Source organism: Methylobacillus caricis (assembly GCF_020532705.1).
Classification (GTDB): Bacteria; Pseudomonadota; Gammaproteobacteria; order Burkholderiales; family Methylophilaceae; genus Methylobacillus; species Methylobacillus caricis.
The window spans coordinates 1147886-1205556 of sequence record NZ_JAJAVD010000001.1 but is presented as its reverse complement, the minus strand read 5'-3'; the positions used below and the strand labels follow the sequence as shown (position 1 = coordinate 1205556).

The 57671-nt window shown below is 49.6% G+C and carries 58 protein-coding genes (1 of these 58 cut by a window edge); 23 read left to right on the top strand and 35 right to left on the bottom strand.

Annotated features, from left to right (window positions below; translation table 11 throughout):
- Positions 1–121 precede the first annotated feature (121 nt).
- The 5 genes from LG200_RS05755 (at position 122) to LG200_RS05740 (ending at position 3208) form a co-directional block, all read left to right on the top strand.
- A complete protein-coding gene (locus LG200_RS05755) occupies positions 122–676 on the top strand; it encodes a replication initiation factor domain-containing protein (RefSeq protein ID WP_226756624.1) in 555 nt (184 codons plus the stop codon).
- Positions 677–746: 70 nt separating this feature from the next.
- On the top strand, positions 747–1244 hold the full coding sequence (locus LG200_RS05750; RefSeq protein ID WP_226756623.1) for a hypothetical protein: 498 nt from the start codon (positions 747–749) through the stop codon (positions 1242–1244).
- A 794-nt stretch (positions 1245–2038) separates the two neighbouring features.
- The gene (locus LG200_RS14050; protein ID WP_264193811.1) at positions 2039–2173 is read left to right on the top strand and encodes a hypothetical protein; all 135 of its coding nucleotides are present in this window, start codon (positions 2039–2041) and stop codon (positions 2171–2173) included.
- A 56-nt stretch (positions 2174–2229) separates the two neighbouring features.
- Complete coding sequence (locus tag LG200_RS05745; protein ID WP_226756622.1) at positions 2230–2520, top strand: DUF3892 domain-containing protein; 291 nt, start codon at positions 2230–2232, stop codon at positions 2518–2520.
- Positions 2521–2902: 382 nt separating this feature from the next.
- Positions 2903–3208, top strand: a complete 306-nt coding sequence (locus LG200_RS05740) for a hypothetical protein (RefSeq protein ID WP_226756621.1) — start codon at positions 2903–2905, stop codon at positions 3206–3208.
- A 562-nt stretch (positions 3209–3770) separates the two neighbouring features.
- Here LG200_RS05740 and LG200_RS05735 read toward each other — a convergent pair.
- Positions 3771–4241 carry a rolling circle replication-associated protein gene (locus LG200_RS05735; protein ID WP_226756620.1) on the bottom strand — a complete coding sequence of 157 codons (471 nt, stop codon included), beginning with the start codon at positions 4239–4241 and terminating at the stop codon, positions 3771–3773.
- Positions 4242–4559: 318 nt separating this feature from the next.
- Between LG200_RS05735 and LG200_RS05730 the strand changes: the two genes are divergently transcribed.
- Genes LG200_RS05730 through LG200_RS05695 form a run of 8 tightly spaced genes read left to right on the top strand, consistent with a single transcriptional unit; the run spans position 4560 to position 12238 of the window.
- Positions 4560–6374, top strand: a complete 1815-nt coding sequence (locus LG200_RS05730; protein WP_226757313.1) for a methanol/ethanol family PQQ-dependent dehydrogenase — start codon at positions 4560–4562, stop codon at positions 6372–6374.
- A complete protein-coding gene (locus LG200_RS05725; protein WP_226756619.1) occupies positions 6355–6873 on the top strand; it encodes a c-type cytochrome in 519 nt (172 codons plus the stop codon). The genes LG200_RS05730 and LG200_RS05725 overlap by 20 nt, the downstream gene beginning before the upstream one ends.
- Positions 6870–7901 carry a cytochrome c oxidase subunit II gene (gene coxB / locus LG200_RS05720; protein WP_226756618.1) on the top strand — a complete coding sequence of 344 codons (1032 nt, stop codon included), beginning with the start codon at positions 6870–6872 and terminating at the stop codon, positions 7899–7901. Before LG200_RS05725 ends, coxB begins: the two co-directional genes overlap by 4 nt.
- A 4-nt stretch (positions 7902–7905) precedes the next feature.
- On the top strand, positions 7906–9798 hold the full coding sequence (gene ctaD / locus LG200_RS05715; protein WP_226756617.1) for a cytochrome c oxidase subunit I: 1893 nt from the start codon (positions 7906–7908) through the stop codon (positions 9796–9798).
- Positions 9795–10400, top strand: coding sequence for a cytochrome c oxidase subunit 3 (locus LG200_RS05710; protein ID WP_226756616.1), 606 nt, complete (start codon positions 9795–9797; stop codon positions 10398–10400). The genes ctaD and LG200_RS05710 overlap by 4 nt, the downstream gene beginning before the upstream one ends.
- A 13-nt stretch (positions 10401–10413) precedes the next feature.
- Positions 10414–10824, top strand: coding sequence for a hypothetical protein (locus LG200_RS05705; RefSeq protein WP_226756615.1), 411 nt, complete (start codon positions 10414–10416; stop codon positions 10822–10824).
- Complete coding sequence (locus tag LG200_RS05700) at positions 10821–11750, top strand: cytochrome c oxidase assembly protein (RefSeq protein WP_226756614.1); 930 nt, start codon at positions 10821–10823, stop codon at positions 11748–11750. Before LG200_RS05705 ends, LG200_RS05700 begins: the two co-directional genes overlap by 4 nt.
- Positions 11751–11803: 53 nt before the next feature.
- Complete coding sequence (locus LG200_RS05695) at positions 11804–12238, top strand: GlcG/HbpS family heme-binding protein (RefSeq protein ID WP_226756613.1); 435 nt, start codon at positions 11804–11806, stop codon at positions 12236–12238.
- A 251-nt stretch (positions 12239–12489) separates the two neighbouring features.
- On the opposite strand, the gene LG200_RS05690 is transcribed toward LG200_RS05695, so the two are convergent.
- Entirely contained in the window at positions 12490–12681 is a 192-nt protein-coding gene (locus LG200_RS05690; RefSeq protein ID WP_226756612.1) for a hypothetical protein, read from the bottom strand.
- A gap of 542 nt (positions 12682–13223) precedes the next feature.
- On the opposite strand from LG200_RS05690, the gene LG200_RS05685 reads away from it, so the two are divergent.
- Positions 13224–14339, top strand: a complete 1116-nt coding sequence (locus LG200_RS05685) for a DNA topoisomerase IB (RefSeq protein ID WP_226756611.1) — start codon at positions 13224–13226, stop codon at positions 14337–14339.
- 280 nt (positions 14340–14619) lie between these two features.
- On the opposite strand, the gene LG200_RS05680 is transcribed toward LG200_RS05685, so the two are convergent.
- From LG200_RS05680 to infA, 3 genes are all read right to left on the bottom strand, one after another.
- Positions 14620–14856 (bottom strand): hypothetical protein, encoded by a 237-nt coding sequence (locus LG200_RS05680; RefSeq protein ID WP_226756610.1) that lies wholly within the window; start codon positions 14854–14856, stop codon positions 14620–14622.
- Between the two features lie 684 nt (positions 14857–15540).
- On the bottom strand, positions 15541–16632 hold the full coding sequence (locus LG200_RS05675) for a mechanosensitive ion channel family protein (protein ID WP_226756609.1): 1092 nt from the start codon (positions 16630–16632) through the stop codon (positions 15541–15543).
- Between the two features lie 586 nt (positions 16633–17218).
- Positions 17219–17473, bottom strand: coding sequence for a translation initiation factor IF-1 (gene infA / locus LG200_RS05670; RefSeq protein ID WP_226756608.1), 255 nt, complete (start codon positions 17471–17473; stop codon positions 17219–17221).
- A 289-nt stretch (positions 17474–17762) separates the two neighbouring features.
- Here infA and LG200_RS05665 point away from each other — a divergent pair, with 289 nt between their 5' ends.
- The 4 genes from LG200_RS05665 to LG200_RS05650 all read left to right on the top strand — a co-directional run bounded on the left by LG200_RS05665 (position 17763) and on the right by LG200_RS05650 (position 21037).
- Positions 17763–17969 (top strand): cold-shock protein, encoded by a 207-nt coding sequence (locus tag LG200_RS05665; protein WP_226757312.1) that lies wholly within the window; start codon positions 17763–17765, stop codon positions 17967–17969.
- Between the two features lie 223 nt (positions 17970–18192).
- Positions 18193–18549 carry a hypothetical protein gene (locus LG200_RS05660; RefSeq protein WP_226756607.1) on the top strand — a complete coding sequence of 119 codons (357 nt, stop codon included), beginning with the start codon at positions 18193–18195 and terminating at the stop codon, positions 18547–18549.
- Between the two features lie 168 nt (positions 18550–18717).
- Complete coding sequence (locus LG200_RS05655; RefSeq protein WP_264193810.1) at positions 18718–19362, top strand: manganese efflux pump MntP; 645 nt, start codon at positions 18718–18720, stop codon at positions 19360–19362.
- A gap of 550 nt (positions 19363–19912) precedes the next feature.
- A complete protein-coding gene (locus LG200_RS05650; protein WP_226756606.1) occupies positions 19913–21037 on the top strand; it encodes an OprO/OprP family phosphate-selective porin in 1125 nt (374 codons plus the stop codon).
- 65 nt (positions 21038–21102) lie between these two features.
- Here the strand turns inward: LG200_RS05650 and LG200_RS05645 are convergent, their stop codons facing one another.
- The 11 genes from LG200_RS05645 to msuE form a co-directional block, all read right to left on the bottom strand.
- The gene (locus LG200_RS05645; protein ID WP_226756605.1) at positions 21103–22020 is read right to left on the bottom strand and encodes a DUF7669 domain-containing protein; all 918 of its coding nucleotides are present in this window, start codon (positions 22018–22020) and stop codon (positions 21103–21105) included.
- A 52-nt stretch (positions 22021–22072) separates the two neighbouring features.
- The gene (locus tag LG200_RS05640) at positions 22073–22816 is read right to left on the bottom strand and encodes an ABC transporter ATP-binding protein (RefSeq protein WP_226756604.1); all 744 of its coding nucleotides are present in this window, start codon (positions 22814–22816) and stop codon (positions 22073–22075) included.
- Positions 22817–22951: 135 nt separating this feature from the next.
- Positions 22952–24289, bottom strand: coding sequence for an ABC transporter substrate-binding protein (locus LG200_RS05635; RefSeq protein ID WP_226756603.1), 1338 nt, complete (start codon positions 24287–24289; stop codon positions 22952–22954).
- 102 nt (positions 24290–24391) lie between these two features.
- On the bottom strand, positions 24392–25459 hold the full coding sequence (locus LG200_RS05630; protein ID WP_226756602.1) for a branched-chain amino acid ABC transporter permease: 1068 nt from the start codon (positions 25457–25459) through the stop codon (positions 24392–24394).
- 7 nt (positions 25460–25466) lie between these two features.
- Entirely contained in the window at positions 25467–26348 is an 882-nt protein-coding gene (locus LG200_RS05625) for a branched-chain amino acid ABC transporter permease (RefSeq protein ID WP_226756601.1), read from the bottom strand.
- 25 nt (positions 26349–26373) lie between these two features.
- A complete protein-coding gene (locus LG200_RS05620) occupies positions 26374–27150 on the bottom strand; it encodes an ABC transporter ATP-binding protein (RefSeq protein ID WP_226756600.1) in 777 nt (258 codons plus the stop codon).
- Positions 27147–28292 (bottom strand): AMP-binding protein, encoded by a 1146-nt coding sequence (locus LG200_RS05615; protein ID WP_226756599.1) that lies wholly within the window; start codon positions 28290–28292, stop codon positions 27147–27149. Before LG200_RS05615 ends, LG200_RS05620 begins: the two co-directional genes overlap by 4 nt.
- A gap of 21 nt (positions 28293–28313) precedes the next feature.
- Positions 28314–29411 (bottom strand): dimethylsulfone monooxygenase SfnG, encoded by a 1098-nt coding sequence (gene sfnG, locus LG200_RS05610; RefSeq protein WP_226756598.1) that lies wholly within the window; start codon positions 29409–29411, stop codon positions 28314–28316.
- 66 nt (positions 29412–29477) lie between these two features.
- Complete coding sequence (locus LG200_RS05605; protein WP_226756597.1) at positions 29478–30776, bottom strand: ABC transporter substrate-binding protein; 1299 nt, start codon at positions 30774–30776, stop codon at positions 29478–29480.
- 20 nt (positions 30777–30796) lie between these two features.
- Positions 30797–31891, bottom strand: a complete 1095-nt coding sequence (sfnG, locus tag LG200_RS05600; protein ID WP_226756596.1) for a dimethylsulfone monooxygenase SfnG — start codon at positions 31889–31891, stop codon at positions 30797–30799.
- Between the two features lie 13 nt (positions 31892–31904).
- Complete coding sequence (gene msuE, locus LG200_RS05595; protein ID WP_226756595.1) at positions 31905–32498, bottom strand: FMN reductase; 594 nt, start codon at positions 32496–32498, stop codon at positions 31905–31907.
- A gap of 406 nt (positions 32499–32904) precedes the next feature.
- Here msuE and LG200_RS05590 point away from each other — a divergent pair, with 406 nt between their 5' ends.
- Together LG200_RS05590 and LG200_RS05585 are read left to right on the top strand one after the other, a co-directional pair.
- Complete coding sequence (locus LG200_RS05590) at positions 32905–34140, top strand: SfnB family sulfur acquisition oxidoreductase (RefSeq protein ID WP_226756594.1); 1236 nt, start codon at positions 32905–32907, stop codon at positions 34138–34140.
- A gap of 17 nt (positions 34141–34157) precedes the next feature.
- Complete coding sequence (locus LG200_RS05585) at positions 34158–34373, top strand: hypothetical protein (protein ID WP_226756593.1); 216 nt, start codon at positions 34158–34160, stop codon at positions 34371–34373.
- A 130-nt stretch (positions 34374–34503) separates the two neighbouring features.
- Here the strand turns inward: LG200_RS05585 and LG200_RS05580 are convergent, their stop codons facing one another.
- On the bottom strand, positions 34504–35670 hold the full coding sequence (locus tag LG200_RS05580) for an acyl-CoA dehydrogenase family protein (protein ID WP_226757310.1): 1167 nt from the start codon (positions 35668–35670) through the stop codon (positions 34504–34506).
- A gap of 94 nt (positions 35671–35764) precedes the next feature.
- A complete protein-coding gene (gene ssuD, locus LG200_RS05575; RefSeq protein ID WP_226757309.1) occupies positions 35765–36928 on the bottom strand; it encodes an FMNH2-dependent alkanesulfonate monooxygenase in 1164 nt (387 codons plus the stop codon).
- 390 nt (positions 36929–37318) lie between these two features.
- On the opposite strand from ssuD, the gene LG200_RS05570 reads away from it, so the two are divergent.
- From LG200_RS05570 to ribA, 3 genes are all read left to right on the top strand, one after another.
- Complete coding sequence (locus tag LG200_RS05570) at positions 37319–38524, top strand: acyl-CoA dehydrogenase family protein (protein WP_404809797.1); 1206 nt, start codon at positions 37319–37321, stop codon at positions 38522–38524.
- A 71-nt stretch (positions 38525–38595) separates the two neighbouring features.
- Positions 38596–39645: a sigma-54 interaction domain-containing protein gene (locus LG200_RS05565; RefSeq protein WP_226756591.1), complete on the top strand. Its 1050-nt coding sequence runs from the start codon at positions 38596–38598 to the stop codon at positions 39643–39645.
- An 81-nt stretch (positions 39646–39726) separates the two neighbouring features.
- Positions 39727–40353 carry a GTP cyclohydrolase II gene (gene ribA / locus LG200_RS05560; protein ID WP_226756590.1) on the top strand — a complete coding sequence of 209 codons (627 nt, stop codon included), beginning with the start codon at positions 39727–39729 and terminating at the stop codon, positions 40351–40353.
- Positions 40354–40394: 41 nt separating this feature from the next.
- Here the strand turns inward: ribA and LG200_RS05555 are convergent, their stop codons facing one another.
- The 17 genes from LG200_RS05555 to fabD all read right to left on the bottom strand — a co-directional run.
- Complete coding sequence (locus LG200_RS05555) at positions 40395–40634, bottom strand: hypothetical protein (RefSeq protein WP_226756589.1); 240 nt, start codon at positions 40632–40634, stop codon at positions 40395–40397.
- Between the two features lie 99 nt (positions 40635–40733).
- Positions 40734–44315, bottom strand: coding sequence for a DUF748 domain-containing protein (locus tag LG200_RS05550; RefSeq protein WP_226756588.1), 3582 nt, complete (start codon positions 44313–44315; stop codon positions 40734–40736).
- A 74-nt stretch (positions 44316–44389) separates the two neighbouring features.
- Positions 44390–44977, bottom strand: coding sequence for a YceI family protein (locus LG200_RS05545; protein ID WP_226756587.1), 588 nt, complete (start codon positions 44975–44977; stop codon positions 44390–44392).
- A gap of 38 nt (positions 44978–45015) precedes the next feature.
- Entirely contained in the window at positions 45016–45990 is a 975-nt protein-coding gene (locus LG200_RS05540) for a M14 family metallopeptidase (RefSeq protein ID WP_226756586.1), read from the bottom strand.
- An 89-nt stretch (positions 45991–46079) separates the two neighbouring features.
- Positions 46080–47840: a putative bifunctional diguanylate cyclase/phosphodiesterase gene (locus LG200_RS05535; RefSeq protein WP_226756585.1), complete on the bottom strand. Its 1761-nt coding sequence runs from the start codon at positions 47838–47840 to the stop codon at positions 46080–46082.
- Between the two features lie 553 nt (positions 47841–48393).
- A complete protein-coding gene (locus LG200_RS05530) occupies positions 48394–48768 on the bottom strand; it encodes a hypothetical protein (protein WP_226756584.1) in 375 nt (124 codons plus the stop codon).
- Between the two features lie 47 nt (positions 48769–48815).
- Positions 48816–49586, bottom strand: a complete 771-nt coding sequence (locus LG200_RS05525) for an MBL fold metallo-hydrolase (protein ID WP_226756583.1) — start codon at positions 49584–49586, stop codon at positions 48816–48818.
- Entirely contained in the window at positions 49577–50353 is a 777-nt protein-coding gene (locus tag LG200_RS05520; protein ID WP_226756582.1) for a TatD family hydrolase, read from the bottom strand. The genes LG200_RS05525 and LG200_RS05520 overlap by 10 nt, the downstream gene beginning before the upstream one ends.
- A 35-nt stretch (positions 50354–50388) precedes the next feature.
- A complete protein-coding gene (locus LG200_RS05515; RefSeq protein WP_226757308.1) occupies positions 50389–50709 on the bottom strand; it encodes a PilZ domain-containing protein in 321 nt (106 codons plus the stop codon).
- A 61-nt stretch (positions 50710–50770) separates the two neighbouring features.
- On the bottom strand, positions 50771–51784 hold the full coding sequence (gene holB / locus LG200_RS05510) for a DNA polymerase III subunit delta' (protein ID WP_226756581.1): 1014 nt from the start codon (positions 51782–51784) through the stop codon (positions 50771–50773).
- Positions 51781–52392, bottom strand: coding sequence for a dTMP kinase (tmk, locus tag LG200_RS05505; RefSeq protein WP_226756580.1), 612 nt, complete (start codon positions 52390–52392; stop codon positions 51781–51783). Before tmk ends, holB begins: the two co-directional genes overlap by 4 nt.
- Entirely contained in the window at positions 52382–53386 is a 1005-nt protein-coding gene (mltG, locus tag LG200_RS05500) for an endolytic transglycosylase MltG (protein WP_226756579.1), read from the bottom strand. Before mltG ends, tmk begins: the two co-directional genes overlap by 11 nt.
- A gap of 1 nt (position 53387) precedes the next feature.
- On the bottom strand, positions 53388–54206 hold the full coding sequence (gene pabC, locus LG200_RS05495) for an aminodeoxychorismate lyase (RefSeq protein WP_226756578.1): 819 nt from the start codon (positions 54204–54206) through the stop codon (positions 53388–53390).
- 345 nt (positions 54207–54551) lie between these two features.
- Positions 54552–55784, bottom strand: a complete 1233-nt coding sequence (gene fabF / locus LG200_RS05490) for a beta-ketoacyl-ACP synthase II (RefSeq protein WP_226756577.1) — start codon at positions 55782–55784, stop codon at positions 54552–54554.
- 40 nt (positions 55785–55824) lie between these two features.
- A complete protein-coding gene (acpP, locus tag LG200_RS05485) occupies positions 55825–56061 on the bottom strand; it encodes an acyl carrier protein (protein ID WP_011479726.1) in 237 nt (78 codons plus the stop codon).
- Between the two features lie 104 nt (positions 56062–56165).
- Complete coding sequence (fabG, locus tag LG200_RS05480; RefSeq protein WP_226756576.1) at positions 56166–56900, bottom strand: 3-oxoacyl-ACP reductase FabG; 735 nt, start codon at positions 56898–56900, stop codon at positions 56166–56168.
- A gap of 9 nt (positions 56901–56909) precedes the next feature.
- Positions 56910–57671: the 3' portion of an ACP S-malonyltransferase gene (gene fabD, locus LG200_RS05475; RefSeq protein WP_264193808.1), read on the bottom strand. The gene runs 168 nt beyond the window's last position; the window shows 762 of its 930 coding nt (coding positions 169–930); its start codon lies off the right edge, out of view; it ends in the stop codon at positions 56910–56912.

Below are 57671 nucleotides of genomic sequence, written 5' to 3'. Positions count from 1 at the left end.
TGCCAGCCCAGAGGTCAGCAATTTGAATATAACGGCTGGTCAGCGCAGTTGTTATCCGATGTCAACTGAAATAACTGTCAGCGATGTCCGACAACCTATGTAGAACTTCGATCCCTCACAATTGCAGAATACTGAAGGTGCTTCTAACAATGGCGGTCGCACTCCTGATATTGAACACCGTGGCAACTGGAAGAACCCTAATGGAAAGGGCAGGACACTATACGTTGGACACAGATCCAATGGTCGCTACTTCCGTGGCTATGAGAAGGGCAAGCAACTAGGGGATCCCAACTCCCCGTGGATCCGGCTTGAGGTGGAACTCAAGAGCGTAGACCGGATCATCCCCTTGGACATCCTGAAACAACCGCAGGACTACTTCGCTGCGGCCTATCCCTTGCTGTCACGCTTCAGTCGTGAACCCCAGCGCATCGACACCATCCGCAAGACCACCCAGATTTCCTATGAGCGTACCAAGAAGTGGCTGAAACGCCAGTGTGGTGCTGCTTTACACCTGATGCTTAATGTTGAGGGCAATGCAGAGCGCGTCCTCGACTTAATCATGCGGGAAGGCAAGATCCCAAAAGGAATACTGCCTCCCTCCTTTAGAAACGTCGGCCAATCTCTCCACCACCTTCCCCGGGACTTCGCGCCCATGGCCATTTCGACGCTCGCCTAATCGCAGATCCTCACTGCGCGCCCACCGGAGCGGATCCGGTCCTTTTTTTTACTTCTGATTGGAGCCTCTGATGCAGATCTCTCATGATGTGGTTGTTCGTCCCCGTGTCGTCCATGGCTGGCGGCATGATGAAATTGGCTTTATCTACGATCGTGCGGTCGAGATAGACGGGTATTACTTTAAAGAAGGTATTTGCGGCAGTAGCCAGACCATGGCGAGAACCGAGATCACCAGAAACTACCGCAAGGATCCTGAGAACAATAAAAAGGTCAGGGCGATAGACAACAAGAGCAAGGCTGCTCCCCTAGGCCGTACCAATCAGATCGCTGTATTGAAGTCCATCCGGCGGCAAAAGATGGGAGATCTCCCGCATCCGAAAGCGAAGATCTTCACCCTGGACGAATGGAATGCCATCAAGGCGGTGCTGATCGCAAGAGGGGAGCTAAACCCCGATGACAATACACCACCCAACCAGCCATTGACCAAGGATGAAAAGCTCCTTTACTACATGGCAACCAATATCAACTTCGGCATGAAAGCACGCTCGATACGAAAGGAAAAAGCATGAACCAGATCCAGACCTCTCCCCAGATCCCCGTCAACTATGTCCGGCTGCGCTCTTTCTGTGAGCTTAAGCGAGTGAGTAGGCGGGTGATGATGGATCTAATCAGGAGAGGGTACGTCCCTAGGGCGATCTACTCAAGACAGACTAGGCATTACCATCTACCCAAGGATCTCAGGATCCATTTGAACTGATGAAGACTTCCCACCGGATCCTCAAGGTACTGCAACACCAAGGTCATTTGAGCGTTGGCCAGATTGCGAGACTTCTCCCAGGCTTAACATTGCATCAGGTGCAATGCTCATTGACCCGGTTGGTGGATGCCGGGAGAGTAGGGTATGAGCTGGGAGGCAACTCTGCCTTTACAGGCAACCATAAGCAGGTCAGGCATTACTACCTATCTCAGAAACGATAAAGCCCCTTTCGGGGCTTTTTTTGTTTTTTTATTTCTTTTAAAAACAATTATTTATTGAAATAATTGGCACTCACCCTAAAAGAGTGCTAGAAACTTATTGACTGTAGAGCTAGAATAATATTTATTACAGTTAATTCTACATTTAGCGATTTTTCAACTTACAGTACTACTATATGTTGGGTTTTTACTTGTAATGTACAGAATAAAAATCCCCCTAGAAAATATCCTAGGGGGACTAGGGACACACCCATCTTAAATTGCTTTAAGAGAGAGTATTTCGCCTCGGAAACGGAATACTAAATGTTTATTCAGCATTTCTCAATCTCTTTTACCTTTTATGAAGTGGTGTGGATTATTTAAACCTCACTTTTATAAGGAGCCGTAAATGGCCACAAAAGGAAGAGTGAACTACCGTGATTCAGGTAACGGTCAGTATATCCCTAAAAAGATAGCTGAACGCCGTGATCCGAAAACATGGGAAAAAGAGCAAGTGAAAACTTCTCCCGTTCGTAAGAAGTAATGCAATAGGGGGGGGCACTTGCCCCCTTTTTTTGAATAAACATAGGAATATTTCAAATGTCTGATTATCAAGTTACTTGTATTACCAAACCTAACGTTAATAGTACTCATGAGTCTATCACTGCATTAGGTGGATATGGCTCCAATGGTCAGAGTTGGTACGATACACGCCCAAATGTAATTGGCTTTATAGAATCTGGCCAGCATCGTTTTTATACTAAAGTTAATAATGTGATTGCTTGGGTTCAGGTTGTCCGTGAAACCAATAAAGTACCTTATTTGCGCACTGTGGCAGATGGTAGGTATACAAATAATCTGCTTTCTTTAGATCAGTGTCCTGTTAAGTAGTTAAGCAGGGGCATGGGGGCTGCTTTAAGCCCCCATATAGACTTTCGCGTCATTTCAAGCACTCAGAGCCGTTTTTTCGCGTGAACCCATATCCCGGCCTTCACCAGACCTTTATTTCGCGCCCTATAGACAGGGTTTTAGTTGGTTATCACCTCAACGCACTTAAAAACCGACAATCCGGATCCTAGGCAGCAAAATATAGCGAACCCTATAATTTGAAGCCATGAAAGGGATATCGTTAATTCAATCTTTTTACCTTCAAAGACAAATTGGACTATCCGGATCAGCCAGCTTGTACAAACGACTGATACAAAAATCAAATAGATCGCTATAGCTGTCTGCATTATATTTTCATCCAGGTCACTTAATAACAATAACGGTCATGATTTACGGATTTAAAGATCAGGGAGTTGATCGGCGGCCTGAATGGGCCAATGGCAAATTGCACTTATGGTATTTCATGCTGCGCGTGGAAAGGCCAAAATCTGCCAAGCGCCGAAAGCTCTATAGATGGATCGCAAAAGAAAAGCTCCGATTAGCGGAGCTTAATATAGATCAGGAGTTGATTGACGTGACGTGTCGGTACTTAAGCAGCTATAGCGTCGTTACAGGCAGGAGAATGATTGAACTGATGGATAAACCCGTTTCGCAGCTGAGCCTTGATTTGCACAACCACGACGATTTTTAGTTCTTCGTCTACTTCGCATAATGTATATTATGTTAAATGACGAATTAAAAATTATCGTCATCGGAATTGAAATCAAACCGTCCCTGGGGACTTGGATTAGCAATGACCTCTTCCAGGCGCCTGCCGCTAACGATGCTCAATTCACAGTAATATCTACATACCGCATTCACTAGTTCCTGATCCAATCCCATCTCTACCAGCCTTAGCTTTTCCTTGGCTACATATCTATAGTATCGACGACGTTTTACTTTTGAATGTCGCTCAATTTGTTGTTTTGAATACCTTACCCCAATGAGGCATTTTAAATGCGCGATTAGGAGCACTTATTTCAGTCTTCCTGATGTTGACCTATGGACAGCTTTAAATTACGCGCCCCAGAGAGCCATAATAAGGTGCGGTCCCTCGATTGCATGATGGCGATATCGAAGGTGTCTTTAATCATCTCTGTGATGTTCTGGGAGCCTAACAAGACCAAAGGCCTGTGGCGTGCTGGCAGGCTTGCAAACTACCTTACCAAATACCTAGATAAGAGTTTCGACATGCTGGAACATGCCACAAAGCGCTATTGGGCCTCCAAAGGTGCACCAAAGCCAGAGGTGACAACCCATTGGCTAGGATCCTTGCTCTTGGAGGCTTTGATGTCTACTTGTCCAAGGACGGCAGCGCCAGTGGCACCTACGCAGCCAAGGACTTTATACCAGCAGGTGCGCAGGTAATTGAGGTCTTGACGGCCCTGAACGGCTAGATGCAAATGCCAGGCGCCGCGATCTTGTTTTTCTCTGGCGGCTACGTATTTCCAGTCTGGATACCGCGCAGTGACTAAGCGCCGGAATGCGTCAAAGTCGCGCTTGAGCTGGCCTATGTCGGTCATGTTTTCACGATATGTGAGGGTAAGCAGGTGGTCTGCCTTGAGGCGGTGAACCAACCATCTGACTGATTGCTTGGCGCGACGGATGGCCCTTGTCTTGTTTTCTTCATCCCTGAATATGCCCAGAGGAATGGTGTAACTTGCACTATCTGAAGAAACGTTCAATCAGACAATTCTATTTTTTCCGTCAGAGATAATTACTGTTTCTCCGCAATATTTCTTGAAACCCTTCCTGCAAAGCGATCTTGGCTCTTCTCGTGCTTTTTAATTATTTACATTTAATTACATTGGATGATTTTTGATTAAATTTTTTTGAAACTTAATCATTAACCCTTGTATCAATTAAGTAAATAAATTTTCTTTATTTACATTGATATAAAAATTAACTGATTGATTATAAAAAAATTTACTAATTTTCGAATAAATTCTAAAAAGGAATTATGCGTGAGTAACTACAAATGTTTATTCCTTTATTCAGGTCTTATGATAATCAGTTTTTGCTTGGCATCCTGTATTCAGAATGACGATCAAGCAGTCCCCCAGGCCTCAAATACAGCAAACGAGCCTGTTCACTATCCCCATAACCAATCGCAACCGCCCTCTTGGTTACCAGATCGAGAAGATGGGCAATGGACCATGCCAGCTAAAAATTATGCAAGTACCCGCTACAGTGGTTTGGATCAGATTAATAGTGAGAACGTGAAAGACTTGAAAGTGGCCTGGACATTCTCGACCGGTCTTACACCAGGACATGAAGCGGCACCAGTATTTGTAGAAGATACATTGTATGTAGTGACACCCTATCCCAACGCTGTGTATGCATTGACTTTGGATGGCAGCAAGAAGTGGGAATACAAGCCTGATACACATCAGGAGTCCCAAGGACTGGCTTGTTGTGATGTAGTCAATCGCGGAATGGTATATGCAGAGGGAAAGCTCTTTTTCAATACTTTGGATAACCATGCCATTGCGCTTGATGCCAAGAATGGTAAGGAGTTATGGAAAACAAAAGTTGGTGATCTTAAGCGTGGCGAGACCATGACCATGGCCCCTCTAGTAGTCAAAGGCAAAATGTTAGTGGGCAACAGTGGCGGTGAAATGGGTGTACGAGGATGGCTCAAGGCACTGGATACTAAAACAGGGGAGCTACTTTGGACTGCTTACAGTACGGGGCCAGACAAAGAGGTGTTGATTGGAAAAGATTTCAAGCCATTCTACTCCCAGGATCAAGGGGAAAATTTAGGAGTCGCCAGCTGGCCACCTGATCTATGGAAAATTGGAGGGGGCACTGTCTGGGGGTGGCTTTCATATGATCCAGAACTGGATCTAATCTACTACGGAACGGGTAACCCAGGCCCATGGAACCCTGATATCAGGCCTGGGGACAATAAATGGACCTTGACTGTATTTGCCCGCCGTCCCGATGATGGCAGTGCCATCTGGGCTTATCAAATTGAACCCCACGATCTCTATGACTACGATGGTGTCAATGAGAGCCTGCTTCTGGACCTCCCCGTAAATGGCGAAAAACGTAAAGTTCTGGTGCGGCCAGAGCGCAACGGACATGTATATGTCATGGACAGGACCAGTGGCGAGGTGTTGTCAGCTTCAACCTATGTTCCCGTCAATGTCACAGAAGGGGTTGACCTAAAAACCGGTCAGCTACGCAAGGTAAAGGATAAGCAGCCAGGAACCAATAAAACAGTTCATAACATTTGCCCGGCAGCGCCTGGAGGCAAGGATTGGCAGCCCTCTGCATATTCCCCCCGAACGGGCCTAATCTACCTGCCCCACAATAATCTCTGCATGGATATGCACGGCACCCAGGCGAACTATATTGCGGGAACGCCCTATGTGGGATCAGATGTCAAAATGTTTGCAGGCCCTGGTGGACACAGGGGCGTTTACACTGCCTGGGACCCGGTTGCCGGGCGCAAGGTCTGGAATATCGAGGAAAGTTTCCCAGTCTGGAGCGGCACGATGGCAACAGCTGGCGATGTAGTGTTCTATGGGACTATGGACCGATGGTTCAAGGCAATAGACGCAAAGACCGGAAAACTACTATGGAAATATCGTGTCGGCTCAGGGATTGTTGGCCAGCCAGTAACCTTTCAGGACAAAAATGGAAAACAATACGTCGCCATATTTTCTGGAGTGGGCGGCTGGTCAGGAGCCATTGTTTCTGGTGGCCTAGATGCCCGTGATGGGACGGCTGCCTTAGGCTTTGCCAATGCGATGAAGGATTTGTCACAGCATACTGACAAGGGAGGACAACTATATGTTTTCTCCCTTCCATAACATGGCCTGGCTGGCCATAGTGCCAATATGGCTTACATTGACTGGATGTGAAGACCAGGCTGCTTTAAGAACGGTTGATGACCCTCCTTCACAATCCTTGACCAGAATGGTTGAATTCGGCCCAGGTACGGAGGAGCCTAGCAAGACGCCGCATCCTTATATCAATAACCGCCATGCAATCAATGAAGGGAAAAGGCTATTCAGTTGGTTTAACTGCGCCGGTTGCCATGCAAATGGCGGTGGGGGCATGGGACCTCCCCTCATCGACTCTCATTGGATATATGGCAGCAAACCTGAAAATATCTTCGCCTCCATCATGGAAGGCCGGCCTAATGGCATGCCCGCATTCCAGGGCAAGGTATCGGAGCAGGAAGTCTGGAAAATAGTGGCCTATGTACGTTCTTTAGGTGGGCTGGACGAGGATCTTCCTGCAGGTGCCACTTCCAGACCACTGCAAGATAAGGCTGAATCGGATCTGCGTGAAGGTGAAATTCCATGAGCCTGCCATGGAGGAAAAAACTCAACTTTTCCATGGCGTTTCATTGCCAATTGCCAATCACGGTTTTTTTAGCCTTGCCGGCCCATGCCAACCAATCAGCCTTGCAGCCAGCAGGTCCCCTGGCTGCAGCCATTGCCAATCTTTTCTGGGGCATGATGATTGGAGGCGGGTTGATACTCACCGCCGTGTTGGCCATGCTAACCATTGGCCTGCTGAAAGCCAGGCGCACTGCCAAGCCACGCCACCTGACGTTCATCCAAAGCCGCAATCTGGTCATTATTTCCGGAGTAGTCATCCCTTCCATAATATTGACTGTGTTTGTCGTATCCAGCGCAGCAGTCAATCGCGATATCGTCGCTCCCATGCCTAAGAATGCCTTGACTGTAAAAGTCACCGGACACCAATGGTGGTGGGAAGTTAACTACCTGGATACAGAAGGAAAATACATCGCCAGGACGGCCAATGAAATCCGTATTCCGGTCGGCAAACCTGTACGCATATCTCTGGAGTCAAGCGATGTCATTCATAGCTTTTGGATCCCGAAGTTGAATGGAAAAACAGACATGATTCCGGGAAAAACCAACCTTACTTGGGTTCAGGCTGATAAACCTGGCAGCTACAGGGGGCAGTGCACAGAGTTTTGCGGAAAACAACATGCAAAGATGGCATTTGTTGTCGACGCTGTACCGGAAGAGGAATTTGAAACATGGCTGAGGCAGCAGGGGCAGCCAGCAAGAGAGCCAATGACAGAAAAGGAGGCACAGGGAAAACAGGTCTTTCTTGGGTCAAGTTGCGTCATGTGCCATGCCATTCGTGGCACCAGCGCCCTAGCAAGCGTTGCACCGGATCTTACGCATATAGGCTCTCGCAAGACATTGGCGGCTGGCTCTATGGAAAACATGCCCGGAACCCTGGCCTCCTGGATTCTTTCTCCACAGAGCTTCAAGCCCGGCAGCCATATGCCGGCAACAGCCCTGACAGGGGAAGACCTCGGGAATCTTGTCGAATACTTGCTCAGCCTGGAGTAGCAGAATGATCGATTCAGCATCTATCCCTCAAGATAAGGAAACTCAGCAGCTAGAGCAAACATGGGGCTCTCCTCCTGGCTTTTTTGCTTGGTTCACATGGGTGAACCAGAAAAATATAGGTATGCGCTTCATCGTCACCGGGTTTGTGTTTTTTATTTTGGGCGTTGTGCTAGCGCTACTGATGCGCATACAGCTGGCGGTTCCCGAAAATAACTTCATGGATCCCGAAACCTACAACCAGGTTTTCTCCATGCATGGCATTACCATGATGTTTCTATTCGCAGTCCCCGTCATGGAAGGGATTGCTGTCTATATCATCCCCTTGATGCTGGGCACCCGGGATATGACTTTCCCGCGGCTCAATGCTTTTGGCTATTACATTTACCTGATTGCAGGTGTCATGATGTATGCCGCCCTCTTCCTCAAAATCGCTCCCGATGCAGGCTGGTTTAGTTATCCACCGCTCGCGGGGGCAGCATTCTCCCCTGGTCTGGGACTGGATTTCTATACGACCGTCATCACCTTCATGGAAATTTCAGCACTGGTTGCTGCGATTGAGCTCATTGCCACCATATTCAAGTGCAAAGTGCCTGGCATGTCGCTTAACCGCATGCCGATCTTCGTCTGGTCCATCCTGGTGATGTCCTTCATGATCGTATTTGCCCTGCCGCCCTTGGTGATTGCAAGCCTGATGCTGGCGCTGGATCGCATGGCAGGCATGCATTTTTTCACGGCGGCTTCGGGAGACCCGGTATTATGGCAGCACTTATTTTGGTTTTTCGGCCACCCGGAGGTTTATATTATATTCATCCCCGCCCTGGGCATGATCTCCAGCATCATCATTACTTTCACGCAACGCCCTATATTTGGCTATATCCCGATCGTGCTATCGATCGTGGCAATCGGCTTCATCGGTTTTGGACTATGGGTGCACCATATGTTCACTGCGGGCTTGCCACAGCTTGGCTCCAACTTCTTCACCGCCTCAAGTGCAATGATCGCCATCCCAAGTGGAGTACAAATATTTTGCTGGATCGCTACCCTCTGGGGCAGCAAGCCAAAGTTAGATACCCCCTTACTACATGTACTAGGGTTTTTCCTGATCTTTATCATTGGCGGACTGAGCGGAGTGATGGTTGCATCGGTGCCCTTCGACTTGCAGGCCCACGATACTTATTTTGTCGTTGCGCATTTTCATTACGTCCTGGTTGGCGGCGCTGTCTTTCCTTTGCTCGGTGGACTTTATTACTGGTATCCCAAGTTTACTGGCCGCATGATGAGCGAGCGCTTGGGAAAAGCCGCATTTTGGATCACCTTCGCTGGCTTCAACCTTACCTTCTTCCCCATGCACAAGCTGGGGCTGGATGGCATGCCACGGCGGGTCTATACATATATCGATGGCCTTGGCTGGAACGAGGCCAACTTGTTCATCAGTATTAGTTCTGTTGTGCTCGCCATTGGCTTTATGCTGACATTGCTCAATGTCCTGATCAGCCTCAGGCGAGGCATAATTGCCAAAGACAATCCATGGAATGCCGATACTTTGGAATGGGCTACGAGCTCGCCGCCGCCATCCTATAATTTTCGCCACATCAGAACCGTGGACAGTCGCTATCCATTATGGTCAGGCACTGGAGGGCTAGAACAGAACCCGGTTGTCACTGGAATAAGAAGTGATAGGCGGGAAATATTGCTGACATCGATTCTGGAGTCTCAGCCAGAATCCCGGCAACCCCTTCCCGGCCCTTCTCCCTGGCCTTTCTGGCTGGCAGTAGCGGTTGCGATCACCTTCGCTGGCATGATGATCCATCTTGCGATTCCACTGCTTGGATTTCTCCTTTGCTTTGTTGCCATTGCCGGATGGGTCTGGCCCAAGCAGGTAGAGGCAGCAAAATGAGCAAAAATCTGGATGCCAGCAAGCTGCCGGACTACAGTTATGAGTTCAAATCTCCACTGTGGTGGGGAATCATAGGCCTGGTGACAGTAGAAGGCACGGTAGTCGCCACTTTGATCGCGAGCTTTTTCTACCTGCAAGGCAACCATGCCGCTTGGCCACCTGCCGGGACCAACCCACCTGAACTGCTGCTGCCCACTTTGTCGACATTGGTGCTACTCGCCAGCATGGTTCCCGTCTATCTCACCGATAAAGCTTTCAAAAGCGGCAATCCCGAACCTCTGGGGCGCCTCCCGCTATTCAGCATATTGCTAGCGTTGATATTCCTCGCAATCAAGGCTTACGAGTATGGAGGGCATATTGATTTTCGATGGGATACCCATGCGTACGGATCTGTGGTCTGGCTCATGATTGGATTCCATAGTGCCCATGTGATTGCAGTGATCCTCAAGACGCTGGTGATCGTCTATCTTGCTCGCAAACATTATTTCACTCCGGAAAAGAGGATTGCTGTCACGGTGAATGGGCTCTATTGGTATTTTGTCGCGGCAGCATGGATTCCACTTTACCTCACGATATATTGGGGTTCCCGCATATGGGGCTAATGAAAGGAACATTATGCGCGACCCGATAAAAATCGCAGAAGAGAACCCCAGCTTTGCCCTGGCATTGCTCTGGATATGCATTATTGCGGGACCTGTAAGCTGGGGCATGCAGCTCAGTGTTGCATACCCGATATTGGACTGGTCTTGCAGGGAAGAGCAGTTAATACCTGTACATATTGTTAGTGCAATAGCCTTCTTGATGGCAGCAAGCAGCGCTTACTTAAGCTGGCATAACTTGCAATTGCACAAGACCCTGGCCCGCATCAACGAAACCCCTGAATCGCATAAGCGTGGAAGTGAGAGCGAAAGTGAAATGCCACCTCGACAATTTATGGCCTTGGCGGGTTTCATGCTCAGCCTGTTCTTTCTTCTGGTTATCGTAATCCAGTGGCTTCCAGTTCTGCTGCTGGACCCTTGCATATGAAGCGACTGCTACCTTTCCTGCTCTGCCTCTATACCCTGCAGAGCTTGGCGCACCCAGTGGCCGGTAATGACCACCATACTTCAATGCTGCAACTTTTGAAGGATTATTGGGTGGCAATCCCCATTCTTCTTTCGCTAATCTTGTATCTGATAGGGATATACCGTCTTACTGCTAAAGCAGGCAGGCCAACCTATGACTCTCAATTGCGAACAAAAGCATTCCTGGTTGCCTGGATAATACTTGTCATTGCCCTGCTTTCTCCAGTCGACACTCTTGGCAATGCCTATTTTTCGGTGCATATGGTCCAGCATGAACTGCTGATGATTATCTCAGCCCCATTATTCGTCCTTGCGCGTCCATTGCCCATATGGGCATGGGCGGTCACTCATCAGTGGGCCGGCAGGATAGGAAGAATCACTTCCAGCAAACGTTTTTCATCGGCTTGGAGGTTCCTCACCACTCCCCTTTTCGCCTGGATCATCCATGCTAGTGTGTTATGGGGATGGCATGTACCAGCCCTGTTCGAGGCGGCATTACATGACACGCTGGTACATGATATCCAGCACCTCAGTTTCTTTTTTTCCGCATTGCTCTTCTGGTGGTCGCTGGTCAACTTCAGGCGTGGACGCAATACCACGGTCTCCAGCCTGGTTTCCTTATTCACCACAGCACTGCATACAGCGCTGCTAGGTGCGTTATTAACTTTCTCAAACAAAGTCTGGTACCCGACCTATGCAGCCACAGTCGGCGGAAGCCTTGAACTTGCATTGCAGGATCAGCAATTAGGTGGGCTGATCATGTGGATTCCAGGTGGCCTTGCCTACTTGGCAGTGGCGCTTTTTATCTGTTATCGACTGTTAAGCATGGAAAGCAGGAATCAACCTGCAATAAAACCAGCCAATCACGGGCATCCATCAAATTTTTAGTCAGGGAGACTGGTAATCCTCTCATTTTTTATTCATCACACAGGAGAAACATCATGCATGTCACTATTGAACAAGCCAAGAGCATTATTGACCAAGCTATCCGTAAAGCCGAGAGCATCGGTGTTAAAAGCTGTATTGCCGTGCTGGATTCGGGTGCCAACCTCAAGACATTTTCGCGCATGGATGATGCCTGGGTAGGCAGTATCGATGTTGCGATCAAGAAAGCCAAGACTGCCTGCTTTTTTGCAATGCCTTCTGGAGAAATCGGAAAATTGTCGCAACCTGATCAGCCCTTGTACGGAATAGAACACTCAAACCAGGGATTGATCACCTTTCCTGGCGGGATGCCGATCGTGGATGAAGAAGGAATGTTGATAGGAGCCATAGGAGTAAGTGGAGATACCGTAGAGAATGACCATATAGTGGCCAAGGCGGGTGTGGACGCTGTAGGCAGCTGTGACCTGCCCAAGCATCCATGGCGCACATGATATAAGCATCCAGCCTCTGATTGCGTTGTTCATATAGATGCGGGTAACTGTGGTCGTATGTCTTGCGAAGTGCTGCGCACTGGTATCTGGGGTTTATCGGCCGGAGTATTGCGAGCCAATTAGAGCTAGCGCCAAACAAGAAGCGAGAAAGCACAGGATTTCCCCTGTGCTTTCATAGCCGCCTTTCCAGGACGGAGACAGGCGTGCTCTTCAACAAGCCAACCAATTACCCACGACCCATGCAACGGTAATTAACGGCTCAACAATGATTTAGCTTTTTCAGTAACACGATGGTGTCGATTCATGTCGGGCAAGATCAGCTCGTGATCTACAAGAAAGTCTCGCAATCCATCAGCAATGACCGCTTCTCTTCCCTCCTGCTCCGCCTTCCGCACTTCATTTAATGCTTCCAGTTGCAAATGGGTTAATGCAGCAATGTTCATTCAAACTCCTTTCAATCCTAAATTACACCAAGTGAAAGTCTAATAAGACGAAACCCGCCAATTGTGTGATGCAATGTGAAATTTAAACATGGGATATCTACCCAGATTTCTGTCAGTGTCCATTACGGCCAACCTGTAGTTGCTTTCTTACATCTGATTCAGTAAATAGCGGATAAATACTGTTATTCCTATTCCATAAAATGGCTCAAATAAAGGTCTCCAGCTAATTGGAAGCAAGGACAAAAAATGAAAAATCATTTCCATCTCATAGTGATCAGCATCATGGTTGCCAATTTGTTTTGGTTGCTTTGGAATGCTGGGGTTTATTGGATAGAAAAGCATCCTTTGTGATCAAGCCATTATTTGTCACCGCTGTTTCCCCGCGCTTAATCGTGAGTCCAACATGATGTTTATAAATGCCAGTGGGTCAATCGCCCAATACCCAGTCAAAAGGTGACCTAAGTTGAACGCTCTATCAGCAGCAGTTTTATCAACTGGCACTAGCCATTACCCATGCCATTCGTGATTATGGAGAACACTTAATGGCTAATGCCGCAATTGATGGGGCAATTGCACAAGGTAACGCTTCATTATGCAAAGACCTGCATATTGATATGGAGTTGTCGGCTCAAGCAGCGCGTTTGAGGTATATAAATGACCGCATTGCTGGGATTACCCGCAAGCGGTCCGTCAAGGGTTTTCGATATATGGACACGCATGGACGCCCCTTACGTGATAACCAGCATCTGAATCGCATCAAGGCCTTGGCAATTCCCCCAGCATGGACAAACGTATGGATTTGCCCTTATGCCAACGGTCACCTTCAAGCCACTGGTTACGACGCTAAAGGCCGTAAACAGTACCGCTATCATAAGAGCTGGAGAGTAATTCGCGATGAGGCCAAGTATGGACATATTGTCGATTTTGCCTTGCATCTACCTTTGATCCGCAAGCAGGTAAATACTGACCTGGCAAGGCCTGGACTATGCATGGAGAAAATATTAGCTTTAGTGGTAACGCTTCTTGAAAAGACAATGATTAGAATAGGCAATGACGAATATGCACGCATTAACCGCTCGTTTGGCATTACGACATTACGCAATCGTCACGTTGATGTGCATGCCGGGCAAATCGTCTTTCATTTCCAGGGGAAAAGTCGAGTAGAGCATACCATTACCCTGCAAAATGCAAATCTTGCCAGGATTGTACGCAAAATGAAGGACCTTCCTGGACAAGAGCTGTTCCAATATGTTGACGAGACTGGACATCGACACTCAATCAGCTCTTCAGATGTAAATCAATATCTCAAAAACATTACTGGTTCTGAATATACCGCCAAGGACTTCAGAACTTGGTCGGGCGCCATTCACGCTTTTGAAGCCCTAATATCCGCAGAAGCTTTTGAAAACCAAACACAAGCCAAAAAAAATGTTACCGAGGCAATTGCTGTGGTAGCAGAAAAACTTGGAAATACTCCGGCCATATGTCGAAAATGCTATGTGCATCCTTTCATTATCAAGACTTATCTGGCAGGGGGAATATTCGACCATGTAAGAGATGATGCATCCTCCTTAAACAAATCCTCCAAACCGTGGGCATTAAATCCTGTTGAGCAGCAAGTTTTGAAATTGTTACAGAGCCAGGATATAAATAAATAGGTCGTTGCATCTATTATTACTACGGGCTAGGCTTAGCCCTTGACTGTCACAAAATAGATTGGATTGAGGAAGAGCCTGAGTTGGTACGTATCAAGAATTTTGGCGAAGGAAACGCCTCTTTCAATCGGGCTGGAATTTCAACATCTGTGGAATCAACTAAACTCGTAGCGAAATAAAAAGAATATATATCACTTCCTGTATTGATCTCTATTACATATTGAATACGCATAGGCAAGTTCATATCAGAATTGGTTGAATTTCCTCAGATAAATGCTGTTTATTAATGAGGGTCTTCCGACTGCCATTGCTGTCGCGGCACATTTCCACCCTCGATGTCTTCGGTACGCCTTTTATCCAGCTCCTTTGCCTTTTCCTCAATTTCATAATGAGCTTTATCAGTCAAAGGAGGATTGGGGCCTATTATTTTGTAAATAACCAGTCCAGCTATCACAGCACCTATTAGATAAAGGATATTTTTCTGCATTGGCGTAAGACGAAAGTGAAACTTCTCTTGCATCTATATAGCTCCATGTAAAATTTAATTCCCTTGACTTCTTCCTACCAGCCAGAGGTTTGATCAATCAGCCTTTTAGCATAGGAAGCTCCATTCAACCTGACCTCTTCCCAGCTACTGTGAGCCTTGTTCCATGGGTAATGTTCTATTCGGTCAATAATTACGGATAAAGTAATGCCTGTCGGTACATCGCTTCGGCCAATAATTCTGACCTTCCTGTCCATGTATAGGGCCTCACTAAAAGAATCAGTAGAGCTACTCATGTAGAGCAATTAAATAACTAATATAGTTGAAAATGAAATATCAACGTATCAGTAAATTCTGAAAAATACGTCAGAATAATTAACATTCACTTTATGGTGAGGAGTTACAGCAGCCATCATTTTTTACGAAAAAATCTTTTAGTAAAACAAGAGTTATCATCGATTTTAGTAGTCGATATTCTCTTGCATCTAATAATGAAACCAATAGGTGTTGCGAAAAAAAGCGCCTAGCGGGGGGAAGAGGCGCGGAGAAGTAGACGTACGTATTAATCTTTGATAAAAGTTAATACGGGCTGATTCTATCTACAAATATTTATTTTATTCAATAGGACTATCTTACGGCTGTCATTCATTCCGGTCAGCCAGCTTATTTGAGTGGCCCAAGTATAAAATATAAAGTTGCTTAACCCCACAACCTTAATTGTCATTTTGCAACGACAGGGCTATTAAATGCGCTACCGGATAGGCCTTCAGGAATATGTAAAGTAGTGGTAGGCAACGCGAACTTAACGCCCAAACCTTGAAATTCATTCATCATGTCCAGATTTATTGCCTGCTGTGTATCCATATACAGATTGAAGTCACTGGAATTGATAAAATAAACAACCTCGAAATCCAAAGAGCTTGATCCAAACTGTTGAAAATGTGCTCGGTCAAATCGGGTATTTTTCGATTTTTCTATAGCGTTCTTAACGATTTCCGGAATTTTGGCTAGGCTAGTGGGCGGAGTATCATAAGTTACCCCGAACTTGAATACTACCCGGCGTTCGGACATTCGTTTGTAATTGTGTATGGTATTTTTAAGAAGCTCTGTGTTACTGCACACAATCTGTTCGCCGCTGATACTTCTAATATGGGTTGTCTTGAGCCCTATCCTCTCTATACTGCCAGCAACCTCGCCAAAAACAACAAAATCCCCGATGACGAAAGGTTTATCAAGCCCGATTGCCAGAGAAGCAAAAAGGTCGCTCAAAATGTTTTGCACGGCCAATGCAACTGCCACGCCGCCAACACCAAGACTAGCTACAAATGCTGTGATATTGACGCCTATATTTGAAAGAATGGTTAATACGACTATTGACCAGACTACTGCCTTGAATATCCAGCTCAACATGGAAGTAATGACAGGATTAGGAACCGAGCCTTCTTTTTCCAAAAGCTGCATTCGGGACCAGATCGTGATGCTTTTGCTCACCCAAACCGCGATCTGAATACCTATCACCAGGAATGATAAATGATCCAGGCGGTTTTCCCATTTTTGGGGCAGGTCCAAGAAATGAAGGCCGATCAATAGCGCGAAAAATGCAAAGGTCAGTCTTTGTGTACTGCGCAGCACCTCAACGAAAGCATCATCCAATGTCCTGTTGCTTTTAATTGCTATGTTGGACAATTTATTCAGAACGATTTGCCAGAGCGAGTGCAATGCAATATATGCAACGATGATGATCAGGCTGGTTACTAGCCATTGATATGCGGGCAGCCCGAGAAAGGTATTGATTTGTAGCCAGTTGCTCATTCAAAACTCCTTATTCACGGTTTTTGAGTTCGAAAGATAAAATTGATGATCCCTACATGGATGCCATCCATAATTAAATGGATAATGTCTTGCTTGCCTATTGAGGGAGTCTTAATGGCGGATGAAGTTCAGAGTTATTTGTTGACTGGACAGGCGTATACGCCCAATAGACGATATGCAAAATTCCATTTCATGCTTTGAATCCAAGCCGCAAGGCAAGGATTAGGCAATTAAGCTTTCACACCAAAAAGGCTGAGGAATTAGCGCCATGACAGGCATAATAAAAACCAAACTATCCTAAGCGGTGAACCCAATATGTATATTGAAACGAGAGGGATACGCATGATCAGCTTCCTGACCGTTTTTGGTAGCCTGGTTATTTTAGAAGTTTGATTGAAGCTGGCTGGGTGGTATTTTCAGCCTATTACGATATTTAGTGTGACAGGAGGAGCGAAGGTTGCCGTGTTTATTAGGAAGCCACCAAACTTGATTTGATGGCATGCTGACCGGAGTTATGTGTTTTTATTACCTTAACCGGCCATCATGCAGATTAAGGTAATACTCATCACTCAGGGTTCAACAAGCCCTATCGCCTTCTCCGCATCGGAGCTGGGCTATTGCTTGCGAGATGACGGAAGGTAATTCTGCCGTTATTGATATCATAGGGAGACAGCTCCAAGGTGACCTTGTCGCCAGCAAGAATGCGGATATGATTTTTTTTCATCTTTCCGCCGGTATACGCCACAAGAGTATGGCCGTTATCCAGGGTAACGCGGTATCTCGAGTCTGGAAGAATTTCCATCACTACGCCATGCATTTCGATCAGTTCTTCTTTTGCCAAATGTTTCTCCAAGATGTAGGTAAGACTACTGTGCAGCAATAATCCTGGGAGGGGCGTGTGATTTTGCGAGGGAATAGTAAGTAAGTTCTCCTTACAGTATAGAGTTTCAATATGCCAAAAGCAAATTAAGATGGATTTCTTTAAAAATTTTAATTATTTCTTGACATTGTTGAAATTAATACGTACAAAGTCACCTAGGTGTTTGAACTTTGATTTTTTGATATTTTTTAAGATTTTGAAATACAAACTTTTGGGGCGCCCCCCTTTAGAGATATGAATGGAATTTATTATGGCAACAGGTGTAGTGAAGTGGTTTAATGACAGCAAGGGCTTTGGTTTCATCACTCCAGATGCAGGTGGTGCAGAGTTGTTTGCTCACTTCTCAGCTATTGTTAGTGACACTGGTTACAAGAGCCTCAAAGAAAACCAGCGTGTTAGCTTTGACGTGATTGACGGACCTAAAGGTAAGCAAGCTGGCAATATCAAGGCTGAATAGTTTTAGGCTGTAAGTCAAAAAACCTCGTATGCGATGCGAGGTTTTTTATTGCCTTTAACATCCGCGCACTACTCTACCCTCTTTCAGAGGCGTTCATCTCCATGTTGTTATACTGCTTGAAATAGCGAATATTTACCATGCTATTCATGCAATTGCGTCCGTTTCCTAATTGTTAGACTGCGATACTGGCTCTTTATAACAATAGAAGGGAATGGCTGCCTTAATGAATATATCCAACTATAACTCGACAGCATTATCCGCACTTGCTGCAACCCCATATACTTCGCCCAAAAGCAGCAACCTCAAACCTGCAGAAAGCCCGGTACCAGAGTCGACTAAAGTGTCGCTTTCCTCCAGCAGCCAATCAGGATATCTTCAATCCGAGGCGGCCAAGGAGCTTGAGGAATACATGAATATGTCCGATAGTGAAAAATTTCAATGGCATTGGCTGAATAGCCACGGCATTACCAAGGAAGAATTCAACAGCATGAGCGGTGAAGAGCGACAAAAAATTGTTGACCAGATGAAGGAGGAGCTCAAGCAAAAAGCGGATAACACCCTTTCCAGTCAATCAATATGATTCTTCTGAAGCTTCCTATTGAGTTTTAATTGCCGGGTAGCTCTCTCATTCCATATATAGTAAAATCCACTCCACCTTTAGGGAGTAGCCTGCTTCCATTCGAAGCGCCCGTATCAACATAATCGACGACTGTCGTGGTACGGGTAGCCATCTTGGTTGGCGAGACTAATGGTTGTCAGTACGCTCGGTTGGGCGGTCTGTCAGCCATTTGAGCACGCCCAACCCAAGCCTGAATTTGAATCCATGAATATCGTTTCCATATTTTTCCTCGCATTGGCAATGTCCGCTGACGCTTTTGCTGCTGCCATTGGCAAAGGAGCCATGCTGCATAAGCCACGCTTGCTGGAAGCGCTGCGTACAGGCCTTATTTTTGGAGGAATCGAGGCCATCACGCCGTTAGTTGGCTGGAGCCTTGGGCGTGTAGCGTCAGACTATGTGACAGCGTGGGACCATTGGATTGCATTTGGCATATTGTCTGTGCTCGGCATTCGCATGGTTTTGTCAGGCTGCAAGTCTGTGCCGGAAAATGCAGGGAAACCGAATAGCCATTCATTCATGCTATTGGCGATGACGGCATTTGCAACCAGTCTTGACGCCATGAGCATAGGCGTTAGCCTGGCTTTTCTTGATGTGGATATTGTTCCGGTAGCAATAGTGATTGGTGCTGTCACCTTCCTGATGGTGACAATCGGCGTGATGTTGGGCCGTATGCTTGGTTCAGCCTCACGCAGAACGGTGGAGATTCTGGGAGGCGCCATTCTGATTGCGATCGGAGGCCTGATTTTGTATAAGCATTTGGCTGGCGCAGGCTGAGATGAAATTGCCTAGCCTTTTACCAGCCTTAGCTCGGAGGCTATCTTGAACGCCATAAATCCTGCCCTGTAAAGTTTTTAGGCTATTTTCCATTTGTTTAATCCGATTGGCCAAGAACAGCGTCCTATAGATACGGATGTGCCTGGAGTTGCTGGATGCCGAGCGCAGTCTGTTCTAGTCCGAACAGCAACTAGTACAGCTAAAACAATTAGCGTTGGCCAACAGCATCAACTTGTTAAAAGTGCTGGGCGGAGAATGCAAACCATCCTGCCCTCTGAAGTTTTAACAAGCGCCTAAGGGTTACCCGGCTTTAGATGCCTCCCCTTGCCTGCTTTTCAACCAGCATGCATTCATCATCTTGCTTTTTCAAAAGCAATCTAAAATCTCCAAAAAATACATAACATATTGATTTGTAATTAAAAAATAACTGGCATATTAAATGCCTATACACCCTGTAGCGTTTTCCCACCATGGATTAAGTCACTGATTCCTATCAGGTCATAACCTGTAAACGCATCCAATCAATATCAATTATTCAGGGTGTTTATAAATGGACCACTTACATTTCCCAAGTCGCTGGAGCCAGGCATTTATCTTGGCCAGCATGGCATTGGCATCACTTCCAGCCAGTGCAGACCCCACTTTTTCCCGCAATGATGACCAATTCATCAATATCGGCGTTGCTGCCCGTGCCAGCTATAAGTCCGTCAAGGACGCAGCTCCCAGCGGCAGTGACAGGTCGAACGACTTTGACCTTGAAAGTGCACGTCTTTATACCAATGGCAAGCTGCATAAATATGTTTCTTTTGAGTTGAATACGGAAAAAGACGCTGATGACCGCATCGGCATTCTTGATGCACGCATTGGCCTCGAGCTGAACGAACACTTCAATATCTTCATTGGCCGCTTCCTGCCGCCAGCCAGCCGTGCCTCCGCATCTGCCCCATACTATCCACCTACCTTTGACTTCCCGTTCTCTGAACAGGCTCCTAACAGGCTGGGTGGCCGGGATAATGGCGCTTCCATCTGGGGCGTACTGCTCAATCAAAAACTGAAATACCATATCGGCGCTTTTGAAGGACGCAGCGGCTCAAACACCTCTAACCAGTCAGACAACCTCTCCTTCGCTGGCCGTTTATCCTATAACTTCTGGGATCCGGAACCCGGCTTCTACAACCTGGCCAGCTATGATGGCGCCAAGGATATCCTGGCAGTCGGTGCCTCGTATCGTTACCAGAAGGATGGCGCCGGCACGATTGCCAACCCTGGCAATTACAGCTACTGGAACGTGGATGGCCGGCTGGAGAAAGCCATCAGTGGCGGCGGCGTAGTGGGTGCCGAAGGCTCTTATTACAAATACGACAATGACAACACATTGGACCCAAGCATTGCCAAGGGCAAGGGCTTTTTCGTTACCGGCAGCTATACCTTCCCGCAGGAAGTCGGCATAGGCAAGATCCAGCCCAAGTTTGTCTATGAACGGTTTGAGAACGATGATACCAATGCAGTCGCATTAGCCGGCTTGGATAGAAAACGCTACGATCTCGGTGTCAGCTACCTGATCAATGGCAGCAATATCCGTATCGATGCTTACTATTACAAGGAAAAACTGAATCAGGGCCTGCCGGATATTGATGGCATAGCTGTGCGCTTCCATGTGGCGCACTTCTTTTAAGCCAAGATTAGACGCTTAGAAATACACCGGCCGGTTTGAATGACCGGTCGGCGTTACTAATTAGATTAATTGGTGACTTTGATTGGAATGGACCACTGATCGTCCAGCTGATTATATAATCGATACTTTCCTTTTTGTATTTGCCAATATCGATCAATGCCTCCAGGCCAATGATGGCGAGAGGGGTGATTGACACAATCCGAGGCTATTTGGCAGCGAATCGTACTTTTGTTCACATCCGGATATGCGGTGCTGAGATAAGAAATGATGTCTTTAGGAGAAAAGACAAAATCATGATTGTTGTGAGAAAGATGGCGTACGGCATTCCAGATAATCTCCTTAACAGGAGTATCGCCATTCCAATTATTTGCATTTGACGTTGGATTTATATTAGAACTTTTGCCAGCCAATCTCTCACCTCCAACGACCAAGCTTGAATCGACCAATAAACTCCCAGACTCTCCTCTGTGAGCCTCATAAATGACGCAAGAGATATCTAAGCCTAAATTTTGCCTGAGAAACCGACAGACCTCCGATAAAGTGGGAGGAATCTCCTCTGCAGCAATAAATAATCTTAAGCTACTACCCAACATAGGTACTTCATCTACCTCAAAATACTCTTTGAATATGGCATAAACATCAGAATTTAAATTGATGTTTGCAATTTCTTTGATCTGATCTGCGGATAATTGTGATGCCCATGCGGCATATTCCAATATTTGAGCAATCACCTCACGCGGTGCCTTACCTTTTTTAAGCTCAATTACAACAATATTTCCGTCTTTATCTAGCGCTAATAAATCAGGGTAACGGTTGTTTTCTGCGATACTTGCTTTAGTTTGACGGCCAATGATCAATAAATCTTCATTAGCAACAGCCCATGGACTATTATGTAACCACTCTTCGAGTTGTATTTCTCGCTCAAGTAAAACTCTTGGCGCCTCTATCAATTGATTTTGCGAATTTACAGTAAAAATTGTCATACTTTTCTCTAATTTATGTCTTAAAACAAGCTAGATCATGACATAAACTGAGCTATTTTCCGAAATACAAGGTATCCAGATTTCCGCTGTGTTTTAACTCTTCAGAGTTCCCTTCCGCTGCTATTCTGCCACTTTCAATAATATAGCCATGGTCAGCATATTGCAGGGCAATGGCAGCGTTTTGCTCGGATAACAGGAAGCTGACCCCTTCTTCCTGATTCAAGGTTTTGACGATCTCAAAAATTTCCTCCACCACCAGTGGCGCCAGCCCCATAGATGGCTCGTCCAGCAGTACTAGTTTCGGGTTTGCCATCAAGGCACGACCTATGGCCACCATTTGCTGCTCCCCACCGGAGGCGTATCCAGCTTGGTTCTTACGCAATTTACGCAGGCGCGGGAAGTAGTGATAGATTTTTTCCAGCGACTGTTCAATCTGTCTTGCCGATGGCTTGCGGACAAAAGCCCCGGTATAGAGGTTTTCCTCTATGGTCAGGTGGGCAAAACAATGGCGGCCTTCAAGCACTTGCACCAGCCCTTGCTGAACGAGATCTGAAGTGGGAATAGTAGTGATGTCCTGTCCCTGGTAATGGATACTCCCATGTGCCACCTCGCCGCGTTCGGCGTTGGCCAGTCCGGATGCGGCCTTGAGCGTGGTGCTTTTGCCTGCGCCATTGGCACCCAGCAAGGCCACAATAGCGCCTTCCTTTACCGTGAGGGAGACATTCTTGACAGCCAGGATGACTTTCTCATAAATCACTTCTATCTGGTTGATTTGCAAGATATTGGCAGATGACATAAAAAAATTCCTGGTTTAAACAAGTTTTCGGTGATGCCTGATCAGGGGCATCACCGAAAACCAGCTTGGGCCATGATATTAATAAATGTCAACTTCATAAACACTCACCAGTACCATGGCTTAATGCCTGATTAATTAAGACTCTTTGGAGCAATCACGAGGCGTAATGCCTTTTTCCTTGGCATACTTATGGGATGACTCTTCAATGATGGGGCGCAGCAGTTTGCGATCCGCCTGCACCCAGTCGGAAATCACTTTCCATTGCTTGCCATCCCATTGCTGGAAGCGAACAGCGCCGCCACCTTCATGGTCGGAGCAAGAAAGCTTGAGGGGTTGCACCAGGCCATAGGCACCCAGTTGCCTAAGCTTGGCGTCATCCAGCTTGATATTTTCAAAGCCCCAGCGCACCTCTTCGCCGGTCAATGGGCGCTTGCCAAACCTGGCCTGCGCTACGCGCACTGCTTCCACGTTGAGGATGCCGTTGACCACGCCAAGGTTGTAATACACCGTACCGAGACGCTTGAGGTCTTGCAGATTGCCCTTGCCTGCCTTGATCACGGTCTTGTCTATATCCTGCAACACAGGAAAGTTGGTGCCGGATGGGTGGGTGGTAATGGAAATGAAACCCTTGGCAGCCGCGCCTGCCGGTGCTGCATCTTCCTCGGAATTGCTCCAGATGTTGCCGATAATGTGGTCAGCCGGGAAACCTGTCTTCTGGGCGGTCTTCAACGCTACCGGGTTCATCACTCCCCAGCCGCGTAAAATCACCCAATCCGGCTTGATGCGGCGGATATTCAGCCATTGCGATTGCTGCTCATTGCCAGGGTGTGGCACCTCGATCAGCGTAAGCTGGAAGCCATACTTCTTGGCCAAGAGTTCCAGGATAGGGTTGGTTTCCTTGCCATAGGGCGAACCGTGGAACAGCGTCACGATTTTCTTGCCTTTTAGCTTGTCAAGGCCGCCTGACTTGTCACCGATGTAGTTGATGATCGCGGACACTTCGCTATAAGGGTTGAGCTGCAAAGGAAACACATACGGGAACACGCTGCCATCGGTGGAGTCGGTACGCCCATGGTTAATCGTGATCAACGGCAGCTTGTCTGCAGCAGATCGATCCAGCGTGGCATAGGCGATGCCAACAGACAATGGATTGGTGGCTGCGGCAGGCGCACCATTCAAGCCCTTCTTCAGGCGCTCATAGCATTCCACGCCCTTCTCCACTACGTATTCAGTTTCGCACTCGCTCCAGGTGAACTTGACGCCATTGACGCCGCCTTCCTTGAGGTTCACATATTGCAGGTAATCAATAAACCCGCCAAAAAAGCCGGTGCCACCTGCGGCATAAGGCCCCACACGATAACTTTGCAGCGGGAAATATTGCTCATTGGCTGCCTGCGCAACTCCACCCAGGAAACCCAGGCCTAACGCAATCGCCCCGATCAGAGCGCTTGGCTTTTTTATGATAGACAACATGTTTTCTTCCTCAATTAATATACGAAATTTAAAACCCATTAATTTATTGATATTCAATATATTGAAACCATCTATTGATGTTCCTTATAGCTTTTAAGTCATTCAGAATCGTTGTGGCCAGATACGGGCACGCTCGCGGAGTAATTGCCACAAACGCGCCAAGCCAGACGGTTCCTTGATCAGGAAGAAGATAATGAGTGCGCCAAAAATGATCTTCTGTAGGTTTTCCAGTTGCCCCGGGTCAACCACGCCTGCAAGGAAATTTGCTGATAGGTTGGAAAGCAGTATGGGTAGCAGCACGATAAAGGCTGCGCCCAGGAAGTTGCCTAGAATGCTGCCCATGCCACCAATAATGATGATGAACAGAATCTGGAATGAGCGGCTAAGGTCAAAGCCATGAGGCTCTACCGTGCCCAGGTAAGTAAAGGCCCAGAGCGCGCCAGCAATCCCCAGCAGAAAGGAGCTGATGGCAAATGCCAGCAACTTGGTTTTCAGGATGGGGATGCCAATGACCGCAGCCGCTGTGTCCATATCGCGCACTGCCATCCAGTGCCGCCCTAGTTCACTGCGCACAATGTTCCTGGTCAGGAAAGCCAGGACTGTCACCACGCCCAGTGTCAGCAGGTAGCGCCCTGCCGGTGAGCTGAAGTCATATCCTGCGATCACCAATGGTGGCGCAGTGATTACCCCTGAAGAGTTGTAATTGGAAAACCAGCCAAATTGCGTCAAAACCCAAGTGACGAAAAACTGCGCAGCCAGTGTGGAAACCAGCAGGTAAAAACCTTTGATCCGCAGACTGGGCAGGCCAAATACCACGCCCACCATGGCGGCTGTGAAGCCGCCAAGGACAAAGCTCAGCAATAGCGGCATGCCTTCTATGCGCAACTGGAAGTTATAGGCAGCAAAGGCACCCACCGCCATGAAAGCTGCTGAGCCCAGTGATATCTGTCCGGCATAGCCTGTAAGCAGGTTGAGTCCCAGGCCAGCCAGTGACAACACCAGAAATGGGATGAGGATGGCGCTGAACCAGTAATCGTTGCCAATAAACGGCACTACTGCAAAGGCAAAACCCAGCAAGGTATATAAAGCCCAGCGTTGTTGCCATAGCTTGAATATGCGGCGGTCAGCCCCGTAGGTAGTGACGAACTGACCGGATTCCCTGTATATCATGATGTGCCTATACCCGTTCTATGGCGCGTTCGCCGAAAATGCCTGCTGGCCTGACCAAGAGGAACAACAGTGCCAGTACATATGGAAACCAGTTTTCTATCCCGCCGCCGATCATGGGCCCCAGGTAGACTTCTGCCAGTTTTTCAGAGGCCCCGATAATCAGGCCGCCAGCAATGGCGCCCCCTATGGAGGTAAACCCGCCTATGATCAGCACTGGCAAGGCCTTGAGCACCACTAGTGACAAAGAGAACTGCACCCCGAGGCGCGCCCCCCAGAGCAAGCCAGCCACCAAGCCCACAAAGCCAGCCACTGCCCATACGACCATCCATATCCTCTGCAATTTGATCCCCACGGCAAGTGCCGCCAACTGGTCATCAGCCACCGCACGCAGGGAGATGCCTATCCTGGTCTTGTTGAACAAGAGTGATAACACCAGCACCAATGCACCTGCTGTTGCGGCGGCAAATAAGTCAAACTGGGATAGCAGCATACCGCCCACTTCAAGCGGCTCGTCACTGATGCCTAGATCCAGGCCATGCACCTGAGCTCCCCACAAGGCTTGTGCCAAGCCCTCTATGATGTAGCTCAGGCCCAATGTCGCCATGAATAACGTAATGGGCGGTCTGTTGACCAATGGCCTCAGCACAATGCGCTCTATCGCCCATGCCAGGACTATCATGGCAAGCAACGTGATGGCAAAGCTCACCCAGAACGGCACACCACGCTCCAGCAAGCTGACAAAAGTCAATGCAGCAAACAGCACCATGGATCCCTGGGCAAAGTTGAACACGCCAGAGGCTTTGTATATCAGTACAAAACCAATGGCGACCAATGAATACATCAATCCGGCCAGCAGTCCACCAGTCAATACTTCAAGGAAAAAATCCATTACTTCATTACCTTATGAATTATTTTTAATGTTTCGTACCAAGATATGCAGCGATCACATCAGGATTCTTACGTACCTCATCCGGCGTGCCATCCCCCACTTTCTTGCCATAGTCCAGCACTACAACATGGTCTGAGAGATCCATGACAACGCCGATATCATGCTCAATCAACACCACAGTAGTGCCGAACTCCCGCTGGGTATCCAGGATGAAGCTGCTCATCTCGGCTTTTTCCTCGCTGTTCATGCCAGCCATGGGTTCATCCAGCAATAAAAGCCTGGGCTCCGCTGCCAATGCACGCGCCAGTTCCACCCGTTTCTGCAAACCATAGGGCAAGGTGCCCACTATGCTGTTGCGCCATTGGTTGATGCGCAGGAAATCAATAATTTCTTCAGCCTTTTGTCTTTGGGTGGATTCATCCGAAGGTGCGCGTCCTATATTGAATGCCTGCTCTATCCAGCTGCTTTTCACTTTCAGGTTACGGCCAGTCAGGACGTTGTCCAGCACGCTCATTCCCTTGAATAGGGCAATATTCTGAAAAGTACGTGCTATGCCATGCACCGCAGCCTGGTGAGACTGCATCTTCCGATAACTTTTACCATTGAAGCCTATTACTCCCTGGTCAGGCTGATAAACCCCGTTGATCACATTGAGCAATGAACTCTTTCCGGCACCGTTGGGGCCGATAAGCGCGCAGATCTCTCCCTGGCCTACAGTGAAACTAATATCATTGATGGCCTTGACGCCCTTGAATGAGAGGGAGATGTCCTGCAGTTCTAGCAATGGGATGGCCGCCATCATGAAGCCTTCGAGATCTTGCCGGAATGAGCATCCCGTACGGGCGCCACTTGCCTTGAGGTCGTGGTGGACAAAGTGTGCCAGTTGGCCACCTTGTCCCAGGTGCGGACATGAATTCCCAGGCTCTTGAAAAAATTCAGCGATTCCACAGGCAACGCAGGACCAATCAGCAATGGCACCCGGATACGGGAGAAACCAATCACGTCCCGCAGTGGACGCTTGACTAGCCAATGGCCAAGAAAACGCTGCAGAAAAGAGCCATCCGGCCTCAATGCATAGGTCACCAATCGGCCTGCCAGACTATCCGGCACGGGAAGCCGTGCTTTGACCAGCGACTCCAGCCGCTGGTAGGTTTCACGAGTGCCAGCAACCAGTGTCGGGCCCAATTCACGTCTGTCTGCATCCCTGGTGGCAATATTCTCAGGGAAGTTGAGGGTAAACCCAGCTACCAGCCAGGGGGACAATAAATAACGCAAATGCCCGCTGGTTGCAAAGACTCGTGCGGCCAGCGCTTCCTCATGCCTGCCGAGACGTTCGGCAAACACCAGGTGGCTTCCCTCCTTCAATAACTCATCATGGCGGAAACTTTCTACTTGCACATTGCGTTCCCCGTTCACTCGATAAAGCGAGAACGCAATTTGTGCAGCCTCGGAAAGCGGAGCCCTGGATGCATTCGGGGTATCCTGCAACAAACGCTGGTAATGCTGCAGCGTGGCTTGAGGGTAGGCAGATAAACCCCTGGCTTCCGCGTAGATGATGCGCACATCCGGACGGCTGGAAGCCAGGGTTTGATCTACCTGTTCCTGGCCTTCGGCAAACACAAAAGCCGGATTGAGGTGCCTTAACAGCAACGCTACATCATTGGCTTCCAGAGAGGGATCCAATGGGGCAGCAACACCTCCCAGCCATTGAGCGGCGAGTGAAAGCAATAAAGCCTCGCGCCTGGGATGGGTCAGCAACACCAGGGTGTCATCACGCCTAAAGCCGATCCCGTCAAGGATATCCACCAATTGCCCGACCTCGCCGCGCAAGTTCTGCCAGCTCTGCTCATGCCAGATGCCTAGCTTTTTATAGCGAAGGGCCACCCGTTTGGGTTGGGTTGTGGCGTGGTGGATCAGCCAGTTGGGTAAGGTATCGTTTGCCATATGATTTCCCTCGCCCTTGCTTCAGGCAGCGAGTGCTACCTGTTTCTGTTCCAGCTCACGCACCAATGGCAGCACTTTTTCGCCGAAATACACCACCTCCTCGTGGAAATGCAGGAAAGCTGACAACACAAGGTCCACGCCAACTGCCTTGAGCGCCACAATGCGCTCTGCAATTTGCTGTGGCGTGCCAATCAGATTGGTCTTGAAGCCATCGTTGTATTGCACCAGGTCTTCAAAGGTGGACTTGGCCCAATTGCCCTCCCCTTCGGGGCTGGCCTTGCCGGCCTGCCTGGCCGCATCGCCAAAGGCATTGACCGCTTCCGGGTCGGCCTTGTCTATGATTTCCTTTAGCACTGCCCGCGCTTCTTCCTCGGTATCGCGTGCAATAATGAAGGCGTTCACTCCAACCTTGACTTGGTGACCATTTGCAGCGGCCTTGGCACGAATGTCATCCACCTGGGCCTTGATGCCTTCTACCGTATTGCCATTGGTGAAATACCAGTCTGACACCCTGGATGCCATATCGCGTGCAGCGCGGGAGCTGCCGCCCTGGAATATCTCGGGATGGGGGTTGGTGTTGTATGGCTTTGGTTTCAGGGTGTAATCATGAAAACGGTAGAAATCGCCCTTGAAGGTGAAGTTGTCAGTGGTCCAGATCCCCTTGAGCGCGCGGATGAACTCCTCGGAGCGGCGATAGCGCTCATCATGTTCCAGCCATGGCTCGCCAATAGCCTGAAACTCTCCCTTGAACCAGCCGGATACCACATTGATCGCAACCCGTCCCTTGGTCAGCTGGTCTATGGTGGCAAGCTGCTTGGCTGCAACCGCAGGATTCCATGGGCCAGGCAGGATGGCTGCAATCACCTTGAGTTTGGTAGTGGCTGCCAGCAGAGCATGGGAAAATGCCACGGGCTCATGCTGGAACTCAGCGCCATAACCAGCCGTAAAGCGGATCTGGCTCAATGCGTATTCAAAGCCGTTCTGCTCTGCCAACTGGGCCAGCTTGATGTTGTAGTCAATATCCCAGCTGGTGCGTTGCTCGATCTTGCTTACTACCAGGCCACCGCTCACATTGGGCACCCAGTAGGCAAACTTGATATCTTCCTTCTTGTTGCTCATTCTTTTGATCCTTTCACATAGTGATGACTATTGAACCCTGCTCATAATGGGCCTGGGTTTAACGTTTTATTCCTTGCTGCAATCGCGTGGCTTGATGTTCTTTTCCTTGGCATATTTCTCTGCCGATGCCTCGATCAGCGGGCGCAACAGCTTGCGGTCAGCCTGTATCCAGTCTGAAATCACTTTCCATTGCTTGCCGTCCCACTGCTGGAACTTCACTGCGCCGCCTCCTTCATGGTCGTCGCAAGTCAGCTTGATTGGTTGCAGCAGGCCGCTTGCACCGAGTTCATCGAGGCGTTTATCATCAATCGCGATATGCTCCCAGCCCCAGCGCAACTCATCACCGGTCAATGCACGTTGGCCAAACTTCTTTTGCGCCACCCGGACGGCCTCTACATGCAAAATGCCGTCAAGCACGCCCATGTTGTAATAAATGCTGCCTACGCGCTGCGGCTCGATCTTGCCCTTGTTGGCACCGTAGACATGGCGTTTGATGTCCTGCAGCACCGGGAAATGACTGCCTGAAGGATGGGTGGTGGCCGATATGTATCCCTTGGCAGCCTGACCGGCAGGTTCTGCATCCTCCTCGGAGTTGCTCCAGACATTGCCGATGATGCGATCAGTCGGGAATCCCGTCTTTTGTGCGGTCTTGAGCGCAACCGGGTTCATGACGCCCCAGCCACGCAAGATCACCCAATCCGGCTTGATGCGGCGAATGTTCAGCCATTGGGATTGCTGCTCATTGCCGGGGTGTGGCACTTCGATCTGGATGTTCTCAAAACCGTACTGCTTGGCCAGCAAGGCGAAAATCGGGATGGTTTCCTTACCATAAGGAGAGCCGTGATACAGCGTGACAATCTTCTTGCCCTTGAGCTTGTCAGGGCCGCCAGCACGCTGCGCCAGGTAGTTGATAATGGCCGAGGCTTCGCTCCATGGATTGAGGATGACCGGGAAGATATAAGGAAACACGCGGCCATCGGTAGAGTCTGTACGTCCATGGTTGGGCGTGATTACCGGTATCTTGTCTGCGGTGGCACGATCTATCACGCCATAGGCAATGCCCACGCTGAATGGGTTGAACGTGGTGGCATTTTTCTTGGTGCGCTCATAGCACTCCACACCTCGTTCGACGATGTATTCGGTTTCGCACTCGGTCCAGCTCAGCTTGACGCCATTGACGCCACCATCGCGCAGGTTGATCAGTTGCAGATAATCCTCCAGGCCACTGGCCTGTCCAGAACCGCCAGCCGCATAAGGGCCAATGCGATAGCCGGCAATACTGAAATGCTGTTCCTGGGCTGCTTGCGTGGTGATGGACACCAGCGCAGCCGTCAATGCCAATATCAAAACTGTTTTTCTTTTCATTATGGTTCTACCTTTAAGCATCATGCGGCCTGCTGGCTCGAATCGCCTTGCTCAGCCTGTCTTACCAATGGAATGATTTGTTCGCCAAACTGGGTGAGTTCCCAGTCATAGTTGAGTACGCCTACCAATACGAGGTCTATCCCGATCTGCTTGAGCTGGAGGATGCGTTCGGTGATTTGCTCACGTGTCCCAATCAAGCCAGTCTTAAAACCGTCATTGGGTTGCACCAAATCCTGCTTGCGGGATTGCGCCCACATGCCCAATTTGTCGCCAGTGGCCAGGCCAGCCTGTTGCACTGCTTTGGCAAACCCATCCAGAGCCTCAGGATCTGCCAGGCGGATGATGTCATCCCTCACTGCCAGTGCTTCAGCTTCGGTATCGCGGGCAATGACAAATGCATTGACGGCAAACTTGACCTTGCGCCCATGGCGCGCAGCCTCTTGTGAAACCTCCCTGACTTGCGCTGCAAGCACATCAATGGAAGCCCCATTCATGAAATACCAATCAGAAACCCTGGCAGCCATCTGCCTGGCAGCGCTGGAGTTACCGCCCTGGAAAATTTCGGGATGTGGTTTCTGGATGGGCAAAGGCTTGTAGGCAAGCTCATTGACGCGGTAAAAGTCACCCTTGAAGGTGAATGGGTCTGGTTGCCATAGTCCCTTGAGCACCTGAATGAACTCTTCAGAGCGGCGATAGCGTTCATCGTGTTCCAGCCAGGGCTCACCCATGGCAGTAAATTCATCCTTGAACCAGCCACTCACCACATTGACTGCCCAGCGACCATTGGAAAGATGGTCTGCCGTAATTGCCAGCTTGGCGAGCAGGGCTGGCGACCAGATACCAGGCAATACTGCGGCAATGACCCTGAGCTTTTTGGTGGCTTGCAGCATGGCGGTAGTCAGGATGATGGACTCATGCTGACCCTCGGCTTTATATCCACCCAAAAACCGGGTAGCCGTCAGGGCATATTCGAACCCCAGTTTTTCTGCCTGTTGTGCCAGGGAAATGTTGTACTCAGTGCTCCAGCCTGTGGATTGCTCAATATCACTGACCACTTGGCCTCCACTCAAATTGGAGACCCAGTAGGCGAAACGAATAGGTTCTGCTTGACTCACCTTATTTACCCCCTCACCTGGCATTCACCAGTGAGAGCCTGGGTGCATCCACTGGCAGCAGGGCTTGCAAGTAAGGTAAAGCCCGTTCCACGGCCAGAATGATGCGTGCATTGAGGGCTTCACTTTCAATAGAGTATCCTGGTGCAGCATCGCCAAAATCGGCCTCACTGCCATATACGCCCAGCGGTAACGTGAGCGCCTGAAAAAAGCTGAACAAGGGCCGTAATTGGTGATCAATGACCAGTGCGTGGCGTTCACTACCGCCAGTGGCAGCCAGGAATACAGGAGTGTTGACCAGGGTTTCGTGACCGACGAAATCGAACAGGTGCTTGAATAGCCCTGTCACCGAAGCCCGGTAGACTGGAGTGGCAACGGCCAGGATATCCGCCTCTTCTATCTTGAGTATTTCATCCACTGCCTGCTTGGGCAGTGCAAGGCGGCTCAAACTAGATCCAAGCAATGGGCCGATATCTTGCAACTCGATAAAATGCACATCGAGCGGCAACCTCTGTTGCAGCTCTTTGACAATGACCTTTAATAGCGTTGTGGTGCGGGATGGATTGTTCAAGCTGCCCGACACTGCCACTAGCTTCAATTTATTACTCATGGAGACTCCAGTCTGCTTATTCACTTTTGCAATTTTCTATTCATTGCAAATAACAATTAGTAGATAGCAGCATCTATGCCAATGTTAAAATCCAATAAAATTCAACAAGTTAATTAATCCTATGCATTTTTCTGCATGTTGATATTCATACTGAATGCTGAACAGCTGCTGATGAAGAAGCAGCATTTGTAGTGTTTGAATAGTGTGGTTCATCCCGCCGTCCAGACCTGCTGATTAATCAGCATCCATGCAGCAACTTGCTGTTTACATCCATGCATTCCCATATCCAATAAAAATAATCTTTTTAATAATCAAACTGATGTATTGATGGCACGTTAAATGCACAAGCAAATTCCAGATAATCACATTCCGTGTATATCGCCTTAACCATTTTTGAGGGTTATCCATGACTGATACATCGGTACTGCTGGAAGAAGCAGAAATTAAAGAAACTACTAGAGCGAAAGCCCATATCATCAAGAATGATGCCGAAGCCATAGAAGTGGCCAAGCGCATCGCTGCAGAAATAGCAAAGGAAGCAGCCGTTCGCGACGCGGAACGTCGCCTGCCGCGAGCCGAGCTGGATCTGTTTTCACAAAGCGGCCTCTGGGGCATTACTGTGCCTAGGGAATACGGAGGGGCTTTTGTTTCCAACGCCACCCTGGCGGAAGTGATTGCGATCATCGCAGAGGCCGACCCAAGCATAGGCCAGATCCCGCAAAACCATCTTTACATGGTGGAAGGAATCCGCCTTGATGGCAGTGAATTCCAGAAGAAGTTTTTCTTTGACCTAGTGCTGCAAGGTGTGCGCTTCGGCAATGCCTTCTCGGAAATTGGCACCAAAAGCGTCAATGACGTACAGACGCGCCTCAAACCTACGGATGGAGGTTATCTGCTATCAGGGAAAAAATTCTACTCATCCGGCGCATTGCTCGCAGACTGGGTGCCAGTGGTTGCCAAGAACGAGCATGATGAGACCGTTGTTGCGTTTGTGAAAAAAGGCGCCAAGGGGCTGACCATCATTGATGACTGGTCCAGTTTCGGCCAACGTACCACCGCCAGTGGGACGACTATCCTGGAAGAGATTTTTGTGCCTGCCGACTATGTGCTCCCGCACCACCTCGCATTTGACCGACCGACCACCATGGGCCCAATTGCTCAGATCATCCAGGCGGCCGTGGATACTGGCATTGCACGTGCAGCATTGCGTGACACCATCCATTTTGTGCGCAATCACACCCGCCCATGGATAGATACTGACCTCGAGCATGGTTATGAGGATCCGCTGACGATCAGGGACATTGGTGATACCCAAATCCGCGTGCATGCCACGGATGCCCTGCTCAAGCGGGCGGGAGAGTTTATTGATGCCGCCCAGCAGAATCCTGATGAAGAAACGGTGGCAGCAGCTTCCATTGCAGTCGCAGAAGCCAAGGCATTAAGTACGGAAACCGCCTTGCATGCAGGAAGCAAGCTGTTCGAGCTGGCTGGTACCCGCTCCACGCTGGCCCAGTTCAACCTGGACCGGCATTGGCGCAATGCCCGCACCCACACGCTGCATGACCCGGTGCGCTGGAAATACTATGCCGTAGGCAATTATGCATTGAATAACGTCAAGCCTCCGCGCCACCCTTGGATCTAATCAATCTTCATTTAGATATGCAGATTGATCCTGAACGGCATCTTTGCAGATGCCGTTTTTTATGGGCAAGATACCAAGCTGAAGACAAGAGCAGCACTGTAGCCAGCAATCCTGGTGAGGCCAGTTTTGCTGTAGCTTCTATTGCAGTGGCAGAGACGTTAACCACCGAAATCGCCCTGCTCGCCAGCAACAAAATGCTTGAGCTTTCCGGCACCAGCTCGACCTTGGAATAATACAACCTCGACCGTCATTGAACCCTGACTGCCCTGAACAGACATTAGGCAGTGCGATCATCATAACTGCCCAACCAGCCTTCTTGTGAGCAATAAAAAGCCCGGGTTCCCGGGCTTTTTATTGCTGTAATTACGAATAAAACGAAGGTGTCGGATATTGCTGGTTAAGTGCCCAATCTCCCAGCTCCTTCAGCTTGAAATCCACAGGGTCGTGCAGGGTATAAACCCGCAAATTCCGCCAGAAGCGGTCAAGGCGAAGGGCCGCAGTCGTCGCACGCGCACCTGTTACCTCAAACATGCGGTGGGTAATATCAAGTCCTGCCTTCGTAGTTGCCACTTTGGCGGCAGTCACTGCAATCGCCAGCTCCCCCCGTTCCTCCAGCGTAAGGGACTCGGCTTTATTCCATGCTGCATCCAGCAGCTCTGCGGCATGGTTAGTCAACAACCTGGCACCTTCAAGCCCCACCCAGAACTCGCCATAATGCAGCAAGGTATATGGCTCTGCCTGGATATCGCTGGCGAGGGATCCAGACCAGACACGTGATTGCCTGAGCGTGTATTGCCTGGCCTCAGCCAACGCACCTTGGGCAATGCCGAGGTAAATGTTCGAGAAAATCAACTGTGCAATCAACGGTCTCAGGCATGCAAAAGGCGTACTCAAAGGACCTGGGTCAAGCAACAGCTCATCCGCCTCCACGCGAACATGCTCAAAATCAGCGCTGCCGCTATCGGTCTGGCGTTGACCGATGTTGTCCCAATCATGATGCAATGTAATGCCTTTACGAGCAGTCGGAATGGCCGCTATCAGGAGCTTGCCTGTTTCGGCATCCAGGGCCGAGGCAATCAGCATATCGGAATCGGTGGCGCCAGAGCAGAAGCTCTTCTTGCCATGAAACTCACGTGCGCCATCCTCAATACTGCTGCTAGTACGCAAATCCAGCGGGTTAAGCGCATTACCCCAGAACCAGTTGTTGACCGCTGTCTGGCGAAACCAAGGCTTCCACTGGGCCTCGGTGCCGAACAGGCGCACAGTGGCCAGCATCAGGTGTTGAAAGCCGAATACCTGCGCTATTGAGCTATCCACACGTGCAAATTCACGCACTATCTCGAGTGTTGGCTGCCAGCCCTGCCCCAGACCACCTAATGACTGGGGAATCATCAGGGAAAGCAATCCGCTTTCCCGGATAGCATTCCGTTCTGCCTTGGGAGTTCCGCCCGCCTGGTCACGTTCGACGGCAGTTTTGGCAAACTCTGTAGCCAATCTGCTTGCCCGTTCCTTGGGCGTCAGGACATCCAATGCCTTTGCCTGCTCATGGTTGGGTACCTGTCTTAATAGCCCTGCTTCGCTCAATTGAATTACCTCGTGTTTTAAATGATGAACGCTGAATCAGTTACTTGACGACAGCTAGTTTGCTCACTGAAGGCGGTGGCACGATATCATTGGCCACCATTTCCCCGAAAGGCCCGGTGAGATTGGGCTTTACTGCAGAGGTTCCAGGTTGAAGTTCAATCGGCAGCAAGGGAAACAACAACTCTGCCACGCGATACGACTCTTCCAGATGGGGATATCCTGAGAAAATAAAATACTCAATTCCCAGCGCTGCATACTCCTTGATGCGTTCTGCTACTTCCTCAGGATTACCTACCAGCGCAGTGCCTGCACCGCCGCGTACCAAGCCGACTCCCGCCCACAGATTGGGGGCCACTTCCAGCTGGTCGCGCCTGCCGCCGTGCAGTGCTGACATGCGGCGCTGCCCTTCAGAATCAAACCGGGAGAATGCCTTCTGAGCAGAGGCGATGGTTTCATCTGTCACATGGGAGATCAGCTCATCTGCCGCCTGCCATGCCTGCTCACTGGTTTCACGCACAATCACGTGCATCCGTATACCGAACTTCACTTCACGCCCATAAGCCTTTGCACGCTCGCGCACTACGGCAATCTTTTCAGCCACAGCATCCATCGGCTCGCCCCAGGTCAGGTAAACGTCGATCTGCTGGGCAGCCAGCTCCACAGCTGCTTCGGATGATCCTCCAAAAAACAGGGGGGGATAAGGCTTCTGCACGGGCGGATACATGGTCTTGGCATTCCTGACTTTTATATATTGCCCTTCAAAATCGACTGCTTCTCCAGCAGCAACACCGCGCCAGACTTTCAGGAACTCATCAGCCTCTGCATAGCGCTCACCATGGCTGAGGAAATTGCCATCCCCATGCTGCTCATCAGGGTCTCCGCCACTGACCACATTGATCAGCAGGCGGCCATCGGAAATACGATCCAGTGTGGCGGCCATGCGTGCTGAAACTGTAGGGGAAATAATACCGGGCCTGATGGCAACAAGAAATTTCAATCTCTCAGTGAAGTTGATCAGGGATGAAGCGACTACCCAGGAGTCTTCGCATGAGCGGCCAGTCGGGATCAGCACTCCCTTGAATCCCAGTTGATCTGCTGCCTGCGCAATCTGTTTCAGGTAATGATGCGTCACTGCCCTGCCGCCATGACTGGTACCCAGGTAGCGACTATCTCCATGGGTAGGTAAAAACCAGAATATCTCCATCATACTTTCCTTATGCTTAAGTTTTCTTATCCACCGATCCTTTCAGCAAAGAGCATGCCATTATATAACCGCATGATTTCTATTGTTTTTAGAAAACCTGTATTTATATTCTGCTGGTATACAAGCATTGACGTGCTGCTTTGCTTCCATGGAAGCAGTAAATATCTGTCATGAAATCAAATGAGCTGATTTTTATGGCAGGCTTTACTGAATCTCCCTTGGATATATTTCGTCCCTAACCTCCCCAAAATCCTGCCTCGGCGGGCTTCATAGAAAAACTCACTACGGCAAGATTCGCAAATTAGCTTTATTGACTGTATCCCTCAATCCGATTGGCACGATCCCTGCTATGTATCTTATATAAACAAGCAAGGAATATAACTTTTGGCTATTACGATACCAGTGCTGCAGGAGAGCTACATTGCGGCCGATGACACAACGCCACAAGAAACGGCCCGGAGGCTGGCAACTGAATTTGCTGCTACAGCAGCAGAGCGTGACTTGACAGGAGGAACGCCAAAGCTGGAGCGGGATGCACTGCGTGCCAGCGGTCTATTGGCACTATCCATTCCCAGGGAACAAGGCGGACTGGGTGCCAATTGGCAGGAAACGTTACTGGTAGTGAGGGAGCTGTCGAAGGTCGATAGCTCGATTGCCCATGTATTTGCCTTTCACCATCTGATGCTGGCAACCGTGCGCTTGTTTGCCAGGCCAGATCAATGGCGCCCATGGTTTGAACACACGGCACGCCTCAACTGGTTTTGGGGCAATGCGCTAAATCCCCTGGATGAAAGGACTATCAGCCGCCAGGTTGGGCATTGGCAAGAGTTTTCCGGCAAGAAGAGCTTCTGCTCAGGCGCTACCGATTCCGAGATGCTGATTGTCTCTGCCTACCGGCAAGAAGGCAACCATGAGCTGGTTGTTGCAGCTGTTCCAACAGGGCGGACAGGAATTACGGTATTACAGGATTGGGATAATATCGGCCAGCGTCAGACCGATAGCGGAAGCGTCAATTTTGAAAAAGTGCGGGTGGAGGACAATGACATACTCTCCGAGCCGGGGCCATTGAGTACGCCATTTTCCTGTTTAAGGCCCCTGCTGGCACAGCTGATACTGACCAATATCTACCTGGGCATTGCGGAAGGTGCCTTTGAAGATGCCCGGCACTATACATTGAATGAAGCCCGGCCCTGGCACAGATCGGGAAGCAGGCAAACAGATGAAGACCCCTACATACTCGCCCACTATGGCGAATTCTGGGTCAGCCTGGAAAGCGCGCGGGCGCTGACTGACATGGCGGCAGCAAAATTTGATGCAGCATGGAACAAGCAAAACCAGCTGACTGAAGAAGAGCGCGGCCAAGTGGCTATCAGCATCACTTCAGCCAAAATCCTGGCAACCAGGATAGGCCTGGATATCACCAGCCGCATGTTTGAAGTCACAGGTTCACGGGCTACCCATGCAGGATTGCGCCTGGACAGGCACTGGCGCAATTTGCGTACGCATACGCTGCATGATCCAGTGGATTACAAGATAAAGGAGCTTGGCGAGTGGGCACTGAAACAACAGTACCCCACGCCAACATTTTACTCATGAACATATTGGATAACGATTACATGGGAATAGTTCGCCACGAATATGAGAGCATTTACTCGAAAGAGGAAGAAATGAATCTGTTGACACTACCTAACTCTCAAGCCCTCACTACCTCAATCAGGGCGACAGCCCAAGTGTTTGAGGACCCTAAATCCCTGGCATTGCTTGCGCGCATCCAGAAAATTGCGCCTAGCGATGCCAACGTACTCATCATTGGTGAAACCGGCACTGGCAAGGAACTCATTGCACGTCATGTGCATGACCTCAGCCAACGCAAAGACCGGCCATTTGTTGCGGTCAATTGCGGCGCTTTTTCTGAAACACTGGTGGAAAGCGAGCTGTTCGGCCATGAGAAAGGCGCATTCACCGGCGCTTTTTCCGCCAAGACAGGATGGTTTGAAGCGGCCAATGGCGGCACCATCTTCCTGGATGAAATCGGGGACTTGCCGTTAAGCATTCAGGTCAAGTTACTGCGCGTGCTTCAGGAACGTGAGGTTGTCAGGCTTGGGGCACGCAAGCCCACCGCGATTGATGTCAGGCTGGTGGCAGCCACCAACGTGCGTCTCGAGGAGGCTGTGCTGGCAGGACATTTCCGTGAGGACCTGTTTTATCGCTTGAGGGTAGCGCATCTGGAGCTGCCCACCTTGCGCGACCGCCCAGGGGACATCCTGCCGCTGGCAGAATATTTCGTGGGTGAGTATCGCAGGCGGCTGGGCTACTCCGGGGTTCAAATCGATGAAGATGCCAGGCGCAAATTGCTGTCCCATCCATGGCCAGGCAATATCCGTGAACTGGAAAATGCCATTCATCACGCCCTATTGATATGCAAAGGCAATATATTGCGCAGCGAAGACCTGCAGCTTTCCTCGATTCAGCTACACAGGCAACGTCCGGATGACCATGCAGGCAATAGTTTTGGCGACCCGCTGCAACAGGCGCTGCATTTGTTGTTTGAGGCTGGCCAGGAAGGGCTTTATGATCATATAGAAGACACGGTGGTGCGCACTGCTTATCACTATTGCCACAATAACCAGGTGCAAACCGCCCGCCTGCTTGGCGTCAGCCGCAATATCGTACGTGCGCGCCTGATCAAGATGGGCGCCATCACAGCATTGAAATAAGCTGGCGTAGCAGGCAGATTTAATTTAATCTGCCTCTTTGCGCTAGGCGCCAGCATTTCAGAATATCTGTAGCACCCTAATATGAGCACGATCAGCAGAATATCCTCCTCTACACTGCCCACGAAATACGGTCAATTCATCATCCATGTATATCAGGATCAGCAAAGCGGCCAAGAGCATGTTGCCTTGGTGGCAGGGCATGTACTTGCCAATGAAAACGTCATGGTTCGCGTACACTCGGAATGCCTGACAGGCGACATCTTTTCATCCAACCGCTGCGATTGCGGAGAGCAGCTGGCATTGGCCCAAAGCATGATTGCCGAGGTTGGGCAGGGTGTGCTGCTATATCTCAAGGGGCATGAAGGGCGCGGTATCGGCCTGGCAAACAAGATACATGCCTATGCATTGCAGGACCAGGGACTGGACACGGTAGATGCCAATCTGCATCTTGGCCTGCCTATAGATCAACGCAGCTATGATGCTGCCGCCAATATATTGCGCGATCTGGGCGTTAATTCTTTACGCTTGCTGACCAACAACCCGGAAAAGGTCACCAGCTTGCAACAGGCCGGATTGCAGGTCAATGAACGCATACCCCTGGTGATCCAGCCCAACCAGGACAACCTGCAATACATATTGACCAAGCGTGACAAGCTTGGGCATTTTTTCGCCCATACCGAACCAGGTCCGGATTTCGGGGAGCTATAACTTCAAACTATCAAACAAGAGCGGCCACAGCCGCTCTTTTACTAACTGAACACTCGCTTCACATGGTGCAGGTGATATCCGTGTTGCTTGATATCCTTGATAATCAGGCTGGAATCGTAACCCGGTTGATGAACTTCACCAGTCACATCCACATCTGACGTCTGCCGGATCAACTTGGCATAATCAGGGTCAGGCACATCAAGCTTGGAAATATCCGATCCAGCCTGGACCGAGATGTATTTATTGCTGCTGGTAGCACTTTTATAAATATCCACTTTCATGATTGTCTCCATCCTTGGTTGAATAAGGGTTCAATCCTGTGCTTCATTTACAGGAGCTTTTTTTGTGACCAGTTTCAAAGCTGAAAGTGCCAGCCATGCTCACTCACTTTTCTTATGCACACCCAGCTCCAGCTTCATGTTCACCATTTGCGCATCGCCAGACTGCTTTACAGGCCCGGTGACATTCAAATGATCATTGGCAAGGCCTTCATTTGCAAGCAGATATGATTTTACAGACTCCACGCGTGCATTGCCTAGCGTTATCAGCCATTGCTCCTGCACTACTGTATTTTTCACCAACTGCTCCAGCAGCCGCGAGTAAAGTACTGTTTCATCCTTTTCTGAAGACGAACTGTCACGGAGCGCTGACACCTGTTCGCTCTTGAGTTGCTCCTTAGCCAGCTTTTCCACGGCTGAGCGCACCCTCTTGTTGCTCAGGTCTATGGGACCTGGTTTTTCGCCTGGATTGAGCTTGAGGCCCATTTTGGCAGCCACTTGGTTGCGCACAAACTGCTGCTGCAATGCTTGTCCATCCAGCTTTTCATCCACTACAGGCGCAATGGAGAGCGTGAGGGACGGCCGCTTTGCCAGCGCCTGGCTGATATTCTTGAGCTTCTCCTGTTCTGGTGGCGCAAGGTCTGCACTGCCTCCATCAAAAGCAATGGCTTCCAGCTTCTCGGAACTGATGCCTAGCAGGTTGCCCAATGCCCGAAACGGTGAAGTCACGATCTTGCCCAGGACATTAACTATCGCTTTCCAGACAATCTTGCCATAGCTGAATTCAGGATCATCAAGGCTGCCCGATACAGGCAAATCCATATCAATGACCCCATCGCTGTCCTCCAGCAACGCAATTGCCAGATCGAGGGGAAGGTTGACTGCATCCTCGCTATCTACCCTTTCTCCCAGTCGCAGTTTATTGAGGACAAACTTATTTTCCCCTGCGAGCTGGCGATTCTTGATTTTATATTCAAGGTCCACGGAAAGTTTGCCTGAGTCGATGCGGCGCCCGGCAAACTTGCCTGAATAAGGCGTGAGGCGGTTCATTTCCAGATTGCGGAATACCAGCTTGAGATCGGTGAACTCGGTCGCCTGGAATGGCTGTACCGAGCCACGGATTCGGGCAGAGCCATAATCATCGACCTTGCCGTCCAGCTCCACTTGAGCTGTAGTGCTGGGATTGGTTGACAAGCCATTGATGACGCCGGACAGTGTATTGATATATGTGCCGAACTGGGGGGTCAGCGAGAGATCGGCGAACTCAAGGTTGGCTTTTTCTATCCGGATTGCATCGACGGCCACAGGGAAGGCTTCCTCGCCTGCAGCTTGCTCATGCACAGCTGCGGTCGGGGTAGTTCTAATGGCTGGCTTGGCGGAGCCATTGCTGGCAGTTTTAGCACCAGATTCTGCCGACGCCTGTCCGCCTTTGTCACGCAAGATGCGCGTAACGTTCAGGCTGCGATCCTCATGGATAATGAACTTGCCTCCAGGTTCAACCAGCCTGAGCTCTCTGATATGCAACCTGTTCGGTGCAAGAGTCAGGTTGAGGTTGTCTGTCGCAAGGCTTTTCCATCCCAGGAATGGTTGCCCTCCCTCCTCTTCCACAATAGCCAGCTTGTTGATACTAAAACCGCCTTTATAGCCAACAGCCAGGGTTTTGCCATTGTGAAGCTTGAGGGTGCCGGAAGTACTGGCATCACCACTGTTGAGCCTGAGCAATGCCAACTGATTGATATAAGGTGCAAATGGTTGCAGGGAAAGGCCTGCCAGCCTTAGCTTGAAATCTGCCTGCATGGGCTCAGGCATCAACTTGCCGCTGGCCTCGAACCGGCCGCCCTGTTTTACCTGGAAGCTTAACTTCATCGGCAACCAGCGCTTGGTATCCAGAGAAACATCCTGAATATCGAGTGCGGCATTCTGAATATCCATGGCAACCGGGCTGGGCGTACTTTTGTCCTCAATGTGTACCGCAGCGTCCTGTAAGGCCAGGCGTTTGAGATCCAAGGCCCAGGAAGGCGCTTCTGCATCCAGATTTGCCTTTGAAGCGGGAGCGGGCTGATTGCCGGCTGGTTTTTCAGCAGGTTCCAGCATGGCTTGCCAATTAACTGCCTCGCCCGTTTTCAGCACGTTGGCTTGCAGGCCGCTGAAGACTAAAGAGTCCAGTGCTACCTTGCGCTTTGCCAGATCAACCTCACCTCCTTGCAGAGCGAAGTTTTTCAACATGGCAGCAGGCTCTTTGTATAAAGCAGAACTGACGGTCACAGGTCCGATATGGCTATTCAGTCCGCCCAGGCTGATTGCGCCCTCATTGCTGGTCACATTCAGGTCAAGATTGATATCCTGCACCTTGACTGCCAGGGCCTGCTTGAATGATTGATCCAGATAATCCGCCTGCCAGTCCTGAATATTAATATTGGCAACTTCAATATTGAAGGGCTGGGCAACACTGTCGGGGGCTGCCGATGACTCATTCTGCGTTTGGGGGTTGTCTTCATTTGTCTGTTGTAAATATTGCCAGTCAAACTTGCCATCTCTCAATCGCAAGGCATGCAGCCTGCCTTGCGCCAGTTTCAAGTCAGCTACCTTCAAATTGCGCTGCAACAGGTCAAGGCTTATATTTTCAGCCATCAATTGCGGCAGCTCAAATAATGGCCTGCCATCCTGCGCCAATGAAAACTCTTTAAGTTGTACGCTAGCCCCGTGAAAAACCACTTGGTTCTGAGGCTGTGAAGTAAAGTCCAGCGACGGTAAATCCAGCAGTAATTGCTGCAGGCCTACCATGCCTTGTTTATCCCTGGAATCCAGCACTGTGCCGGCCAGATCACTCAGAACCAGCTTCACCCCGCTCAAACTGGCCTGAGGCTTATCTTCCACCATCGCAAACTTGTAAGCCAGGCTGGTTTTGAGCAAGCCGCTATCGAGCAACACAGGCAATGCATCTTGAGGCAACGCTTTAAGGAGGCTGGGCAGCTTCAGGCCATCCAGTTCAATCTTGCCGCTGGACAGCAATGGATTAAGCCCTAGCTCACCCTTCCATTTGAGAGTGCCCCCCTGTTCCGGCAGCTTGGCCAGTATGGTGTAATCACCCAGGTCCTCAGGCAAGGTAGAGAAGCCATCCAACTCCAACCCCAGAGGCTCCAGCACTGCCCGGAAGGTCTCAGCTCGGTTACGGTCTATATACTCTAAATCCCCATGCTCGATCAGGATATGGTCTATCAGCAGGCGCACCATGCCCCCGGATTTTTCCTCGTCCTTGTTTTCATCCAGCCGGGCAATCAACTGAGACCAGTTTGAAGTGCCTCCAGGGGCAACATCAAAAGTCACATGCGGGGCGCTGAGCTTGATGTCCTTGAGGCGCCACGCAAAACGGAACAATCCGCTCAACTCCAGATCAGCATGAAGGCGCTCAAAACCTGCAAGACTGGAATTTTCAGGCGTGGTAAGGCGTAGATTGTCTACTGTAACCGCCAGCCTGAAAGGATCGAAGCTGACATGATCTACACTGAGGCGGCTAGCCAGCTTATTCTCAGCCACCCATGGCAAGACTTTCTGGGCAAGCGGATTAACTGCAAAATATCCGAAGAGCAGGTACGAAACAAAAAATCCCACTGCCATCATAAATGGCAGGCTGCTTATTATTTTTCTGGCTTGGCTCAGCATTTGCCCTCCTTTATTGCCCATGCGTACTCCTGCACTTTAACGAGCCCTTTCCATGGATCATGGAACAACAAGTTTCCGCCATTTGGCTACTCTGTTTATTTTTGATCAAACACGAGGTTCAGGGTGACTGGCACCACGGTGCTGATAGAAGGCAGCTGTGCAATATCGCGCAACTTGTCAAGCCCTTCGCTATATCCCAAAGCGGCGGCATCAATAAGCAATGGCTCAGTCGTCGTCACCAGCAATCCCTGTTTACCAAGGCCCACTACGCGCAGCCTGGTTTCCAGGTCTAGCTTCTTGCCATTCACGGCCAGTTGCAACTTCACTGCCTCTATCCTCGCCTCGCCGACTGCTGGCACCTTGAATGCATTGAGTGTGCTTCCGCTGATTTCCGCCTTTGGGAAAGCCACGGTATCAAACAGCATGCTTTTCATACGCTCATCACGTATAGCTACCTTGGTGTCCACGCTAGCAAGATTGATGTTGGCCGTGAATTCACCCTTGGTGTTGATAGTCCCTGCCAACTGCTTGAAGCTATGTACTTCTCCGATGGTATTTTTCTTGATGGAAACAAAGCTAAGCGTAGATACTTCATTGTTTAGTGCCCAGTCCGCATATGCCCCACCAGAAATTAACAGACCAGATGCCAATAAAGCACCACTAAAAAAACTTGACCCTCTCATTCAACAATCCCTTTCAACATTTTGTTTTTGTTTGTAAATCAAACTCTGACGACCGATTTTGCGAGATAAAACCATTCATTTCCAGGCTCAGCATGTGGGTTGGGGAAAACAATATATGCAGCTTCATTCGCCACCACCTGTTTGCCGTTGGCCCGCGTGCCAATTAGTTCGCCTGGGCTCAATCGGTCAAAACTGGCCCAATTCTTTGTAAACTGGTCTCTGTAATCTGCCCGGTCAATCACCTCAAATAGCCGCAATGTTTCCCGTACAGGCACTTCCTCTGGTAAAGGGGCGTTGGTGCATTCCAGCAAGGCTAAGGTATTCAAAATGGCCTGATAGGCAATTTCCGGGGCAGCAGGATCTTCATGCTGCCCGCACTCAAGGGTAAGGCCGTAGCCCCCCTGGCTCCGCATATATTCCGTCGTTCCTATTCCGTAGCACGGGTTTATCTGCGCAGGATCGACTGTTATGCCACTATCCGCGGCCTGCCCGATACGCCTCTGTACGCCAGCGGCATAAGTATCCAGCCAGCCGTCAACAAATCGATTGACGCCGAGATGCCTGGCGAGTAACTCCTCTTCAGCATCCTGCGTAAAAGGCTCAAGCGAGCCCTGATTGTTTTTTGGCCCAAGCATGGCAAAAGGCTGTCCATCAGTATGGAAAGAGTGCAGATCCAGCAAGACTTCATGCGCACTTAGCAACGGACACAACCAATTGGCAACATGATCCTCGAACTCGACAGGATGCTCTGTAGGACTTAAATAGCGATTGAGGTTGCGATCGCCGCTGCGTCGATAATGCCGGGCGGCTTTGGGATTGCATACAGGAACGAAAGTAACGGCACCACGGGCAATAACAATTTCGCTGCGCTCTATCTCCTCCACCACCCGACGGATTGCCTGAGTGCCACATGGCTCATTACCATGTACGCCACCCAGCACAATCAGGCGTTTTCCAGGCTGCAGGCCGCTGAAACTGATGGATTGAAATTGATATCGTTCTGCATCGGTCATACCCGATTATTACCGCTTAACAGGTATTTGTGCAATCGATTGCGAGAAGACGCCATGACTATCATGCAACTACTGGCAACGCTTCCAGCTCAACCAAGCAGCAAAAGTTGATGGAATTCCTCAAGGCAGACTGGTTGTGAAAACAGATATCCCTGAAAGGCAAAACATCCATACTGGCGTAAAAGCTCCAGCTGCGCCTCGGTTTCTACTCCTTCCGCGATCACCTCAAGATCCAGTGCATTCGCCATGGCAATAATGGTTTTTACAATGACAGCATCGTTTAGATTGTGATCGATATTTCCCACAAAGCTTCGATCTATTTTCAGCTGATTCAGGGGCAGGCGCTTAAGGTGTATCAGTGAAGAATAGCCAGTGCCAAAATCATCCATGGCAAAGTGTATGCCCAGTTGCTGCAATGCGGCCATTTTATCGGCATTGCTGCTGGAGCTATCCAGCACCAGGCTTTCAGTCAGCTCAATCTTCAGGCGATTTGGGTTTGCCTTGGTGGTTTCAAGAATGGCTTTTACCTGCTCAACAAAATCTGCCTGGGAAAGTTGCATGATGCTGACGTTCACAGAGAGCATCAGGTCGCGCGTACTCTCTTCCTGCTCCCACTGCTTGAGCTGCCTGCAGGCACTGATCAACACATAATGCCCGATAGGCAAAATCAGCCCGGTTTCCTCTGCCAATTCAATGAAGTGGGCTGGAGATACTATGCCCCGTTCAGGGTGTTGCCATCGCAACAGCACTTCGGCACCATAGGCACGTTGCTGAGCATCGACCTGCATCTGGTAGTAAAGCCTGAATTGGTCTCGTGCAAGGGCTTGCCGCAAATCTGCTTCCAGCAAGGCGCGCTGCTCCAGTATGTGCTGCATGTGTGGATTAAACAGGCAAAAGGTGTTGCGGCCGGTATGCTTGGCCTGGTACATCGCGGTATCGGCACGCCTCAGTAGCTCATGCACGGTAAAATCATCCCCATGGAACATGCTGATCCCGATACTGGCGGTGCAGTGATAGTTGTAGCCTTTGAGCGTATAGGTATGACTGATTGCCTTACATACCTTTTCAGCAACGTTTAAAGCGCCGCCAGTGGCAATATCCTCGTCATAGCTGACCCCTTCCAATATCACAAGGAATTCATCCCCACCAAAACGGGCAACCGTATCGCCCTGCCTAATACAGTTGCGCAATCTTGCAGCAACCTCGATCAACAGCAAATCCCCAAAATCATGTCCCTTGGTATCATTCAGCGTTTTGAAGTTGTCCAGGTCAATGAATAAGACTGCGCCATAGCTATGGTTTCGAAGACTGCCGGCCAGGGCTTGTGACAGCCTATCCATGAGCAGGCGCCGGTTCGGCAATTGGGTCAAGGGATCATAGAATGCGAGCCTGTAAATATTTTCCTTTGCTTCCTTCTGCTGGCTGACATCAGAAAACGTGCCGATGTAATTCACCACCTCATTATTCTCATCGGCTACCGCCGTGATGGTAAGCAGTTTTGGATAGATGCTTCCATCCTTGCGCTTATCCCAGACTTCTCCTTGCCAGAATCTGTGCTTACGCAATGTATCCCACATCCGGCGATAAAAAGCCGCATTCTGCCTGCCGGATTTCAATATCGAAGGATTCGTGCCAATCACCTCTTCCTGGCTGTATCCAGTCAGTCGGGTAAAAGCCCTATTCACTCGCAGAATAACGTTGTTGGCATCGGTGACAATCATGCCATCTTGTGTTTCAAAAGCATGGCGAGTTATCCTCAACTCCTGTTCTGCCATCTTCAATTGCTGCTTCAGCTCCAATACCTCAAGCTGCCATTTCTCGCGCTCTTCTAATAATGCCTCGGAAGACATAAGCACTTCAGCCCAATGTTTTACCCTTGTTAATTTATTACCAATAGTATCCACGATTGCAGCAGCGGTGCAGGTCTTGCCTGCGACTAATGTAACTCTGGGAAAATTGAGCAATAAGGGCATTTTTATTCTTTCAATCGAACCATACTGGAAACTGTACTCAATGTGACCTTAAAACCATTTTTATATAATGGTTTTAAGGTCAAAAAACACATAGATACAATATATTGGCAACCATCATTAACGTATAACTTAAAGAAGGCCGAAGAAGTTGATTGGGAATAAATCAATATCTTTCAAACCCTTATATTGATTCAGCAATATTATTTGTGCATGAATATATGGTCAAGGCTTTTATACTGAACGGTCTTAGCCCAATCTGACTATTGCGACCCTGGCAAGTTGTGAGTATGAAATACGCCCAAATCAAAACAAGGGTTCGCAAAGCTACTTGCTTGCATTAAAGGAATTATCACAAGCCTAATCTGTGGATTTATCTATGAGGCAGGAACTAGAAAGCAAGAAAAAGCCGGGGAGTCCCGGCTTTGAAGGTTTATCGGTTATTGAAAAACGCGATATTGACACATCGGTCATTAACAAAGGTGAGTTCTATGGTCTTGTAGGTTTTTTTGGCATCATACCTCACCAAATCCTTGTAATACCACATTTCAACCTGGTCCTGCTTACCGCCTTTTTCAGTGGGTCGCCCAATGATATTGGAAGCGTTGGTTGGCTTGACTGACTGTTCTTTCTTGAGTGGTTGCCCCAATTGTTTCTCAACGACTTCCCTCGTCTTGTTACCAAAGCTGTTCAGAAACTCTTGCTCTGTATAGGTGGATTTCTTCGGCTCCGCCATAACAGGCGCAGTCACCATGACACAGGCCAGCAATACAGCAGCAGCCAACGAAAACTTTTTGCTTAACACCATTACTACTCCTTATTCCTCGATCAAATAGACTCATTATCTTTGCAGGACTAGGCGCCCGCTATTTCCAATCTTAGGCCATCATACCCTACATGCACGGACGGCGGGAGCATTTTGCTCACGGTATCGTACTCCATTTCATGTGTCATATGAATCAGATAAGTCTGTTTTGCGCCAATGATAGCGGCCTGCTCAAGACTTTGCGCAAGGCTGAAATGCGTATAGTGTGGGGTATACCTGAGGCAATCCAGTAGCAAGACATCCAAGCCTTGCAACAGGGCCAATGATGAATCAGGAATTGCCGAGGCATCTGTCAGATAAGCCAGGTTGCCTATGCGATAGCCGTACATGTCCATCCTGCCGTGCATCACGGGCACAGGCGTGACATGCGCATCAAACAGGCTGAAAGTATCCGTTACGGGATTAACACTCAATATAGGCAAATCCCAGAAATCACCTGGTTCGCGTATGGCATATCCAAATTTGCTGACAATATGCTCCATGGCATCAGGCTTGCCATAAAGAGGAATCTGCTGCCGCTGTTTCTGGCAAAAAGCACGCATATCATCTATGCCATGCAAATGGTCTGCATGAGTATGGGTGTAAAGCACGGCATCAACATGATCAATGCGCTCCCGCAAAGCTTGCAGCCTGATATCTGGCCCTGTGTCGATCAGGATATTCCGGCCATTCTTCAAGGTAAGCAAGGAGGAGCAGCGTGTACGCTTATTCCTGGGATTGTCTGACATGCAGGTGGCGCAGCGGCAGCCAATGACCGGGGTACCAGCGCTGGAGCCGACACCAAGCATGGTCAACTGCACGGGCGCGCCCGGCTGAATAAACGGAAGAAATTCTCGGTGGTGGCCCGCTCTACTTCCTGGTAACTGATCTCGCGCAATTTGGCCAGCTCTTCCGCCACGTACCTCACATAGGAAGGTTGATTGGTCTTACCCCGAAATGGAACTGGTGCGAGATAGGGAGAATCGGTTTCAACCAGGATGCGATCAAGTGGCAATGCCTTGGCGACTTCTTTCAGCTCAACAGCATTCTTGAAGGTAAGAATGCCGGAAAATGAAATATAAAAGCCGAGGTCTATTGCCTGTAAGGCAACCTCCAGGCTTTCGGTAAAACAATGCATGACCCCGCCTATCCTGCCGGCATGCTCCTCCCTCATGATACGCAAGGTATCTTCTGCTGCTGACCGCGTGTGGATCACCAATGGCTTTTGTGCTCGGATCGCTGCACGGATATGCGTGCGGAAACGGTCTCGCTGCCATTCCAGGTCACCTGTCAGGCGGAAATAATCCAGGCCGGTTTCACCGATCGCTATCACTTTGGGATGGGCCGCCAGCTCAACCAGTTGATCTTCGGTAAAAGCGCGCTCATCCTCATAGTCAGGATGCACGCCTACCGAGGCATAGAAATTATCATATGCCTCCGCAATTGCCAGTACTTGCGGAAAGTCAGGCAGGGTAACGGAAATACAAAGGGCATGGCCAACACGTTCTTCCTGCATGGATTGCCGCAGCGCCTGCATATTGTTGACCAGTTCAGGAAAATTCAAATGACAATGGGAGTCGACCAGCATAGTGTTACTTTAGAGTTAAATAATGACTACAAAACTTACATGGTATGAGTGGGGCGTTGGGACTTCAGGGCATTTGCCAGCAAACCTTCAATCTTGCTGCGCGCTTCCAATCCGCCCTCTTTCTCGCTTAATTGAACCCCTATGCCCTGCGGCCTGTTGCCATGGGCTACAGGGGTAATCCAGATCACGCGTCCGGCTACCTTAAGCTTATCCGGATCATCCAACAAGCTGAGCAACATGAACACTTCGTCACCGATCGTGAAGGGTTTGTTGGTCGGAATGAATAAGCCGCCCCCCTTGACGAAAGGCATATAGGCAGCATAGAGCGCCGCCTTTTCCTTGATGGCAAGCGACATGACGCTGGGTTTAGGTGATGCTTGTTTATCTGCAGTATCCTGTTGGGTCACGATTCCGGGCTCAGGAAAATAATCGGGTGTATTGCAGCAGCAAATGTTCTAACTGCAACTCGTTATTTAGTGGATGGCTCGCTGCACGCCTGGCCTCATCCACTTGGCGCTGAAAGGCCAGCAATGCGCTCAAGTCTACGCTTTTGCTCAACCCTTGCAAAGCCGCCACATGCTGATGGTGATATCTCGCCACACCGGTGAGACGAACCGACAGCATGTCATACAGCCACTTTTGCAATGCGGTCATCACCTGCTCCATCCCAAAAGAGGCAAACTGGGCGGCTGAAGCGAAAGGATCCAGTTTTTTCGCTTGTGCCAGGCTGCTGGAAACCAGGTCCAGCTGCAGGCCGCTATTGGCTGCATCCTGCCGGGCAACCAATGGTGACCCGCCATGATAGGCGAGCCATTGCGAGGCATTTGCTACTCCCTGCTGCTCAAGCCAGGCCAAGGCATCATCAAACTCTGGCGCGGGCATTTCCACCTGCTGGCAACGGCTGATAATTGTTGGCAACAGGCGCTGAGAGTGACTGGTGACAAGAATAAACAGGACATCAGCAGGCGGCTCCTCCAGAAGTTTGAGCAAGGCATTGGCGGAGATCTGGTTGAGGGCGTCTGCCGGATGGATGACAATGACACGCAAGCCATTGTTCTGGTGGCTGGATAGCTCCAGGAAGCCTGCCAGCTCACGCACCTGCGCTACGGATATCTGGCTACTCTTGCGTACCGTTTTTTTATTGGTGGACGGGGGCTCCCCGCCCTCACCCGGCACCTCCTGCTCAGGGGTCAAGAGGCGGTAATCTGGATGACTATCCTGCAAGAACCAGTTGCAACTGACACATTGCCCACAGGCATGTCCATCCGCGCCCGTCGCCTGACATAATAGTGACTGTGCCAGTGCTACAGCAAAATCCAGCTTGCCGGTACCGTGTCGCCCCTTGATGAGCAAGGCATGATGCATGCGCTGCCTTGATTGCGCCACACGTGACCAGATAGCAGACTGCCATGGATAAACGCCGATACTCATCTGGCAAATGTACTCATGATTTCAACCACGTCCGCACTGACTATTTCCAATGCACGATTCCCGTCTATCAGTCGGAACCTGTGTGGAAACTCCTTGGCGCGGTCAAGATACGCATTACGTATTTTCCTGAAAAATTCGTGGCTCTCCCTCTCGAACTTATCGGGAGTACGGGCTGCAGCCAATCGCTGCACACTGGTTTCCACTGGCACGTCAAACAACAAGGTCAGGTCTGGTTGCAAATCCTGTTGCACCCATTGTTCCAGTATTGCCATTTTATTGTGATCAACGCCACGTCCACCGCACTGGTAGGCAAAAGAAGCGTCAGTGAACCGATCAGACACCACCCAGGCCCCACGCTCCAACGCTGGCAATATAAGCTGGGCAATATGCTCACGCCTGGCGGCAAACATCAACAGAGCTTCTGTTTCAGCGTGCATGGACTCGTGCAGCAATAGTTCACGCAATTTTTCACCAAGGCCTGTACCACCCGGTTCCCGCGTAGAAACCACCTCAATCCCCCGTCTTTCCAGCGTAGTGATGATGGTGTCTATATGGGAGCTTTTACCCGCGCCATCCATGCCTTCCAGGCTAATAAACTTACCGCGCATTCCTGCCTCTCAACTGATAGCGCACTACTGCACGATTATGTTCAGTTAAAGTACGTGAAAATTCATGGCTGCCATCCCCCTTGCCCACGAAGTAAATGGCATCGGTCTTGGCTGGGTGCAAGGCGGCGTGTATGGCAGCGATACCCGGCATGGCAATGGGTGTTGGTGGCAATCCGCCGCGGGTATAAGTGTTGAAAGGAGTATCTTTTATCAAGTCTCGCTTGCGCAGATTTCCGTCAAACAACTCCCCCATGCCATAAATGACCGTAGGATCTGTCTGCAAACGCATACCGATGCGTAATCGATTGAGGAATACCCCGGCAATCACCGGCCTTTCGCTGGCTTTTCCCGTTTCCTTTTCCACAATCGATGCCATGATCAGCGCTTCATACTGCGAGGCATATGGCAAGCCTGGTGCACGCTCCTGCCAGGCAGCGTCCAGGCGTTTTTGCATGGCGGCGTATGCACGCTTGAGGATATCCTGATCACTCATGCCGCGGCTGAAGTAGTATGTATCAGGAAAGAACAGCCCCTCAGGATAGGCAGTACCCGCGCCAATATTATGCATGATTTCCTCATCCGTATACGCCATGGTCAAGTGTCGCACCGAATCATGGGTATTGAGCGCCTGACGCATCTGGGCAAAAGTCCAGCCTTCTATAAAGGTAATGCTGTCCTGGGTGACATTTCCATTACTGAGGTTAATGAATAACTGATAAGGCGTCTGGCCGGATTCCAGCAGGTAATTACCGGCCTTGATGCCGCCTGCCATGCGCATGGCACGCACCAGAATGATGAAGCTCCATGGTTCTTGCAGCATTCCTTGGTCAACCATTTGCTGCGAAATAGCACGCAAGCTACTCCCAGCCCTGATCTCGAACTCCTGTGTCTTAGAGGGAAATTGCAAGGGTGTAGTAACGAAATAGGCCATCCATGCACAGAAGCCAATGACGAGGGCCGTCATAATAAAAAACAGAAACTTCAATAAACGCATGCTAATCCTGCAAAATTTGACGCAAATTGGTCGCCAGCGCTGATACAGGCCAGGTTTTGCCATTGAAACTCACGACCTGCCAGGCGCCATAGAGGCTGTTACACATGATCACATCATCGGCAGCCATCAATTCAGGCAATGACAGGTGCCCCACCCTAACCCCATAGCCCAGCAAAGGGGCTGACTCCATAATACGCTGCCGCGTAATACCTGCAACGCCACAATGACTGAGGTCCGGCGTCACCAGCATTTTACCGGAACGGATGAAAATATTGCTCATAATGCCCTCTATGATCCATCCTGCTTCATCAAGCAATATTCCCTCGCTTATACCTGGATTACTCCATTCCTGACGTGCCAATACATTTTCCAGGCGATTAAGGTGTTTTACGCCGGCAAGCAATGGCTGATGCGCCAAGCGTATCTTGCACAAATGCACTGCAATGCCAAAATCATGATGATGTTGCGGATAATCTGGCAACTCCGCCCGCATCACAATACGGGTTGGGACTTGTTGGGGATTGGCCGCATAACCACGTTCCCCTTGGCCACGAGTAATTGTAATCTTGGCCACACCGCCTCCAGCATCAGCAAACAAATGCCTGACGTCAGCCAGCAAAAGAGGCTCCACAGGGCAAGCAATATTCAAACGCTCACAATCCGATCGCAGTTTTGCGTAATGCAATGTCCAGCAGACCGGCTCACCAGAAGTGACACGCATGGTGCGAAAAACCCCATCTCCATAGGCAAGGCCTCGATCTAGTGGAGAAATTGACTGATCAGGTTGTCCATTGATAAGAAATGATGAATGCAAGCTCATAAAAACATCACTGCTAATACACAGCCGCACATCGTAAAGCATATGCCTGAGTGAAGAAAGAAGAAGCTCAACAATATCTTCCACAAAAGCTGTGGATAATTTTGTGGATGTCTTACGGAAAAGTAAGCTAAAACGCCGCTGGCATTGGAGTTTTTTTCACTTGCCCAGATTTTAGGCAAAAAATTATCCCATTAAAAATCAATGGGATAGTGAAATCTCTATATAAACAACGATTAAAGCTTACATCTTGCTGTCATGTGCGAGAAAACTGTGCATAAAGGTATGTGCATTAACATGTTAGGCACATGCCTTGCTTTCTGCGTCACAGGAAGGCAGAGGCAGAGATTAAATTCTGCGGAAAATCAAAGTACCGTTGGTACCGCCAAAACCAAAATTGTTTTTGACACCTACATCTATTTTCATATCCCGAGCTTCATTAGCACAGAAGTCGAGATCGCACTCTGGATCCTGGTTAAATATATTGATGGTAGGAGGTGAAAGCTGGTTGTGAATTGAAAGCACAGTAAATACCGACTCCAAACCTCCAGCACCACCTAACAGGTGACCAGTCATTGACTTGGTGGAGTTTACAACCAGTTTTTTGGCATGGTCACCAAACGCAGCCTTGATTGCACTTGTTTCATTGGCATCGCCCAGGGGGGTCGAGGTACCATGAGCATTCACAAACTGCACTTGATCAACATTCAGTCCCGCGTTATTCAATGCATTACGCATTGAGCGACGCGGACCATCCATATTGGGTGCCGTCATATGATAGGCATCAGCACTCATGCCATAACCTACCAGCTCTGCATAGATCTTGGCACCGCGCTTCTTGGCAGATTCATACTCCTCAAGCACCATTACCCCGGCGCCCTCGCCAATCACAAACCCATCACGGTCAGCATCCCAAGGACGGCTGGCTGTGGCTGGATCATCATTGCGTGTGGAAAGCGCCCTTGCTGCAGCAAAACCGCCTACAGCCAATTGGGTAATGGGGGCTTCTGCGCCACCGGCTACCATCATGTCCGCATCGCCATACTCAATCATCCGTGCCGCATCACCAATCGAGTGTGTGCCTGTAGTACAGGCAGTCACAATAGCGACATTCGGCCCCTTGAACCCATACATGATGGAGAGGTTGCCGGAAATCATGTTGATAATGGTGCCGGGAATGAAAAATGGCGAAATCTTGCGTGGGCCAGACTCTTTGTAAGTGGCATCAGTATCTTCGATCAATTGCAATCCACCGATACCGGAACCGATGGAAACACCGATACGTTCGGCATTTTCTTCGGTAACGACAATACCAGAATCCTTTACCGCCTCAATTGCAGCGGCCATGCCATATTGGATAAAAATATCCATACGGCGGGCCTCCTTGGCAGGAAGATATTGCGAGACATCAAAGCCTTTGACTTCACCCGCGATTTGCGAGCTGAATGCGCTGGCATCGAATTTGGTGATATTGGTGATACCGGACTTACCGGCGACTAGGTTGGCCCAGGACGACTGCACACCGATACCGACAGGTGACACTACGCCGAGGCCAGTCACTACTACCCTACGCTTGGACAAGGCGACTCCAAGAAAAAATCAGAAATAAAGAAAGAAAAACTTACTTCAGGTTGGCGTTGACGTAATCAATCGCTTGCTGAACAGTAGTGATTTTCTCGGCTTCTTCGTCAGGAATTTCACAGTCAAATTCTTCTTCCAGCGCCATCACCAATTCCACGGTGTCTAGAGAATCAGCACCCAGATCGTCAACAAAAGAGGACTCGTTCTTTACATCAGCCTCATTTGCACCCAGTTGCTCGGATACGATCTTTTTAACGCGTTGTTCGATGTCAGACATCTAAAATATTCCTTTCAAGTTTTAGGTCGCTTAAAAAAGCTCGGGCTATTCTATCAAAAGTCCCGAAGAATTCAAAAAACAGAATTACTTAGTTGTATATGGCCTCAGGCCATATACATACCACCGTTGACATGCAATGTCTCGCCAGTAATGTAACTAGCTGATGAAGAAGCTAAAAATACTACAGCAGCTGCAATATCACCCACATCGCCAAATCGGTTCATGGGAACCCGCTTGAGCAGTTCCTCACGTACATTTTCAGGCAATTCACGTGTCATGTCGGTATCAATAAAGCCCGGAGCGATACAATTGACCGTAATACCGCGACTACCAACTTCAGCAGCCAATGAGCGGGTAAATCCTGCCATCCCGGCTTTGGCGGCGGCGTAATTGGTCTGGCCAGCGTTACCCATATGGCCAACAACAGAGGATATATTGATAATGCGGCCGCTGCGTGCCTTCATCATGGGGCGAAGCACCGCCTGGGACATACGGTAGACCGAAGTCAGGTTGGTGGAAATGACGGCATCCCAATCAGCATCCTTCATGCGCATCAACAAGGTATCACGGGTAATGCCAGCGTTATTGACCAACACACTCACTTCGCCAAACTGGTCGGCAATGGCCTTCAACACAGACTCTACCTGTGCAGGATCATTTACATCCAATGCCAGGCCCAAGCCACCAACCCCCGCCAGTGCCTGCGATATCTGTTCGGCGCCCGAATCGGTGGTCGCAGTTCCTATCACTTTGGCGCCCTGTTTAGCCAGCTCCGATGCAATCGCAGCACCAATGCCACGGCTTGCACCTGTTACCAGCGCGATTTGGCCTTCAAGCATAAATTTCTCCTAACTATTGAATTGCGCGTAAGCTTCAGCCAACGCTTCCTGGTTGATCAATGCCACACACGGCAATTCTGCAACTGAGCGCTTGACCAGGCCGGCGAGCACCTTCCCGGGGCCGCACTCCGCACTTGCCTCCATGCCCGAGGCATAGACGGCCTGGACGGTTTCCACCCAACGAACAGGACTATATAGCTGGCGCACCAAGGCATCCTTGATTTTGCCTGCATCATCATAGGCTGCCACATCGGCATTATGCAGGACTGGGATTTGCCCTGCTGCAAAAGAAATATCCCTGAGATATCCCTGTAGCTCTATGGCCGCGGGTTTCATGAGCGCACAATGGGAAGGAACACTTACCGGCAGCATCAAGGCGCGCTTGGCGCCCTTGGACTTGGCGATTTCAATACCACGCTCAACTGCTGCCTTGTTTCCGGCAATCACAACCTGCCCAGGTGAATTGAGGTTGACGGCTTCCAGAACGTCGCCCTGCGCAGCTTCCACACAAACAGCCCGCACAGCATCATCGTCCAAGCCTAATACGGCAGCCATTGCACCAACTCCCTCGCCCACTGCTCCCTGCATGACTTCAGCACGGTAACGCACCAATGGCAGGGCGATATCATAGGAAATGATGCCAGCCGCAACTAGTGCGCTATATTCACCAAGGCTATGGCCGGCCAAGACCGAGGGCAACGCCCCGCCCTGCGCCTGCCATGCACGCCATGTGGCAACGCCTGCGGCCAGCATAAGCGGCTGGGTATTTGC

What these genes read in the sequence shown, in the direction of transcription:
- holB (WP_226756581.1), bottom strand. Translation starts at nt 51,784, where the DNA reads ATGAGTATCGGCGTTTATCCATGGCAGTCTGCTATCTGGTCACGTGTG.
- LG200_RS05590 (WP_226756594.1), top strand. Translation starts at nt 32,905, where the DNA reads ATGACTGATACATCGGTACTGCTGGAAGAAGCAGAAATTAAAGAAACT.
- LG200_RS05655 (WP_264193810.1), top strand. Translation starts at nt 18,718, where the DNA reads ATGGTTGTCAGTACGCTCGGTTGGGCGGTCTGTCAGCCATTTGAGCAC.
- LG200_RS05685 (WP_226756611.1), top strand. Translation starts at nt 13,224, where the DNA reads ATGGCTAATGCCGCAATTGATGGGGCAATTGCACAAGGTAACGCTTCA.
- LG200_RS05620 (WP_226756600.1), bottom strand. Translation starts at nt 27,150, where the DNA reads ATGATGGCGGCCATCCCATTGCTAGAACTGCAGGACATCTCCCTCTCA.
- LG200_RS05700 (WP_226756614.1), top strand. Translation starts at nt 10,821, where the DNA reads ATGAAGCGACTGCTACCTTTCCTGCTCTGCCTCTATACCCTGCAGAGC.
- coxB (WP_226756618.1), top strand. Translation starts at nt 6,870, where the DNA reads ATGAGCCTGCCATGGAGGAAAAAACTCAACTTTTCCATGGCGTTTCAT.
- LG200_RS05565 (WP_226756591.1), top strand. Translation starts at nt 38,596, where the DNA reads ATGAATCTGTTGACACTACCTAACTCTCAAGCCCTCACTACCTCAATC.
- LG200_RS05645 (WP_226756605.1), bottom strand. Translation starts at nt 22,020, where the DNA reads ATGACAATTTTTACTGTAAATTCGCAAAATCAATTGATAGAGGCGCCA.
- tmk (WP_226756580.1), bottom strand. Translation starts at nt 52,392, where the DNA reads ATGCGCGGTAAGTTTATTAGCCTGGAAGGCATGGATGGCGCGGGTAAA.
- LG200_RS14050 (WP_264193811.1), top strand. Translation starts at nt 2,039, where the DNA reads ATGGCCACAAAAGGAAGAGTGAACTACCGTGATTCAGGTAACGGTCAG.
- LG200_RS05710 (WP_226756616.1), top strand. Translation starts at nt 9,795, where the DNA reads ATGAGCAAAAATCTGGATGCCAGCAAGCTGCCGGACTACAGTTATGAG.
- LG200_RS05630 (WP_226756602.1), bottom strand. Translation starts at nt 25,459, where the DNA reads ATGATATACAGGGAATCCGGTCAGTTCGTCACTACCTACGGGGCTGAC.
- LG200_RS05665 (WP_226757312.1), top strand. Translation starts at nt 17,763, where the DNA reads ATGGCAACAGGTGTAGTGAAGTGGTTTAATGACAGCAAGGGCTTTGGT.
- ctaD (WP_226756617.1), top strand. Translation starts at nt 7,906, where the DNA reads ATGATCGATTCAGCATCTATCCCTCAAGATAAGGAAACTCAGCAGCTA.
- LG200_RS05520 (WP_226756582.1), bottom strand. Translation starts at nt 50,353, where the DNA reads ATGCTGGTCGACTCCCATTGTCATTTGAATTTTCCTGAACTGGTCAAC.
- LG200_RS05545 (WP_226756587.1), bottom strand. Translation starts at nt 44,977, where the DNA reads ATGAGAGGGTCAAGTTTTTTTAGTGGTGCTTTATTGGCATCTGGTCTG.
- LG200_RS05750 (WP_226756623.1), top strand. Translation starts at nt 747, where the DNA reads ATGCAGATCTCTCATGATGTGGTTGTTCGTCCCCGTGTCGTCCATGGC.
- pabC (WP_226756578.1), bottom strand. Translation starts at nt 54,206, where the DNA reads ATGAGCTTGCATTCATCATTTCTTATCAATGGACAACCTGATCAGTCA.
- LG200_RS05690 (WP_226756612.1), bottom strand. Translation starts at nt 12,681, where the DNA reads ATGAACATTGCTGCATTAACCCATTTGCAACTGGAAGCATTAAATGAA.
- LG200_RS05695 (WP_226756613.1), top strand. Translation starts at nt 11,804, where the DNA reads ATGCATGTCACTATTGAACAAGCCAAGAGCATTATTGACCAAGCTATC.
- ribA (WP_226756590.1), top strand. Translation starts at nt 39,727, where the DNA reads ATGAGCACGATCAGCAGAATATCCTCCTCTACACTGCCCACGAAATAC.
- acpP (WP_011479726.1), bottom strand. Translation starts at nt 56,061, where the DNA reads ATGTCTGACATCGAACAACGCGTTAAAAAGATCGTATCCGAGCAACTG.
- LG200_RS05615 (WP_226756599.1), bottom strand. Translation starts at nt 28,292, where the DNA reads ATGGCAAACGATACCTTACCCAACTGGCTGATCCACCACGCCACAACC.
- msuE (WP_226756595.1), bottom strand. Translation starts at nt 32,498, where the DNA reads ATGAGTAATAAATTGAAGCTAGTGGCAGTGTCGGGCAGCTTGAACAAT.
- LG200_RS05740 (WP_226756621.1), top strand. Translation starts at nt 2,903, where the DNA reads ATGATTTACGGATTTAAAGATCAGGGAGTTGATCGGCGGCCTGAATGG.
- LG200_RS05650 (WP_226756606.1), top strand. Translation starts at nt 19,913, where the DNA reads ATGGACCACTTACATTTCCCAAGTCGCTGGAGCCAGGCATTTATCTTG.
- mltG (WP_226756579.1), bottom strand. Translation starts at nt 53,386, where the DNA reads ATGCGTTTATTGAAGTTTCTGTTTTTTATTATGACGGCCCTCGTCATT.
- LG200_RS05535 (WP_226756585.1), bottom strand. Translation starts at nt 47,840, where the DNA reads ATGTCTTCCGAGGCATTATTAGAAGAGCGCGAGAAATGGCAGCTTGAG.
- LG200_RS05625 (WP_226756601.1), bottom strand. Translation starts at nt 26,348, where the DNA reads ATGGATTTTTTCCTTGAAGTATTGACTGGTGGACTGCTGGCCGGATTG.
- LG200_RS05635 (WP_226756603.1), bottom strand. Translation starts at nt 24,289, where the DNA reads ATGTTGTCTATCATAAAAAAGCCAAGCGCTCTGATCGGGGCGATTGCG.
- LG200_RS05660 (WP_226756607.1), top strand. Translation starts at nt 18,193, where the DNA reads ATGAATATATCCAACTATAACTCGACAGCATTATCCGCACTTGCTGCA.
- LG200_RS05605 (WP_226756597.1), bottom strand. Translation starts at nt 30,776, where the DNA reads ATGAAAAGAAAAACAGTTTTGATATTGGCATTGACGGCTGCGCTGGTG.
- LG200_RS05745 (WP_226756622.1), top strand. Translation starts at nt 2,230, where the DNA reads ATGTCTGATTATCAAGTTACTTGTATTACCAAACCTAACGTTAATAGT.
- sfnG (WP_226756598.1), bottom strand. Translation starts at nt 29,411, where the DNA reads ATGAGCAACAAGAAGGAAGATATCAAGTTTGCCTACTGGGTGCCCAAT.
- LG200_RS05530 (WP_226756584.1), bottom strand. Translation starts at nt 48,768, where the DNA reads ATGGTGTTAAGCAAAAAGTTTTCGTTGGCTGCTGCTGTATTGCTGGCC.
- fabG (WP_226756576.1), bottom strand. Translation starts at nt 56,900, where the DNA reads ATGCTTGAAGGCCAAATCGCGCTGGTAACAGGTGCAAGCCGTGGCATT.
- LG200_RS05540 (WP_226756586.1), bottom strand. Translation starts at nt 45,990, where the DNA reads ATGACCGATGCAGAACGATATCAATTTCAATCCATCAGTTTCAGCGGC.
- ssuD (WP_226757309.1), bottom strand. Translation starts at nt 36,928, where the DNA reads ATGGAGATATTCTGGTTTTTACCTACCCATGGAGATAGTCGCTACCTG.
- LG200_RS05550 (WP_226756588.1), bottom strand. Translation starts at nt 44,315, where the DNA reads ATGGGCAATAAAGGAGGGCAAATGCTGAGCCAAGCCAGAAAAATAATA.
- LG200_RS05705 (WP_226756615.1), top strand. Translation starts at nt 10,414, where the DNA reads ATGCGCGACCCGATAAAAATCGCAGAAGAGAACCCCAGCTTTGCCCTG.
- LG200_RS05640 (WP_226756604.1), bottom strand. Translation starts at nt 22,816, where the DNA reads ATGTCATCTGCCAATATCTTGCAAATCAACCAGATAGAAGTGATTTAT.
- LG200_RS05730 (WP_226757313.1), top strand. Translation starts at nt 4,560, where the DNA reads ATGATAATCAGTTTTTGCTTGGCATCCTGTATTCAGAATGACGATCAA.
- LG200_RS05680 (WP_226756610.1), bottom strand. Translation starts at nt 14,856, where the DNA reads ATGCAAGAGAAGTTTCACTTTCGTCTTACGCCAATGCAGAAAAATATC.
- LG200_RS05555 (WP_226756589.1), bottom strand. Translation starts at nt 40,634, where the DNA reads ATGAAAGTGGATATTTATAAAAGTGCTACCAGCAGCAATAAATACATC.
- LG200_RS05725 (WP_226756619.1), top strand. Translation starts at nt 6,355, where the DNA reads ATGTTTTCTCCCTTCCATAACATGGCCTGGCTGGCCATAGTGCCAATA.
- LG200_RS05585 (WP_226756593.1), top strand. Translation starts at nt 34,158, where the DNA reads ATGCAGATTGATCCTGAACGGCATCTTTGCAGATGCCGTTTTTTATGG.
- LG200_RS05675 (WP_226756609.1), bottom strand. Translation starts at nt 16,632, where the DNA reads ATGAGCAACTGGCTACAAATCAATACCTTTCTCGGGCTGCCCGCATAT.
- LG200_RS05515 (WP_226757308.1), bottom strand. Translation starts at nt 50,709, where the DNA reads ATGTCGCTTGCCATCAAGGAAAAGGCGGCGCTCTATGCTGCCTATATG.